Below are 57,671 nucleotides of genomic sequence, written 5' to 3' on the forward strand. Positions count from 1 at the left end.
TGCTGCGACAAGTTTCGCAGCTCTGGAAACATCTTCTACGCAATGCGATTGGATGGGCATTTTACGCGTGTTCGCACGCGGGCCGTCAATCCGCCTCCGTCCGGCGGGCGTCTTGTCGATGCCGCGAAGACGCAGAGCGAATTCAGTTTCGCGGACATCGACGGAACTTTAGTGGGGCTGTGGTCTCCTGGCTTCTCAAGTGCGTTTAGTGTTGCGGGTTATCATTATCACTTCATCTCGAAGGACCGGCAGCACGGCGGGCATCTACTTGATGTCGAGGCAAAGTCGCTTCACCTCGGCTTTGAGCCGCTAACGGAGTTTCATCTTGCGCTGCCGGAGTCAGAAGCCTTTTTGAAGGCAGATCTTAGCAAGAACACAGCCGAGGAGCTCGCTTATGCCGAACAAGCCCACTGAAAGCCGCCAAGCCCAAGCGGTGGAAACTAGGGCGCAGACCGGGGCTGAACTGGTAGTTCGAACTCTTGAAGCTCAAGGCGTTACGCACGTCCTTGGAGTCTCCGGAGCCAGGATCGACACCGTCTTCAATGCTCTTGCCGATTCCAAGATTAAGACAGTCGTTTGCCGCCACGAGCAGAATGCCGCATTTATCGCGGGTGGTATCGGGCGCATGACTGGAAAGGCTGGGGTGACACTCACGACCTCTGGCCCAGGCATCTCGAACCTTACGACTGGCCTTGCGACGGCGAATTCCGAAGGGGACCCGGTCGTCGCGCTTGGCGGATCGGTACCGACGTCTGATGCATTGAAGCAAGTGCACCAGACGTTGGATGCTGTCTCTATCATGAGGCCAGTGACCAAGTTCAGTGCGACGGTCGGCGCTCCCGACCAGTTGGGTGAGGTCCTAGCCAACGCGTTCCGCGCGGCCGAATCTGGGCGGCCTGGCGCTGCTTTCGTCAATCTGCCGGTGGATATCATGACCGCTCCGTGCGCGCACGAGCCTTTAGAAGTGCCGGCGTTTTGTGGCCTCGGCCCCGCCGATGCCAATGCAACCAGGGAGGCTGCACGTCTCATCAACGTGGCGTCCAATCCGGTGGTTCTGTTGGGCATGTTGGCCAGTAAACCATCCAACAACCGTGCTTTGCAGTCATTCTTGACCAAGGGAAACTTGCCTGTCGTCGGTACTTTCCAATCAGCAGGTGCCGTAGGAGCAATGAGTTTCGAGAATTTCGGAGGGCGCGTCGGTCAGATCGCGAACCAGCCGGCGGATCGGCTCCTCGAGGCGGCCGATCTCGTGATCACCATTGGATACAATCCGGTAGAGTACTGGCCGTCGCTTTGGAACGGAAAGCGAAAGCGTACGATTATTCATGTCGACGTGTTGCCGTCTGATCTCGACAACTGCTACTCGCCAACTGTGGAGCTGACGGGCAGTATCGATCAAACGTTGGAGACGCTAACGCCAGCAGTCAAGCGAAGCACGAGATCGCCGCTGTCGTTGGAGGTCCTCGATATGATCGTGGCCGAGCGGCAATTTCTGAGAACCGAGAGCGCGCTCCGGGGTGGCACGCCAATCCATCCCATGCGTTTGGTGCATGACTTGCAGCAATTCGTTGGAGGAGACACGACGCTCTGTCTCGACATTGGATCGTTTCACCTCTGGTTTGCACGACATCTCTACAGCTTTCGGCCTCGCCAGGTCCTCATCAGCAACGGTCAGCAGACGTTGGGGGTAGCGCTTCCGTGGGGTATCGCCGCTTCCCTCGTAAGGCCAGCCGAGAAGATTCTCTCTGTATCGGGAGACGGCGGCTTCCTTTTCTCCGCTATGGAGCTCGAGACCGCAGTGCGCTTGCGCGCGAATCTGGTCCACATGGTCTGGATCGATGGCTCCTATAATATGGTGGCTGTCCAGGAGCAGCTCAAGTACGGCCGGACCACTGGTGTTGATCTAGGCCCTGTCGATTACGTTCGGTACGCCGAGGCGTTTGGTGCGAAGGGCCTCATGATCGAGGAGCCGAATGATATCGCGCCGATTATGAGGAAGGCGTTTGAGACCGAGGGGCCAGTCATTATTGGTGTCCACGTCGACTATCGCGACAATCACAAGCTGTTTGAGATGGTGCACGCAGGGACCTTTCATTGAACTGAGCGATAGAATCGAAGCAGATGGTCGCCGGCAGTCGCCGACGGTCGGGATCGAGGCCGGTTGTGCTGATTAACGCGATCATGTGATTTCAAAGCGATGGCTCGATTGTAACGGCAATACCCAACGCCATCGATTGCGGACCCGATGAGCGCGCAACATTGCTAAACCGGGGCGATGGCGTGCGGTCGTGCGTGAGAACGAAGAGTTCGCGACGCACTGGTTTGCCGGCCTCCTCCATCCCTGTAATCTTTTGCCTGGCGCCGCCCCGCGATTGGGTCGCAAGACGGGTCTACTGGGCTATCTCACTTGGGGCGCACGATAGCGTGATAGGCGGCCTCCTTCTCAAAGGCATGCCGGTCGTCTACGCACGTCTTGCAACAGCGGAATCTCAATCGTGCTTGAGGAGGGCAACCTGTTCGAGCAGGCAATCGTGTTGCGGGATATACCGTTTTGGCCTAAATTGGCTGACTGAACCCTGATGAGGGCTGCGTAAGCCTGAAGGGGCTTCGTTGGAATAGTCAGCCGCGCGAGAACACAAGGTGACGCAGCGCAAACCGTCGATGAAGACTGTTGTTGATGAGTCGCCCGTGGTGTTCGTCGTGGATGACGACGACTCGATGCGCCAAGCTCTATCGAGGCTTTTTCTCTCTGTAAAATTGCGCGTCGAAGCCTTTGCATCGCCGCAGCAGTTTCTCGGGAGTTTACGGCCCGACGTACCGAGCTGCCTCGTTCTTGACGTTCGCCTTCCAGGGTTGAATGGTCTCGACTTTCAGGCTGACCTGGCGAAGACTGATATCCGGACTCCGATTGTGTTCATCTCAGGTCATGGAGATATTCCAATGACCGTTCGAGCGATGAAGGCAGGCGCGATCGATTTCCTTCAGAAGCCCTTCCGTGACCAGGATCTATTGGATGCAGTCGCGGCGGCGATCCGACGGGATCAGGACCGGCGTGACAAGGAGCGTTCGATTGCCCGGTTGAAGACGAATTTTGAAACCTTAACGACTCGCGAACGAGAGATCATGACGCTTGTGGCTAGCGGAATGATGAGCAAGCAGATCGCAGTCAAGTGCGGGCTCAGCGAGATCACCGTAAAAGTACATCGAAGCCATCTTATGAGAAAGATGGGAGCAAGAACGGCGGCTGAGTTGGTCAGGATGGCGGAAGCTCTCGGCGTCGAACCTACTTCGTTCAAACCATCCGGCAATCGAGCCTCAAGCTGAAGGCTATCGCACCGGTATTTCTTCAATCGAGAATCGGAAGAGTGGTCCCCGATACGCTACTATCTCGAAACCTAAGTATCGTATTTCGACCTGTAGTGCCTGTGCTAGCCTGCGATCGCGGCGGTGCCGAAGCGGGACGGCCCTTATCCGGTAGGTTCTCGGGAAGGGTACTTGCGTGAAAGGTGAAACGGTTTCGATTATCGATGACGATGAGTCGTTGCGCTCTGCGGTCGTCCGGCTGCTGAGATCCATGGGATTTTGCGCTGAGTCCTTTGCGTCTGCGCACGAATATCTCTCGTTGCGTCGGGCAGATGACACGCTTTGTCTGATAGCAGATGTTGAAATGCCCGGCATGGGCGGAATTGAGTTGCAGGAGCATTTGATCACCCTTGGATACGAAACACCCATCATCTTCATTACCGCATTTCCCGAGGATCAACTCAGGGATCGAGCAATGAGGGCGGGTGCAGTCGATCTTCTTGCTAAGCCCTTCGATGAGACGAGATTGCTAGCATGCATTCAGAGAGCCTTACTCAGAAAGCGCAGCGCATCAGATAACAGGCGCTCGTAGTTAGATTGAACCTCGACGAATGCCCGACACTGCGAAAGCAGGTCGCGGCTCGCGGTCAAAGGCTCCGCTAGGAGGAAGTCTGCAAGTGAGCGGTTCTCTCGATGCCAACTCCTCCGGTGCGTCTGACCTACAAGTCTTGTGGCGAGACGATGAGAAGATCCTCTGTCGAAGATCGGGTGGAGTTGCGGGGGCTGATACAGCAACGGTTCTGGCAATAATCCCGTTGTCAGAGCGTCCTTCATCGTCTGTTTTAGATCGCCTGGCCCACGAATACCATTTGAGAGAAGACCTGGATGCCTCTTGGGCGGTCCGTCCGCTTGAGCTCTTCATCGAGGCAGGTAGGACCGCTCTGATGATGGAGGATCCTGGCGGCGAGCCGTTACAGGGGCTGCTCCGTTCCCCCATGAATCTTTCCAGCTTTTTGCGCTTGGCCATCGACGTCACCGCGGTGTTGGGCAAGGTCCACCAGCGAGGCCTTGTCCACAAGGATATAAAACCCCTTCATATCTTCGTGGGTTGCAGGGACGACCGGGTGCGGCTCACCGGGTTCGGGATTGCTTCGCGGTTGCAGCGCGAGCGATACACTCCCGCGCCACCTGAGTTCATCGCCGGGACGCTCGCCTACATGGCGCCCGAGCAAACGGGACGTATGAACCGATCAGTCGACCATCGCAGTGACCTCTACTCACTGGGTGTCACGTTCTACCAAATGCTGACGGGGCAGCTCCCCTTCGTCGCAACCGATCCCACGGAGTGGGTACACTGCCATATAGCCAGACGGCCGATTCCACCCAGTGAGTTGCTGCCAAGTATTCCGAAGTCAGTCGCCGCCATCGTTATGAAGTTGCTCGCAAAGACGGCGGAAGACCGCTATCAGACCGCGGGCGGCGCCGAACGTGATCTGCGACGTTGTCTTGATGATTGGGACAGGCGTCAGGTGATAGACGACTTCCCGCTGGGGCAGTATGACGTGCCCGATCGGCTCATGATGCCCGAGAAATTGTACGGGAGGGAGCCTGAGATCAATGCGTTACTCGCAGCGTTCGATCGTATAGCGCGCGGGGAGGCGCCTATCTTGGCGCTGGTGTCGGGAAAGTCCGGTATCGGCAAGTCGGCCGTCGTCAATGAGTTCTACAGAACGCTCGTACCGCGTCGAGGGCTGCTTTCGGGCGGTAAGTTCGACCAGTATATGCATGACATCCCATATTCTACCTTTAAGCAAGCGTTGCAGGCCCCCATCCGCGCGCTTCTCGGGAAGAGTGAGGCAGAGCTGAACGAGTGGCGTAGCGCGCTGCAGGAGGCCCTAGAACCGAACGGGCGGCTCGTTGTTGACCTTGTGCCGGAACTAGGACTGATTCTTGGCGATCAGCCGCCAGTCGTTGAATTGCCTCCTACGGATTCCCAGCGTCGATTCCAACTCGTACTCGGGCGCTTTCTTGCGGTCTTTGCGCGCCCCGAGCATCCATTTGTTTTGTTTCTCGACGACCTGCAGTGGCTAGATATCGCGACGCTCGAGCTAATTGAATATCTGCTTGTTCAATCCGACCTGCGATTCTTGATGCTGATCGGCGCGTATCGAGATGACGAGGTTGATTCCGAACATCCGCTTACGAGCAAGATTGGGGCAATACGCCGTGCCGGAGGTCTTGTTGAAGAGATCCGCCTTGGCCCACTTGGTAACGAACAGGTGGCAGAGCTGGTGACGGATGCGCTTCGCTGCCAGCCATCGTGCGCAGCACCCCTGGCGGAGATAGTGCACAAGAAGACGTCCGGAAATCCCTTCTTTGTGACTCAGTTCTTGCAGACCCTGGCCGATGAAAGGGTGCTCTCGTTTGATCTCGGCGCGCTACGCTGGAATTGGGATCTTAGGAGTCTTCACGCTAACACATATGCCGATAGCGTTGTAAAGCTGGTAGTTGGAAAGCTACTTCATTTGCCGGCTAAGACACAAAGGGCACTTCAGCTCTTCGCATGCCTTGGAGCGAGCGCTCATACTGAGATGCTATCGATCGTTCTCGGCAGCCCGAAGGAGCAGGTGCATTTGGTCCTGGCGGCGGCGGTGCGTCAGGAGCTGGTCGAGCGCCGCGGAATGCAGTACCACTTTACTCACGATAGGGTGCGGGAAGCCGCCTACTCTCTAATTGCAGAACCATCCCGTGCTGCCAACCACCTGCAGATTGGGAGGCTGCTGAAGGCAAAAACGCCTCCTGAGCGCCTGGAGGAGGCGGTCTTCGAAATAGTTAGTCAACTCAATCTCGGGATGTCGGCTGCAGGTTCGTCCGACGAACGCGATGAAATGGCGCAGCTGAATCTGATCGCGGGAAATCGCGCCAAAGCGTCGACCGCCTATGTGTCAGCGTCGACATACTTCAAGGCCGGACAGGAGCAACTCGGAGATGACCGTTGGGTGCGGCAGCGTCAACTGAGCTTCCAGCTCGATCTACAACGGGCTGAGTGCGAGTTTCTCGTCGGAGAGTTCGATGCCGCGGAAGAGCGACTAACGGAACTCTCGCGGCAGGCGTCCGACACAGTTGAACGAGCGAACGTCGCATGTATTCGGATTGATCTCTACACCACGCTGAATCGAAGCGATCGAGCTGTTGCCGTTGGCCTGGAGTACCTTAGTCATCTCGGTGTCATGTGGTCGGCACATCCGACGGAGCAGGAGGCGCGCGACGAATATGCACGCATATGGTCGCATCTTGGAGACGACCTAGAAATCAAAGATCTTCTTGATCTACGACTGATGACTGACCCTGGCTCGCTTGCGACCCTTGACGTTATCAGCAAGATTCTCCCGCCGGCGTTGTTCACGGACGCCAATCTCTTCTCGGTTGCCAGCTGTCGTGCGGTCAATCTAAGCATCGAGAATGGGAACTGCGATGCATCATGTGTGGCATATGTCTGGCTGGGAATGATAGCAGGACCGCGGTTCGAGAATTATTCCGCGGGATTTGAGTTTGCTCGGGTTGGATATGACCTGGTCGAAAAGCGCGGTTTAAAACGCTTCACCGCTCGAACATATCTTTGGTTCGCGCAGTTCGTAATGCCGTGGAATCGGCACATCATCTTATGCCGGGATTTGATGCGGCAAGCGTTCGACGCCGCCAACAAGGTTGGCGATATGACGATCGCCGGATACGCCTGCAATAACCTCAACACAAATATGCTAGCGGCAGGTGATTCACTCGCTCTGACTCAGTCGGAAGCGGAAAAGGGGTTTGAATTTGCGCAGAAGGCGAGATTCGGCTTTGTCTCAGACATTATCGCCGCGCAGCTTGGACTCATTCGAACGTTACGCGGCCTAACGCAAAAGTTTGGTTGTTTTGACAATGATACATTCAATGAGAGTGAATTTGAACGCCATCTTGCCGCAGATGGCACATTGGCGCTGCCTGAATGCTGGTACTGGACGCGAAAACTGCAAGCTAGGTTCTTTGCTGGAGACTATGACGTAGCTGTCGATGCGACCCTTAGAGCAGATCGTCTGATTTGGACAACGCCAGCGATTTTCGAAAAGGCTGAGTGCTATTTCTACGGCGCATTGGCGATAGCTGCGCGTTGTGACATCGCTGCCGGCCCGCAGGGCTGCCAATACTTCGAAATGTTACAGAAATACAGCCGACAGCTTGAGATCTGGTCCCAAAATTGCGGCGAGAACTTCGATGGTCGGGCTGCGCTTGTTCGTGCGGAGATCGCCAGAATCGAGGGACGTGAGCTAGATGCGGAACGTTCGTACGAGCAAGCGATTAGCTCATCGCGGACGAACGGATTTGTCCATATTGAGGCGGTGGCGAATGAGCGTGCTGCGCTGTTCTACGCCGTTCGTGGTTTTCGAAGGATCTCCGACGTCCTCCTATACGATGCTCGTTACTGCTACCTGCGATGGGGAGCTGATGGAAAAGTGCAGCAGCTCGATGAGGACCATCCACGTCTCGCGACCAATATTTACGAATCGGGCTCGACGAGCACTATCGGGGAGCCGATCGAACGGCTGGACTTGGCCACGGTAATTCAGGTCTCGCAAGCGGTTGCCGGTGAGATTGTTCTGGATAGATTGATCGACACGTTGCTACGTAATGCTCTCACTCACGCAGGTGCCGAGCGTGCACTGTTAATTGTTCTTGGCGAAGTCGGACATCAAATAGCGGCTGAAGCGACCATTAGCGACAGCGGATTGATCGTTCGGGCTCGCGAAGCTGTTGACTCGGCGCATCCGGAATCCGTCGTTCAATACGTCGTCCGCACGGCCGACACAGTTGTTATAGATGACGCCATGATCCAGCCTGAATTTGCAATGGATCCCTATGTGCGGCAGCGACAGGTCCGTTCAGTTCTTTGTTTGCCGCTGACGACACAGGCGCGGCTTGTGGCGGTGCTCTATCTCGAAAACAATCTGGCGCCTCGCGTGTTCGTTCCGGCGAGGAGCGCCATCCTCAAACTGTTGGCGTCGCAGGCTGCAATCGCTTACGAAAATGCCAGACTTTACAAGGATCTGGCGGTGCGGGAAGCTAAGATCCGGCGCTTGGTCGACACGAGCATTGTAGGAATTGCTATCACGTTGCGAACTGGCGAAATTGTCGAAGCCAATGATGCGTTCCTCAAGATTGTTGGCTACGACCGGGCAGACCTTTCAGAGCACCGCATCCGCTGGACGGAGCTCATGGCGTCGGGGTGGCAGAGCAGCACTGACCAAGTCAGGCGGGAGCTATTAGCTCCCGCTGTCATCCAGCCTTACGAACAGGAATGTTTGCGCAAAGATGGCACGCGAGTGCCTGTATTGATTGGATCGGCGACATTCGATGAGCGTCAGGCAGATGGGGTAGTTTTTGTACTCGATCTGTCGAAGCTTAAGCAGGCCGAAGCAGGGGCACGCAAAATGGAGCGCGAGTTGGCGCATGCCAATCGAGTTGCGACCATGGGGCTACTCACGGCATCGATAGCACACGAGATACAGCAACCGATAGCCGCGACGGTCACGAATGCCAATGCTGGACTTAGGTTCCTCAATGCGAGTCCTGTGGACTTGGAAGAAATTCAACTTATTCTTGGCGATATCGTCAAGGATGGAAGCCGGGCGGGCGAGATCATCAGCCGGACTCGTGCTTTGATCGGAAAAGTGCCTCCTCGGAGGGATGCATTGGAAGTCAACGAGACGATCCGAGAGGTGCTCGAGCTCACTAGGGGCGAAACGACGAAGAACAATGTGCTGGTTCTGACCGAGTTTGGAGAACGTCTGCCAGCGATTCGCGGAGATCGAGTGGAACTGCAGCAAGTCGTACTCAACCTTATCGTCAATGCGATTGAAGCGATGGATGCCGTTAGCGGCGGTTCCCGGCAACTAATGATTACTACTGCTACAGTTGATGCGGGCGTACTCGTCAGCGTCCAGGACGCCGGCCCCGGACTGCCATCGTTGGCTGTCGATGACCTGTTCGCCGCATTTTATACGACCAAGCAGAGAGGTTTGGGGCTCGGGTTGTCTATTTGCCGGTCAATCGTTGAGGGGCATGGTGGACAACTGACCGCCCGGCAGGGACTCAGAGGGGGCGCAGTCTTTGAATTTACCATTCCAGCGGCGGGCACCGACTAGTCACACCCGATGGCGCTTTAGGCAACGTAGCGCGATCATGATTGCGGTGGTCAGTCCGACGTCAATTTTTGAAATTCCCGCTGGCGCATAGTCCAAGGCTAAGGCGACCTTGGAGAGATGGCGCAGCGATGAACCGAAATAGTACTCGAGCAAGGCTATTCCTTCGCCGCAATCGAGGGATTGAAAGTCAACGCCGCCGGGTGTCCGACAGCGATTTTAGCTACTCCGACGATTGCGGCCACGGCGTGCACTTAGGGAATAATGTCAGTCCCTTTGGAAGATTTGATGGATCATTGTCCGGTATCTTGTATCGAGAAATTCAACGTCTTCGCGTTTAGTGCTTCGGCGATCGGGAGGGGACTGGAATGACTTATCTGCGCCGGCAGGGATCGTACCACACGAGTTCGGTCGCCACGGAGGTCAGCTTTGATAGCTGAAGGTTTAGGTGCTCAGATGAAAACACAAAGGCCCCCAAGCGTGGTGCGATCAGGAGACTCGAAACCTAAGTATAGTTCTCGATCTGAAATTGCTATGTTATTTGGTGGACCGGTGGTTTCTGGCACAGATGCCACTGGGTCTCTATCCTCTCAATGAAGAGAGACCGTCACGTGGAAGTGCCGACGGTTTTGGTGGTTGATGATGACGTCTCGCTACGCGGGGCGACCGTGCGATTGCTCAAGGCGATGGGGTTTTTGGCGCGCGGTTTTGCGTCGGCGGAAGAGCTGTTATCGTCGCCTCATTTAAATGAGGCATGCTGCCTGATAGTAGATGTGGCCATGCCAGGGATGAGTGGTCTTGATCTGCAAGAGCGTTTGATTGCTCAAGGTCGGCTAGTCCCAATGGTCTTTATAACCGCCTTCTCTGACGAGCGGGTACGAAGTCAGGCTATGAAGCACGGAGCTATTGGCTTTCTAACCAAACCCTTTGATGAGTCTGTGCTTCTTGAATGTGTCAATGAGGCTTTGAAACGTCGGTCAGATACCGATGAGGCGTGATCGAAACTGAACACCTGTGTGGTCGCGTTTTCCTCGTGGCGATGTGCGAGCGTTCGAGGAACTGCTGTCGATCGAGGGCGACCTAGCGGATCGCTAATGAGCGTAATGAGGTTTTTCGGGACGGAGCCGGACCCACGCGTGTCAAACAACAGGCTCGTCAAGTGAGTCGATCCCTTTCCATCGATGGCCTCGGCGTAGATGGGGTCGAGGTCGTGTCTCAGGATAGCGATCGAGTCTTGTACCGAACGAAGCGGCGAGGGAAAGATGGTGGGGCGGACGCCGTGCTCGTCTTGGTACCCACCGTGGATCGACCCTCGCCATCAACCGTGGAGCGGCTAAAGCGAGAATATGAGCTGAGGCACGAACTTGCGTTGGCAGGTGCCATTCGGCCTTTGGAGCTTGCGAGCAGAGCAGGGCAGACGGCCCTGGTGCTTGAGGATCCTGGCGGCGAGCCGCTCCAGGGACTGCTTGGCGCAGCCATGGATCCGAAGGACTTTCTTCATTTGGCGCTCGGCACCGTAGCTGCGTTAGGCTCTGTCCATCGGCACGGTATCGTTCACAAAGACATAAAGCCCGCTCATATACTGGTGAACTGCCTGGACGGACGGGTGCGTCTGACCGGGTTTGGCATCGCTTCGCGCTTGCGGCGCGAGCGACATGGCTTGGGACCGCCCGAATTGATCGCCGGCACATTTGCGTACATGGCCCCCGAGCAGACAGGACGCATGAACCGCTCGGTCGACTCTCGGAGTGATCTCTATGCACTCGGTGTCACCTTTTATCAGATGCTGACGGGGCAACTGCCCTTTGTCGCCGCAGACCCAATGGGGTGGGTGAACTGCCATATCGCTCAGCGACCGGTTTCCGTCCGTGAGCGAAGACCTGATATCTCGGACGCGATCTCCGCGATCGTGATGAAGCTGCTCGCGAAAACTGCCGAAGATCGCTACCAGACTGCAATTGGTGTGGAAGAAGATCTGAGACGCTGTCTGGCAAACGTCGAGATCGGCTCGCCGTCTTCGAGCTTTCCACTCGGTCAAAACGACGTCCCTGATCGGCTCATAATTCCGGAGAAATTGTATGGAAGGCTGAGCGAGATCCGGGCCCTGCTTGCGGCCTTCGATCATGTCGTGAGGACCGGCTCGACAGAACTCGTGCTGATCTCTGGTTACGCGGGGATCGGAAAGTCATCCGTTGTTGGCGAACTGCATAAGTCCGTGGTGACGCCCCGAGGCGTTGTCGCCTCTGGCAAATGCGACCCCCACCAGCGCAATGTTCCTTACTTTCCGGTGGTGCAGGCCTTTGAAGGGCTCGTACAATCACTTCTCAGCACTAACGACGCCGAGCTCGCTAGTTGGCGTCTCTCGCTTCAGGAGGCTTTAGGGCCCAATGGGCGACTTGTAGTGGATCTAGTCCCTGAGTTGAGGCTCATTGTTGGTGAACCACCGCCGGTGCCAGAACTTCCGGCGCAGCAGGCCCAAAGCCGGTTCCAGCTGACAATCCGACGCTTCGTCGCTGCTCTAGCTCGTGCGGAACATCCGCTGATCTTGATCATCGATGACCTGCAGTGGGTGGACGCGGCGACGCTGGATCTCATCGAGGATTTGCTAACCCGGTCCAATTTGCAACACCTGCTTTTGGTGGGTGCCTATCGAGATAACGAAGTCGAAGCCAACCACCCGTTGATAAGGCGACTCGAGAGGATACGTGAGCTCGACGGGAGGATCCGTGCGATCGAACTTTCTGCTCTGACGGTGCACGACTTGCAGCAGCTTATCGCAGACACACTCCACAGTGAGCTCGCAAGCGTAGCCCAGCTCGCGCAAATTGTTTATCAGAAGACGGGCGGCAATCCGTTTTTTGTCAGCCAATTTGTCTCTCTCCTGGCTGAGGAAGGCTCGCTTACATTCGACTATACCTCAGCGAGGTGGTCTTGGGATCTCGAGCGTATCCGCGCCATGGGATGTACCGACAACGTTGTGGATCTCATGGTCGGCAAGCTGGCACGTTTGCCCATTAAAACCCAGGCGGCGCTGCGATATCTGGCCTGTCTCGGCAATGCTGCCGGAACCACGCTGCTGTCTACGATCCTCGAGTCGACGAAGGAAGGCGTGGAGGCCGCACTGTGGCCGGCGCTCCATCTCGGTCTGTTGGAGCGGCGAGCCGATTCTTATCGGTTCGCGCATGATCGAGTTCAGGAGGCGGCGTATTCGATGATCTCCGAAGAGGAGCGTGCCGACTATCATCTTTTGATCGGCCATCTCATGCTCACTCAGACGGCGCTTGAGCGGCGTGAAGAGGCAATATTCGATATTGTCAATCAACTCAATCATGGCGTGGCGCGTATCGATCGTGACAAGCGCGAACAACTCGCTGAGCTCAACCTCCTCGCAGCACGGCGAGCAAAGGACTCGAATGCCTATGCATCTGCGCTCTCCTATCTCAGTGCAGGTGCTGGTCTGTTGTCAGACCATTCACAAAAGCGCCAGTTGCAGCTGCCGTTATCATTTGAGCTCATTCGCGCTGAATGCGAATTCCTGACCGGAGCGTTGACCGAAGCCGAGCAAAGATTGGAATTGCTCTCAGCTCGTGCTATCACTACCGCTGATCGGGCCGCTATTACGTCATTGCAGATTGATCTGCACACAACGTTTGGGCGAAATGAACGTGCCGTGCTTGTCGGTTTGGCGTATCTGAACCACCTCGGTTGCAACTGGAGTTTGCAGCCGACAGACGATGAAGCGCGTCGGCAGTACAATCACATTTGCTCGCAACTCAAGGACCGTACAGTCGAGGATTTGCTAAAATTCCCTCTCTTGCTGGCTCCCGAAGCGCTCGCGACGATCGATATCTTGCTCAAGATGTCAACGCCGGCTTTCCTTTCCGATCCTAATTTGTGGATATTGGCTGTATGCAAAGTTTTGAGCATTGGCTTAGAGCAAGGGAACAGCGAAGGGACGTGTCTGGCGTATGTGGGCCTCGGCCTGATCGCTGGAAAGCATTTCGGTGATTATGAGAACGCATTTCGATTCGGACAGACTGGCTATGAACTCATCGAAAGGCTCGGCTTCACTCGTCTAAAGCCACGCATATATCTGCATTTCGGCGCCCAGTTGATGTTGTTGACGAAACACGTGCGGGCGGGACGGGAACTATTACGACGAGCGGCGGAGTTGGCGAGGGAGAACGGGGATCTTCTTTTCGCCGGATACAGTGACGCTGTTCTAGTTGAGAATATGCTCGCGTCCGGGGACGCGCTCCTTGATGCAGAAAAGGCGGCGGTAGCCGGTCTTGAATTCGCGAGGAAAGCGAGGTTTAGCCCGGTCGTCGACTGGCTTGGGGGGCTGCTTGGCCTTATACAGATGCTCCGTGGGCGCGGTCCGAAATTTGGTTCTCTAGGCGGTGATGAGCTCGAAGAGCGCAAAATCGAAAGCGATTTGTTGGACAGTGGTCGGACCGGTCGGAAGTACTGGATACACAAGCTCCGGGCTCGCTTTTTCGCTGGCGAATATGCCGAGGCCCTTGAGATTGGGCGCATAGTCGAAAAACTGCTGTGGTCGCTACCCTCACCGATCGAAGCGGCCGACTACTACCTTTACAGTTCGCTCAGTCTGTCGGCCCACCATGGCTCTGTCGTTTCCGGTGATGATCCATCGACCCTAGAAACGCTCATATCTAATCACGAAGAACTTGAGGCTCTGGCGAGTGCTTGCTCCGAGAACTTCGCAGACCAAGCCGCTCTCGTTGGAGCTGAGATCGCACGTATTCGAGGAAAAGACATTGAGGCAATGCGTCTGTTCGAGTCGGCGATTCGATCTGCCCGCTCGAGCGGCTTCGTGCAAAATGAGGCGCTTGCGCATGAACTAGCCGCTCGATTCTATCTCGCTCATGGTCTTGAAACAGTGGGTCGCGTCCATCTCCAAGAGGCGCGGTACTGCTACAAGCGCTGGGGAGCAGATGGAAAGGTGCTTCAGCTAGACGCGTTGCATCCGTGCCTCGGGGCTCTGGATCGGAATCCCTTCGGAACGCGGACCATCGAGCAGCCGATCGAACACCTGGACTTGGCGATTGTGCTGCAAATATCACAGGCAATTGCCGGTGAGATTGCGCTCGAAAGGTTGGTAGAAAAGCTAACTCGACTGGCACTTGCTCAGGCAGGCGCTGAACGAGCGGTGCTCGTTCTGTCGGAGGGAATGGAAGAGCGGATTGTTGCCGAAGCGACCGCAAACAATGATGGCGGGGGAGCGCGTTTTCAATGCCGTCTGGATACGGCGTTGCCGAGATCAGTCCTACAATATGTCATGAGAACGCGAAAGACCGTCATTCTCGACGATGCCACGGTCGAACCGTCGTTCGCCGCTGATCGCTATATACAGGATCGGCGGGCACGCTCTGTTCTTTGTTTGCCTCTCGTGACGCAAGACAAACTAGTCGGAGCAATCTATCTTGAAAATAACCTTGTGCCCCGAGCATTTGTCCCGACCGGAACAGCGGTTCTCAAGCTGCTGGCATCTCAAGCGGCCATAGCTCTTGAGAACGCCCGATTGTATCGTGAGCTCGAAGAGCGGGAAGCCAAGATCCGGAGGTTGGTCGACGCCAACATTGTCGGAATATGCATCTCCGGCCGCGACGGTGGGATCTTCGAGGCAAACGATGCGTTCCTTAAGATCGCGGGATATGAGCGCGAAGACCTCTCTGCGGGGCGCCTTCGTTGGGCCGATCTGACGGGGCCAGCACGGCTCGGGGTCGCAACCGTTCCTTTCGCGGCGCTTGAAGCGAACGGTGCGGTCCAGCAATTCGAAGATGAATACGTCCGCAGGGACGGCACGCGCGTTCCGGTGATGGTTGGGACCGCTGCGATTGATGAGCGGCAAGACCGATGGGTGACTTTTGTTGTTGACCTAACCGAGCGTAAGCGCGCGGAAGCGCAAGCGCGACGCATGGAGAAGGAACTCGCACATGCGAATCGCGTCGCGACGATGGGGCAGCTCACAGCGTCAATAGCGCATGAAGTGAAGCAGCCGATTGGGGCAATGGTCACCAACGCTCAAGCGGCCCAGCGCTTGCTGCGCGCGGAGCCGCCAGATCTAGAGGAAGCGTGGGAAGCACTTATGCAGATCGCGCAGGACGGCAAGCGTGCCGGCGACGTCATCGACAGAATACGCGGCCTCGTTAAGCGGACTTCCTTGAGCAGCAAGCCGCTTGATATCAACCAGGGCATCCTCGAGGTTGTGGAGCTCACTCGTGGAGAAGCAGTCAAGTATGGCGTTTGCGTGCGCACTGACCTCTCAGCCCACCTTCCGCCCGTGAAGGGCGATCGGGTGGAACTGCAGCAGGTGGTGTTGAACCTCGTGATCAACGCGATGGAAGCGACGCAGAGCGTCGATGATCGTTCGCGAGAGGTGCTGATCGAGACCGCGGTTGACAATTCGGATGTCCTTGTAAGGGTACGGGATACGGGGGGCGGGCTATCGTCGTTTGCTATCGAAAGGCTCTTTACAGCATTCTTCACGACGAAGCCTGGCGGACTCGGGCTTGGCTTGTCGATCTGTCAATCAATTATCGAGTCGCATGGTGGGCGGCTATTTGCGGGCGCGAATGTTCCCCGCGGAGCGGTTTTTCAGTTCACTCTGCCCGCTATTGTTGATTAATTGCAAAGGCCACATGGAGCACCTGCCTGGGAGCACTGATCGCGCATGGGACCGCGTTACGCTAAGCAGAAGCGCTGAGTGTAGCCGTGGCTGTCAAGAGAAATCGCTGGGCGGCGTATCGCAAACATCGACGTCCGGACCGGTCGGGGCGTCGGAGCGGGGCAATCGCAGTCTGATTGCGTGTCGGGGGTACGATCCGTCCGTCCGTGGCGTCTCAACAGCCACAAGGTGGTTGCCCGCCGAGCTCAGAGGGATCGTCAGAATTAGGAACGTTGCTAATCGGACTTGGTCCACCCGGTCGGTAGCCTTGGCTTGGAAAACCCGCGGTGAAACTTGGGCGAACGACAACACGATCTCGCCGATGGCGTTGCTCGGTCGCTTGGGTACTCGTCAAAGCAGTCAAGCCGAGCAACAAGCTCAAAGCCAATGAAACGCGCATCGTCTTTCTCCATTGCTCTATGCCAGAAGAGTAGTGGGCTTCAGCTGGACTTCTGCGAGGGTTCTCAACAGTGCTGCGAGGCGGCTACTTCCGTCGGTGCCTACGATTGGGCCAAATTCTAACGTGGAAGTTCTTTGGGGTTCGTCGCTCGACTAGGGGTCTGCAAGTTTCGGGATAGCCACGCCGCCAGTGTGTTGCCGAGTTTGAGATCGGGAGCGGGCAGAATGCGAATCACATTCCGCCCGCTAGTAGTTCAGTACCAACGCGCCGGTTCGCAGGGAGGCCTCCGGTAAGGATCGGACGCAAATGCGCCGACATCCGGAGCGCGAATGCAATGACGGCCATTGATGTGCACGACGTTCGAACTTTCGACAACAGCCCCGCTCTTGTCATGCCAGGACTTGACGTGGTGCTTGCGCGCCATAGCTGGGGCGGTGATCAGGACTGCAGCGATCAATCCTGCTGAGAGACGTACAAAATTACTCATTGGCTTCTCCGCGCGAAAATAACGAGACCAAAACATTTGGCTCTTCATCCACCTAGGAGACATTGAATAGTTGCTCTATTGCACGGGGGTTTAACTGATCGCTACTTTAGTGATGGACGCGATACCCAAAGTATCGGGGGGCCGCAGCGGATGGGGCTTTTCGTTCCAAGTCCCGGCACCACTGGAAAGGCTCGGCTGTCTGAAGGGCTTGAGTGATGACAGGATCTATGAGCTCGTATCGACTCCGCATGTAACGAGAAGTCCACTCCGACATGACATGTGCAAACCGCCAGACGGTTGAAGGAATAAAATGCAAAACGGATGCCTCCCTTGCTCCCATCTACGGATCATCGTGCTGACAACATTTGAGCGGGCGTGGTCTGACGGGCGCCTTGGCGTCGAGGATCCCTGAACGCTCCGACTAAAGATCGAAGGCTTAGCTTACAACGCTTGTTCTCGGAGCATGTATTGTGTCAATCGCATTGTCGTCGGACAATAGACTGCGAGCGCGATACCAAGTGCTCCAGAACAGGGTGCTCCGGCGGCAAGGGCAGTGTGGTGGCCAGCGGCATTGCGGCTCTGTTCATGTTGCAGTTGGGTCAAGTCGCGCTTGCGACAGGTGCCGGAACTGGCGGCTGCGCACGCTCGTCGCGGCTTCAAGCGCAAAAACGGCAGGTTTTGGCGTGCCCAGTTCTGTACGGAAGTGGCGCACCCGACACGATTCGAACGTGTGACCTTTGCCTTTATCGCCGCCAGGCTTTGAATAAGCGCCGAACTTTGACCCCAATCAGCTTACAACATTGACCCCATACGTAATGAACATTCCCGTGACGGTTCAATGAATTCGGCTGTGTTGGCCAGGGTCAACCTTCGGCGCCGATCGGGGGGCAAACCGCGCGCCGAACAACAGCGAGTGGACCCAGCATTCCGACAGATCAAAAGGCTCTCGTTCGTTCAATGCTGTTCCATCTGCCCATTTGTCGGAATAGCTACTGATATTTCTTGCAAATCATGCGTCTCTTAATCAGCGGCTTTGTTGGAGTATCTCCACCAATCGATGAGTGGGGGATGATTAGATTTGCCATGACCCAAGTTGGACCAGCCCATCGAGCGATTTGCGATGCGCGAACTGTCGCACGAACGAAAGCGCACGTATCTGGTGCGGTTTCTGGTGCGGCCGTCGCGCTACGGGCAACGAGGACCCAGTAAGTTATTGATCCTCTTGGTGGGCCCGGCAGGACTCGAACCTGCAACCAGACCGTTATGAGCGGCCGGCTCTAACCATTGAGCTACAGGCCCCGCCGCCTTGCGGGCCGCGGAGGGGCGGCCGGCAACGGTGCGGGCTCCGTTTACAGGGTGCGTGGGGTTTCGGCAATGCCGCGCGGGAGGCCCCGGGCGCCGCATCCGGCGGCGCGGCCGAATCCCACGGCGCGCCGTAGGGGACAGCGGTGGGGAGCCATTGGCGGCGCGCTCGGCGGCCGGCGCCTCAGTCCACCGAGACGCCGGCGAACTCCACCACCTTGCGCCATTTCTCGGTCTCGTCCGCCACCAGTCTGCCGAATTCGGCCGGGGTCATCGGCTTCGGGATGCCGCCGACCTCGGCGAGTCGCGCCACCAGCTTGGGGTCCTTCAGAGCCTCGCCGACCGCCTTGTTCAGCGCATCGACGATTTCCGGCGGCGTGCCCTTCGGCGCGGAGATGCCGTAGAAGCCGACCGATTCGAAGCCCGGCACGGTCTCGGCGATCGCGGGCACATCGGGCACGCCCGGCCAGCGCGTCGGCGAGGTGACGCCGAGCGCCCGGACGCTGCCGCCGCGCGACTGCTCCAGCGCAGATGGCAGGTTGTCGAAGATCAGCTGCACCTTGTTGGAGATGATGTCGGGGAAGGCGATCGCCGAGCCGCGGTACGGCACGTGCTGCATGTCGCATTTGGTCATCGCCTTGAATAGCTCGGCCGACATGTGCACCGAGGTGCCGTTGCCGGACGAGGCGTAGGCGATCTTGCCCGGGTTGGCCCTGCAGTAGTCGATGAATTCCTGAACCGTCTTCACCGGCATCGCATTCGAGACCACCAGCATGTTGGTGAGTTGCATGATGCTGGCGACCGGCGTGGTGTCGCGCAGGAAGTCGTAGGGCAGCTTCTTGTAGAGCGAGGCCGAGATCGCATTGTTGGGCGCGACGAATAGCAGCGTGTAACCGTCCGCCGGCGAGTTGATCGCGGCGGCGGCCGCGATGTTGCCGCCGGAGCCGGCGCGGTTCTCGACCACGAATTGCTGGCCGAGACGGTCCGACAGCCACTGGCTCATGATGCGGGCGACGATGTCGACCGGGCCGCCGGCGGCAAACCCGATCAGCCAGCGCACCGGCCGGTTCGGATAGTCGGATGCGGTTGAGGGGCTGAGCGAAGCAAGACAGCAGGCCAAACCAAGCAAGGCGGCACGTGCGAACCGGATCATCATGTCTCCCGTCATTTTCTCGTGACTGTTGCCGTCATGGTTTCACAAAACGCCGCCTTTGCCTACGACACCGCCCGTGCGACGATAGTCTTGCTCATGTGCAATGCTTGAGGCTCGGGATGAAATTCGCTGTTATGATCTGCGCCGGCGCGCTGCTGGCGGGCGGCGCGGCGGCGCAAGAGGGGGGCAAGACCATTTCCAAAACTACGATCAGTTTCGCCACGGCGACGCCGGGCGGCGGCTTTCCGCTCTATGGCAACGCCCTCGCCGAGGTGATGAACGCGGCCGATCCGACACTGTCGATCGAACCGCGCAACACCAAGGGCTCCAGCGAGAACATTCCGCTGCTCGAGGCCGACAGCGTCGACATCGCAACCGTTGCCGGCGAGCCGGCCTACGAGGCCTTCATGGGCATCGGCCGGCCGAAGGCGACGAAACTCAGGATCCTCACCGCGATGTATTCGGCCCCCGGCATGTTCGTGGTGCGCGCCGACAGCCCGTACCGGACGATCCAGGATCTGGTCGGAAAATCGGTTGCGTTCGGCGCCAAGGGGTCCGGCATTCCGATCCTGTCGCGCTACATCCTCGACGGCATCGGGCTGAAGCAGGACGAGGATTTCAAATCGGTCTATCTCGATCGCGCCGGCGATGGCCCCGCGATGCTGGAAGATGGCCGCGTCGCCGCGCTGTGGGGCGCCGGAATCGGCTGGCCGAGTTTCACCAAGCTCGCCGAAAGCGCGACGGGAGCGCGGTTCATTGCGCCGACCGCGGACGAGATCGCGCGCGTCCGCGCCAAGCACAGTTTCCTCAAGCCGCTGACGATCCCCGCCGGCAGCTATCCGAAGCAGAACGAGCCGATCGTTTCGATCGGCTCCTGGAGCTACATCCTGGTGCGCGACAGCTTGCCCGACGACGTCGCCTATCGGCTGGCGAAGACGTTGCATGGCGCCGAGGCTGATTTCTGCAAGAAGCTCGTCCAGGCCTGCGAGACCACCGCGGCGAACACCGTCGCCGCGGCGCCCGATCCCAACCTGATCCACCCCGGCGTGCTGAGATATTTCCGCGAGATCGGGGTGGCGCGCTAGCGCGGCAAACAGTGAGTGGCGAATAGCTGACGGTCGCACCTATTCGCTACCCTCTATCCGTCATTCGCTGATCTCACTTCTTTGCCATCGCACAGGCCGGATCCGGCGGCCCGAATGCGTCCTCGCCCGAGATCTTGGCCAGGATCTTGTAATAATCCCATGGATATTTCGACTCCGCCGGTGTCTTGACCTGAACCAGCCAGAGGTCGTGCACCATCAGATTGTCCTCGCGCAGCCTGCCGTTGCGGGCGAAGAAATCCTCCACCGGCTTCTCGCGCATCTTGGCCGCGACCTTGAGCGGATCGTCGGTGCCGGTCTCCTTGATCGCGTTCAGATAGGCGGTCACCGAGGAATAGACGCCGGCCTGCCACATCGTCGGCATCCGGTTCATCTTGGCGAAATAGCGCTTCGACCATTCGCGGGTCTTGTCGTCCATGTCCCAGTAGAACGACGTGGTCAGCAGCAGGCCCTGCGCGGCCGACAGGCCGATCGAATGGATGTCGGTGATCAGCGCCAGCAGCGCGGCCATCTGCTGGCCGCCGGCGAAGACACCGAACTCGGCGGCGGTCTTGATCTCGTTGGTGTTGTTCGGCGGCCCGCCGGCGATGCCGATGATCTTGGCCTTGGAGGCCTGCGCCTGCAGGATGAAGGACGACAGGTCAGGCGTCGCGAACGGCGGCCGCACTGCGCCGAGCACCTTGCCGCCGTTCCTGGTCACGACGGCGGAGGCATCCTTCTCCAGCGAATGGCCGAACGCGTAGTCGTCGGTGATGAAGAACCAGCTGTCGCCGCCCCGCTTCACGACTTCCTGCGCGGTGCCGACCGCGAGCGCACGGGTGTCGAACACCCACTGCATCGCATAGGGCGAGCAGAACTTGCCGTGGAAGTCGGTCGCGCCGGTCGAGTGCGTGATGAACAGCTTCTTCTTCTCGTTGGCGATGTTCTGCACCGCAAGCCCGACCGCCGACACCGGCACGTCGACGATGAGGTCGACCTGATCGACGTCGTACCAGCGCCGCGCGATGGTCGCGCCGATATCGGGCTTGAGCTGGTGATCGCCGACGATCACCGTAACAGGCTTGCCGAGCACGGTGCCGCCGAAATCGTCCACCGCCATCTGTGCGGCGGTGACCGAGCCCTGTCCGGTCGGCGTCGAAGCCGGGCCGTTCATGTCGGTCAGTACGCCGATCTTGACGATGTCGTCGGATACCTGCGCCGATACGGCCGAGGAAGCCAGCAGCGCGGCTGCGAGCGTCCCGAACATGGCTAGTCTGGTCGCGATCATTCTGTCTCCCTCCCGATTTGGCACATTGGCCATTATGGTTGTGCCGGGCCTCTGGAACCCGGTCATATTGGTTTCTTTTGCAACTAGTTTGGGGTCCGCGTCAACGCGCCATCGGTCTAATGACGGGGACCCGGACCGGCCCAAACCGGTTTCTTTCACCGCCGATTCAGTCCATAGCGGGCCATGGTCACCACCCAGCGCCTCCCGACCTCGCTCACCCCGCTCGATACGGCGCTGGCCGCCGTGCTGCGCGACGTCGCGCTGGTTGCGCCGATCGAGTTGTCGCCTGCGGACGCTTTGCACTGCATCGCGGCCGAGATGCCGGCCGCGCGCCAATACCCGCCGCACGATGTCGCGATCAACGACGGTTGGGCGATGCGCGCCAATGATCTGGTCGGCGCGTCCTCCTATGCGCCGTTGGCACAGGCCGAACTCCCGGTCTGGGTCGCAGCCGGCGCTGCGATGCCCGATGGCACCGATTGCGTCGTCGACGACGATGCGGTGGACAGCTCCGGTCCACTGCCGCAGGTGCTCACCGAGGCCATCCCGGGGCAGGGTGTCCGGCGTGCCGGCAGCGACATCGCTGCGGGGCGCGCGGTGATGCCGGCGGGAGAGCCGCTGCTGCCGCGTGCTTTGCTGCTCGCGCGGGCGGCCGGACTTGAGCTGTTGCGCGTAAGACGTCCTCGGCTGCGCGTCGTCAATATCGGCAACGGCGAGCTGACCGCGCAACTGATCGCCGATACCGCGCGCCTTGCAGGCGCTGAGGTCATCTGCACGACGGTGACGCCGGATGTGGCGGCGGTTGCGAGCCGGCTCGATCCCGATGGCTGCGATCTCATCGTCACGATCGGGGGCACCGGTGTTGGTCACACGGACGCGGTCGTCAATGCGCTGGTGAAAAATGGCGCCCTGATTGCGCACGGCATTGCACTGCAACCCGGGCGCACTGCTGCGGTTGGCCGGATCGACACGATTCCGATCGTCGCCTTGCCCGGCGCGCCGGATCAGGCTTTCGCGGCCTGGTGGGCGATTGCGCTTCCGGTGCTTGATCGCCTGTCGGGCCGGCGCCCGCGCAAATCGCTGACACTGCCGCTGGAACGCAAGATCGCTTCCGGCGTCGGTGTTGCAGAGGTCGTGCTGCTGGCGCGTGGTCAAGGCTGCTGGGACGTGCTGGCGACCGGTGACCTGTCGCTCGATCCCATCGCGCGCGCCGAAGCTCTGCTGATCGTGCCCGGCGCGGCGGAGGGCTTCGCTGCAGGCACGGCCGTCGATGCCTATATCTTGCGGGAGTGAGTTCCCGGGATGACCAGTATTTTCACGCCGAGCCCCAAGCCGTCCATCGAACAGGACCAGTTCCTGACCATCCGGTCGCGCGAGGAGGCCCTTGCGCGGTTCGAGGCGGCGCTGTTCCCGCGCCAATTGCCGTCCGAGACGCGACGGCTCGCCGACGCGCTCGGCCGTGCGCTGGCGGAGGACGTGGTGGCGCCAATCGACGTGCCGCCGTTCGATCGCTCCAATGTCGATGGCTTCGCCGTGCGCTCGGCCGATCTTGCGCGCGCCAGCGAGGGCACGCCGGTGCGACTGGCGCTGACCGACGAGACCATTTCGTGCGGCATCGCCCCGACCCGGCCGGTGCTCCCCGGCACTGCGACCGCGATCGCGACCGGCGGTCCGGTGCCGCGCGGCGCCGACGCCATCGTGATGATCGAGCACACCCAACCCGTCGGCGAGGCCGGCGGCGACGGCGCCATCGAGGTGCGGCGCGCGGCGTCGCCCGGGCAGTTCGTGTCCTATGCAGGTTCCGACATCGCGCGCGGCGAGGCGCTGCTGCGCTCCGGGACGATCGTCGGCTCGCGCGAGATCGGCATGCTCGCGGCCTGCGGCATCGCCGAGGTTCTGGTGACGCGCCGTCCGCGGGTCGCGATCCTCTCCACCGGCGACGAGCTGGTCCAGCCGGGCGACGGACTGCGGCCGGCCGCGATCTACGACACCAATGGCGCGATCGTCACGGCGGCGATTGCCGAGAACGGCGGTGATGCGTCGTTCCTCGGCGCGATCGCGGACAATGCGGCGATGCTGGAAGCCGCGATGCGCAAGGCGCTGGCGGACAGCGACATGCTGGTGCTGTCGGGCGGCACCTCCAAGGGCGCAGGCGACGTCTCGCACCGGATCATCGGAGGGCTCGGCAAGCCCGGGATCATCGCGCATGGCGTGGCGCTGAAGCCCGGCAAACCGCTGTGCCTTGCGGTCTGCGACGGCAAGCCGGTGGTCATCCTGCCGGGCTTTCCGACCTCGGCCATGTTCACCTTTCACGACATGATCGTGCCGGTGCTGCGGCGGATGGCCGGCCTGCCGCCGCGTTCCGACGCCAAGGTGGCGGTGAAGGTGCCGGTGCGTATCGCTTCCGAGCTCGGGCGCACCGAGTTTGTGATGGTGTCGCTGGTTGAAGGTGCCGATGGCCTGATCGCCTATCCGAGCGGCAAGGGCTCTGGCGCGATCACCTCGTTCGCGCAGGCCGATGGTTTCCTGAAGATCGAGGCGCTGGCCGACCAGTTGCCGGGCGGCAGCGAGGCCGAGGTGACGCTGTTCACGCCGCATGTGCGGGTGCCGGATCTCGTCATCGTCGGCAGCCATTGCACCGGGCTCGATCTCGTCACCGCGCCGCTGGCGCATGCCGGGCTTGTGGTGCGATCGATCGCGGTCGGCAGTCTGGGCGGTCTCGCGGCGGCCAAGCGCGGCGAATGCGATCTCGCCCCGATCCATCTGTTCGACGACAAGACCGAGACCTACAACACGCCGTATCTGGCCGACGGCCTCGAGCTGGTGCCGGGTTGGCGGCGCATGCAGGGCATCGTGTTCCGCAAGGACGACACCCGCTTTGCCGGCCTGAGCGCAGAGCAGGCGGTGCGCGCCGCGCTCGCCGATCCCGCCTGCATCATGGTCAACCGCAACCAGGGCGCCGGCACCCGCATCCTGATCGATCGCCTGCTGGCGGGCAGCCGGCCCGACGGGTACTGGAATCAGCCGCGCTCGCACAATGCGGTCGCCGCCGCGGTGGCGCAGCATCGCGCCGACTGGGGCATGACGATCGCGCCTGTCGCCCACGCGTCCGGCCTCGGTTTCATTCCGCTGGCCGAGGAGCATTATGACTTCGCACTGGTGACGGCGCGCAAGCAACGCCCCGCGGTGCAGGCCTTTCTCGACGCGCTGGCGTCGGAGGAGGGCCGCGCGGCGTTGGTGAGGGCAGGGTTCAGGCCGGCGTAGCTCCCCTACACCGCTGTCGTCCTGGCGAAAGCCAGGACCCATAACCACCGCATTGGATTGTGAAGGGGATCGCGGCCCCAGCACCGCGCAGCAATTCTCATTTGGGGTAATGGGTCCTGGCTTTCGCCAGGACGACGATGAGGATGGTTCTTGATTCAAGGGACTTAACGTAGATCAACCTGGCCGCTTGGGGTCCGGCTCAGTGCCGCATGGCGGCCTCCACGAACTCCAGCACGGAGCGCGGGACCTCTTCGTATTCGACGAAACGACGGCGAAGCTCGTCGGCAATGTCGGTCGTGACGTCGCGGGACCATCCTTCGCTGGTATTGAACGCCACGATGCGGACCGGATGGCTGTACTGGTCATCGAGCAGACGCCGGATCAGCGTTTTCCGGTCGGCGCCTTCCTCGTCGGTCTCGCACCAGGCACGGCCGAGCCGGCCGAAATCGTTCAGCACCAGATAGGTGTCGTGGTCGACTTGATGCGGCACGATCGAAGGCGAGCGAGGCATATTTTTGGTCCTCCGATGATGCAATTTATCGCGTTCCGGCCACCCCGCACATTGGAAACTTCGAGGTATATCCGTTGGACCGCCACGGCCCTGCGAGGCGGATCAATCCGGCGACGGCAAATCGCGCCGGTCGGCTGGCATGACATTGCGCCAAGGCTGATATAAGCAGCGTTGGACGCTAGTTGGCTTCGGAGGCGCGGATGAAAGTGATTGGCCTCGCGGGATGGAGCGGCGCCGGCAAGACCACCCTGCTGTCGCGGGTGGTCCCCTATTTGCTGGGCCGGACCTTGCGCGTCTCCGTGATCAAGCACGCCCATCACGAATTCGATGTCGACGTGCCCGGCAAGGACTCCTGGGTGCACCGGCAGGCCGGCGCGACCGAGGTGCTGGTGTCCTCGACGCGGCGCTGGGCGCTGATGCATGAGCTGCGCGGCGCGAGCGAGCCGCGGCTGCCGGAACTGCTCGCCAAGATGGCGCAGGTCGACCTGGTCGTGGTCGAAGGCTTCAAGCGCGAGCCGGTCAGCAAGATCGAGGTGTATCGGGCCGCCAACGGCAAGCCGTTGCTGTTTCCGGACGACCCGCACGTGGTCGGGATCGCCAGCGATGTCGCGATCGAGACCAGGCTGCCGGTCGTGCATCTCGACGACATCGAGGACGTCGCCGAATTGATGCTGCGCTCCGCGATTCCGGTCGACGATGTGCTCGCTTCGGCCTCGGCGGAAAGCTGAGCAGGGTGGGAAAGGTGCCGCCGTTGACGATGCGTGGCGGCTTCGCCATGGTCGGGCCATGACAACGACGAAACTCGATCTCACCGGCCTGAAATGCCCGCTGCCCGCGCTGAAGACGCGCAAGGCCCTCAGGGGCGTGGCGGCAGGAAATTTCCTTGAAGTGCACTGCACCGATCCGCTTTCGGTGATCGACATCCCGGCGCTGATCCAGGCGACCGGCGACAAGGTCGAGATCACCGAACGCAGCGAAGTCCGGATCGTTTTCCTGATCGAGAAGCTGAATGGTACGATAGATATTTCAAATGCTGCAGCGCCGCGTACGCGCTAGATGCAGCTTGATATCTACCATTTGCCTATCGACTCCTATTTTCCATTCTGCGCGAATTGATAATCTCCGGATGGTTGCGGAGATGGCGGTGTGCCCGGATGCGGGACGCCGGCGGACAACGGCCGGCCTGCGTCCAGATCAGGCTGCACGGCTTGGCATATCCGATCGGGTTGGGGGTTAGCATTTTCGGAATGCGCGTGGTTGGTCCCGGCGCATCGAGGAAATGTGCGGCGCGGCTGCCTGACGGTGGCCGCAAGTGCTGAGACGGGATCGAAGACGCAGATGCGCCTGACGTAACGGCGGCTGCAGGGGAGGTATCAATGACCGCAGTGAGCAGCGCCGGACGCGTGTCCGCGGCAGGCGCAGGTTTCCTCGACAAGGAACACACGATCGCGACCGCAGGCTTCAATCGCTGGCTGGTGCCGCCGGCCGCGCTGTGCATCCATCTCTGCATCGGTATGGCGTACGGCTTCTCGGTGTTCTGGCTGCCGCTGTCGCGCGCGATCGGCCTGACCGCGCCGAAAGCGTGCCCTGACATGTCGCTGATGCAGGAATTGTTCACGACGACCTGCGACTGGAAGGTCGCGAGCCTCGGCTGGATGTACACCCTGTTCTTCGTGCTGCTCGGCGTCTCCGCCGCGATCTGGGGCGGCTGGCTCGAGAAGGCCGGTCCGCGCAAGGCGGGCTTCGTCGCGGCGTTGTGCTGGGCTGGCGGTCTCGTGATCGGCGCGCTCGGCGTCTACACGCACCAGCTTTGGCTGATGTGGCTCGGCTCCGGCGTGATCGGCGGGGTCGGTCTCGGCCTCGGCTACATCTCGCCGGTGTCGACGCTGGTGAAATGGTTCCCCGACCGCCGCGGCATGGCGACCGGCATGGCTATCATGGGCTTTGGCGGTGGCGCGATGATCGGCGCGCCGCTCGCGGACAAGTTGATGAATTATTTCAAGACCCCGACCTCGGTCGGTGTCTGGGAAACCTTCCTCAGCATGGGCGCGATCTATTTCGTGTTCATGATGATCGGCGCATTCCGCTATCGCCTGCCGCCGAGCGGATGGCAGCCCGAGGGCTGGACGCCGCCGACCAAGGCCAACGCGATGATCTCGACCAAGAACGTGCATCTCGACAACGCGCACAAGACGCCGCAGTTCTGGCTGATCTGGGGGGTGCTGTGCCTGAACGTGTCGGCGGGCATCGGCGTGATCGGGATGGCCTCACCGATGCTGCAGGAGATCTTCGCCGGCAAGCTGATCGGGCTGCCCGACGTCGGCTTCAATGCGCTCGATGCGTCGCAGAAGGCGCAGATCGCGGCGATTGCCGCGGGTTTCGCCGGCCTGCTGTCGCTGTTCAACATCGGTGGCCGTTTCTTCTGGGCTTCGCTGTCGGACAAGATCGGCCGCAAGAACACTTACTACACGTTCTTCGTGCTCGGCATCGTGCTCTACGCGCTGGCGCCGACCTTTGCCGCGATGGGCTCGAAGCTTCTGTTCGTGCTCGGCTTCGGCATCATCCTGTCGATGTATGGCGGCGGCTTTGCCACCGTGCCGGCCTATCTTGCCGACATGTTCGGCACCCAGTTCGTCGGCGCGATTCATGGCCGCCTGCTGACGGCATGGTCGACCGCGGGCATCATCGGTCCGGTGGTGGTGAACTATCTGCGTGAGTTCCAGCTGGCCGCGGGCGTGCCGCGCGACCAGCTCTACAACACCACGATGTACATCCTGTGCGCCATGCTGATCGCCGGCTTCATCTGCAACTACATGATCAAGCCGGTCGATCCGAAGTGGCACATGAGCGACGCCGAGGTGGCCAAGCTGCAGGCGGCGACTGCGACCGGCGGCAATGGTGCGACCGGCTCGTTCGGCATCGGCAAGGGCGGTCTCGACGGCCGGGCGGCGCTGTTCTGGCTGTTCGTCGGCATTCCCTTGGCCTGGGGCATCTACATGACGTTGCTCAGCGCGGTCAAAATCCTCTGACTGCGACCATCAGCGCCGCGGGTTGCCGGTTCTCCGGCACCCGCGGCGTTCGCTCTATTCAACGAACAAACATTCAACGAACAGACTTGGGATGGGGGATTTCGATGTTTTGCACCAGGATTTGCCTTGCCGCCGCGCTGCTCGCCGTGGGACTCCATGTCGCGTCGGCCCAGACCACGGCGCCCGCCGCGCCGGCACCGGCCGCCACGACGGCCAAGCCGTCGAAGATGAAGCTGACGATGGACAAACTGAAGGCGATGAAGGCGCAGTGGCGCGCCAACAAGCCCAAGCTGAAGGCCTGCCGCGCCGAGGTGAAGGCGAAGGGCCTGACCGGCGACGATCGCTGGTTTTACATCGAAGACTGCATGGGCAAGAGCTGACCCCCACCGCTCTGAATGCGTCGAGGATCGAGCTGAGAGAGCACGCCGTGCGGCACCCCTCTCCCTAACCCTCCCCCGCAAGGGTAGGGGAATCGCATATGGCGATGGAGGGGTGTTGCCAAGCGGTTGGAACTGGATTCTTTGGGTGTCTCTCGCTTCCCGAGGGAGACCAGAATGCGCCAACTCAAGCGCCTGCTTCGACCACTCAAGGACCCCCGCGCCAGCAACGTGCGGCACGATCTGGTGGAGATCATCGTCATCGCCTTGGCGGCGACACTGGCCGGCGCCAAGACCTGCACCGAGTTCGAGTTCTTCGGCAAAGGCCGAGAGGAGCTGTTGCAGCGGTTCCTGGAGCTCAGATCCGGCATCCCCAGCCACGATACGTTCAGCAACGTCTTCCGTGCTCTGGACCCGAAGGGGTTGGAAGCGATTTTGCGCAAGCTCAGCAAGGGCTTCGGCATCAAGGGCGTGGTCAGCATCGACGGCAAGGCGTTGCGCGGCGCCTTCATGCGTGGGCGGCAATCCACACCGCTGCATATGGTCAATGTCTGGGCGGCAGGCACACGCATGGCGCTGGCTCAAAGGAAGGCCCCCAATCGCAACGAGGTTGCCGGCGTTCTCGAAGTCCTCGCCTCGCTCGATCTGGACGGCGCTCTTGTCACTGCCGACGCCTTGCATTGCCGGCCCGATGTCGCGCAGGCCATCCGCGACCGGAAGGGCCACTACGTTCTAGCCATCAAGAGCAATCGCGGCCGGCTCTTCAAGGCCGCCAAGGCGTTGCTCGACACCGCCCGACGGCCTGCGCGAGCAAGCCAGCGAAGAACCGCCGCCCACGATCGCATCGAGCGCCGGCAAGCCATCATCGTGCCGGCACCGCAATTGGCGAAGCAACATGGCTTCCCCGCTATCGTCGCGGTCGGCCGCATCGACAGCTGGCGCGCAACGGCCGGCAAGCCTGCCAAGCGGACGGCCCGATACTTTCTGGCTTCGCGGCGGCTGTCGGCCAAGAAGCTGCTCGACGTCGTCCGCGCCCACTGGAGCATCGAGAACAACCTGCACTGGGTTCTCGACGTTCTGTTCGACGAGGACGCTTGCCGCAGCCGCAAGGACCACGCCCCGGAGAACCTTGCCGTCATCCGCAAGCTCGCCATCAACGCCCTGCAAGCCACGCCAGGTCCAGCGCGGACCAGCCACAAAATGCTCCAGGCAAGATGGAGCAACGACTTCCTTCTCACCGTCCTGGCCCATATGCGATAGCCCTACCCGCAAGGGGGAGGGAACCCTTCCGCCTCTGGCTCCCTTACAAGCGCGCCACGGCAACTTCCAAAACGAAGTCGGTACTCATAGCGCCACGTGTGCGTGACGGATCATGCGGCGGTCGAGACATGGTCTGCGCTGCTTGCGCCATAACGTGAGGTGAGCACGCTTGCCAGGCTCCCTCCCCCCTTGCGGGGGAGGGTTGGGGAGAGGGGTGGCCCCGGGCGAGATGTCGGTTGGAGCCTCGTGCAGCAACCATCACTCCGCAGCGGCAGGCGTCGCCTTGGCCGGCTCGAGCGCTGCGGCGATCGCGTCGTCGACGCGTTCGAGCCAGATGAATTCCAGCTTGGCCCGGGCGCCGGCGGGGATATCGTCGTAATCGCGCTTGTTGCGGGCAGGGAGCATGACGCGGGTGAGGCCCGCGGCCGCCGCGGCAACCACCTTCTCCTTGATGCCGCCGACCGGCAGCACCAGGCCTCGGAGCGAAATCTCGCCGGTCATCGCGGTGTCGCCGCGCACGGTGCGGTCGGTCAGCAGCGAGGTGAGGGCGGTGAACATCGCGACACCTGCGCTCGGGCCGTCCTTCGGCGTCGCGCCGGCGGGAACGTGGACGTGGATGTCGTTCTTCTCGAACACCGCAGGGTCGATACCGAGTTGGGCGGCGCGACTTTTCACCAGCGTCATCGCGGCCTGCACGCTCTCGCGCATCACGTCGCCGAGCTGGCCGGTGATCATCAGCGCGCCGCGGCCCGGCATGCGCGAGGCCTCGATGAACAGGATGTCGCCGCCGACCGGGGTCCAGGCGAGACCGGTGGCGACGCCCGGGATGCTGGTGCGCTGCGCGATCTCGTTCTCGAACCTGGGCTGTCCGAGCAGCGACACGATGTCCTTCGGCGCGATCGTGACGTGGCTGGTGCTGCCTTCGGCGATCTGCACCGCGACGTTGCGCAGCACCTTGCCGATCTCGCGCTCGAGATTACGGACGCCGGCCTCGCGGGTGTAGCTCTTGATGATCAGCCGCAGCGCGTCCGGATCGATCTCGACCTGTTCGGCCTTGATGCCGTTGGCCTCGAGCTGACGGCGCACCAGATAGCGCTTGGCGATTTCGAGCTTCTCGTCCTCGGTGTAGCCGGCGAGGCTGATCAGCTCCATGCGGTCGAGCAGCGGCCCGGGGACGCCGTCGAGCATGTTGGCGGTGGCGATGAAGACGACGCGCGACAGGTCGAACGGCACGCCGAGATAGTTGTCGCGGAAGGTGCCGTTCTGCTCGGGGTCGAGCACCTCCAGCATCGCGGCCGACGGATCGCCCTGGATGCCGCGGCCCATCTTGTCGATCTCGTCCAGCATCATCACGCAATTGCGCGCGCCGGCCTTCTTGATCGCCTGGATGATGTTGCCGGGCAGCGCGCCGATATAGGTGCGGCGATGGCCGCGGATCTCGGCCTCGTCATGCACGCCACCAAGGCTGACACGAACGAACGGCCGCGACATCGCTCGCGCGATCGATTGGCCGAGTGAGGTCTTGCCGACGCCGGGCGGTCCGAGAAAGCAGAGGATCGGCGCCTTGCCGCCGGGGGCGAGCTTGCGCACCGCGAGATATTCGATGATGCGGCTCTTGATCTTCTCGAGGCCATAATGGTCCTGGTCGAGGATCTTGCGCGCCTCGGCGATGTCGATCGGCTTCTCCTCCGGAATGCTCCAGGGCAGGTCGATCAGCCAGTCGAGATAGCTGCGCACCATGCCGGATTCGGCTGCCGCCTCCGGCATCCGCTCGTAGCGGCGCAATTCCTTCTGCGCCTGGCTCTCGGCTTCCGGCGGCATCTTGGCGTCCGCGATCGCCTTGGTCAGCTCGGCGACCTCGGCGGCCTTGCCGTCGCCCTCGCCGAGCTGGCGCTGGATCGTCGCCATCTGCTCGCGCAGGATCGCCTCGCGCTGCCGCTCGTCGAACACCGCCTTGGTCTTCTGCCCGATCTCCTGACTCAGCCTCAGCACCTCGATCCGCTCGGCGAGGTGGCGCGAGACCTTGTCCATCCGCGCCACGAGGTCGATGGTCTCGAGGATGTCCTGCTTCTCCGCCGGCTTGATGTCCATGTAGGAGGTCGCAAGGTCGGCGAGGGTTGCCGGCGAGGTCGTGCCCTGCAGCGCGGCGATCAATTCGGGCGGCGTTTGCGGCAGCAATTGCGCGGCCTCCAGCGCCTGGCGCTGCAGATTGAGGAAGCGCGCCTCGATCTCGGGCGAGGTCGTGGTGGGCTCGGGGATCTGCAGCACGCGCGCCGCGAGGAACGGCGTGCCGGGCAGATAGTCGAGCACGCGCATGCGCTGCACGCCCTGGCAGACCAGATGATGGCTGTCGTCGGCGCCGGTGATGTAGCGCACGATGTTGGCGACGGTGCCGACGCGGTAGAGCCCGTCCGGGCCGGGATCGTTGGTCTCGGGATCGCGCTGCAGCAGGATGCCGATCGGCCGCTGCTCGCGCACCGCCTGCTGGGCGGCGGCAATCGAGGTCGCACGCGCGATCGTGATCGGGAAGATGACGTCGGGAAACAGCACGGTGTTGCGGACGGGCACGATGATCAGCGCGTCGCTCGGGATCGGCGCGGAGCTCGCCGGGCTTGAAACGTCGGATGCAGCCATGGCGAAATCCTCTAGCTCGATTTTCCGAGCCGCAGGCCGACGCAGCCATGCGCGGCAAAGCGGCTGATGGTGTAGCGGCCGGTCGGCAGCGTGATGCGGCGCTCGAAGCGGCCTTGCGGCAGCTCGAGGCGCAGGATGCGGGCGTTACGGAGTTCAGGGGGCAAGGTGCGGCGGCCGGAGATCACCAGCGTGCCGCCGTCGAGCGCGGCCTCGACCTGGTCGGGATCGACCCCCGGCAGCGCGACCAGGATCAGGATCTCCTGCTCGGTCTCGATCACGTCCATCGGCGGTTCCCAGCTCGGCTCGCTGCCGCCCGCGCGGGGGTGCAAATTGAGGAAGCTCTGGTGCAACCGTTCGGCGCGGGCGAGCGCCTCGATCGCATCCGACAGCATCCAGTTGGTCTGGTCCTTGGGCCGCATCGGCACTCTCCACGTCGCATTGGCGGGCAACGTTACCGGTCTTGCCGCCGACCGTAAACCGGCCCTGCGCACGGCCGTTCGAGGGTAAAATTGTCCGAAATCTCGTGATTTGCGGCACGGCTGCACTGCGTCGGCGACATCTGGCCGTTTATGCCGTGCCTATGCGGCGCAACGACGGGTCCTCTCGAATTCCTACGGCCTTCCCAGCATCTTTGAGCTTGACGCGGTGCGCTCGCACGCGCCGCCAACAGGAAGGTGGGACATGACCTTGCTCCATTTACACGACGTCCGGCCGCAGAATTCGGCCGGCGCCATGCCGGTGACCCTGCGACGGGTCATGCGCCGGATCGGCGCGGCCTTCAGGACGGTTCATCGCGCGATCGCCGCCGCCAAGATCCATCGGTTGCGCAACGAGCTGTTGCTGCATCGTGGCCACGAGGGGTGGGCGCGAGCCCATCTCGATGTCGGTATGCCCGGCGGCGATGCCGAGCGCTATCCGCGGACGCCGGCCGTGCTCGGCGAGAAGTGGGACTACTGAAATGCGCACCGCATCATTCATCGCTGCCCCGCTGCGCAGCGCCGCGCAAGCGCTGTTCAAGTTTCTGGCCTGGATCGGCGAGGAGCCGATCAGCATCTATCGGCCCGAGGCGCATTACATGCGTGGCCCGGGGCCGGCCTGGCGGGCCAAGCATCTGCCGGGTCAGGTGGCCTCGCTGCGCCGCGTCAGGTGATCGAGCAGGTTCATCGGCAGCGGGAACACCACGGTTGAGGAGCGCTCGCCGGCAATGTCGTGGAGCGCGGCGAAATAGCGGAGCTGCATCGCCTGCGGCTCCTGGGCAAGGATCCGGCCGGCCTCGACCAGCTTCTCGGCCGCCTGCTGCTCGCCCATCGCATTGATCACCTTGGCGCGCCGCAGCCGTTCCGCCTCGGCCTGCTTGGCGATCGCCCGCACCATGGTCTCGTTGATGTCGATGTCCTTGATCTCGACTGCGGTGACCTTGATGCCCCAGACGTCGGTCTGCTTGTCGAGGGTCTCCTGGATGTCGGCGTTCAACTTGTCGCGTTCGGCGAGCATCTCGTCGAGCTCGTGCTTGCCGAGCACTGAGCGCAGCGTGGTCTGCGCCAGCTGGCTGGTTGCGGACATGTAATCGCTGACCTTGATGATGGCACGCTCGGGATCGACGATGCGGAAGTAGAGCACGGCATTGACCTTGACCGAGACGTTGTCGCGGGAAATCACGTCCTGCGGCGGCACCACCTGCACCATCACCCTGAGATCGACCTTCACGAGCTGCTGCACCACCGGAATCAGGATGATCAGCCCCGGGCCCTTCACCCCGGTGAAGCGGCCGAGCGTGACGATGACGCCGCGTTCGTATTCGCGCAGCACGCGCACCGCCTGGGTCAGGAAGATGATCACAAGCAGCGCGACCGCCCCATAGGTGAAATAATCAAGCATCATGCTGAACCTCCTTCGCCGGCGGCGGCCGGCGCACGCCGTACCACCAGCGTCAAATCGATGATGCTGGCGACCTCGACCGTCTCTCCCGCCTTGAATGTCTCGGTGCCGCGCGCTTGCCAGCGCTCACCATTGGTGAAGACGTGACCTGATGTCTCGGACCAGTCGAGAACCTCGGCCGATAGCCCGCGCATGGCCTGCGCGCCGGTCCGGACCGGGCCGTGGCGCGCGCGGCGCAGCGCCCCGAGCACGACGAGGATGAGCCCGGTGAACATCGCGGCGACGATACCGATCAGCGGCCATGACAGGGCATATCCGGGCGCCTCGATCCTGAACAGCATGGCGGCTCCCAGCACGAAGGCGACGATGCCGCCGAGGCCGATCACGACGGTCGGGTTGAAGGCCTCGATCGCGAGCAGCGCGATCCCGACCAACATCAGGCCGAAGCCGGCGTAGTTGATCGGCAGCATGTTGAGCGCGTAGAGGCCGACCAGCAGGCAGATCGTCCCGACCACCCCGGGCGCCACGGCACCGGGCGACATGAACTCGAAGATCAGCCCGTAGATGCCGACCATCAGCAGGACGAAGGCGATGTTGGGGTCGGTGATGACCGCGAGCGCGCGCGAAATCCAGCCGGGATCGATGGCCTCGATCACGGCTTCCTTGGTCGCCAGGGTATGCGTCTTGCCGTCGGCGAGCTCCACCGTCCGGCCATCGACCTGCCTGAGCAGGTCGGCCGGATCATGCGCGGTGAATTCGGTGACATGGGCCTGCAACGCAGCGTTGGTGGAGAGGGTGGCGGCATCGCGGACCGCCTTCTCGGCCCAGTCGGCGTTGCGGCCGCGCAGTTCGGCGAGGCTGCGGATGAACGCGACGGCGTCATTCGTCACCTTCGCCGTCATGGCATCTTTCGGCTCGGCCGAATTGTCCTTGTCCTTGCCACCCTTATCCGGGTTGCTGCCCGGCAGACCCGGCAACGGGCCGCCGATCTGCACCGGCGTCGCGGCGCCGATATTGGTGCCGGGCGCCATGGCCGCGAGATGGGTTGCATAGAGGATATAGGTCCCGGCGCTCGCGGCATGGGCGCCGGAGGGCGCAACATAGCCGATGACGGGAATAGGCGAGGCCAGTACGTCGGTGATGATCTCGCGCATGCTGGTGCTGAGACCGCCCGGCGTGTTCAGGCGCAGGATCACGACCTCGGCGTGACGCTCCGCTGCCTTCGCCAAGCCGTCCTTGACGTAGTTGGCCGATGCCGGCCCGATCGCGCCATCGATGGAAATGGTCAGGGCAACACGGTTGCCGTCCGCGGCCGCGCCGGGACCGATCCAGACAACCAGTGCGATCGCCATAACGAGAGCCGCCTTGAAGGTCTGCACGGCAAGCACTCCCTTGCCGTGGATATGGGGCGCGGTTCCGGAACCTCAATATGTCGCGGTGTCACGGGCGACGTTGCACGTGCCATTGTGCATTGCGATGACTTGCGTTGCGTCAGCGGGTCACTGCGCAGCTGCAAGATACTCGTCGGCAAGCGCAGCCATCGCCTGGGCGACCTCGGCCTTGTCGGCTGCCCCCAGTTGCACGATCGGCAGCCGCGTCGCCGGTTGCATGAACCCGAGCAGCGCCAGCGCGAATTTCAGGGCGGCAGGATGCTCGCGCTCCAGCAGGGTTGCGAGCGGCACCAGCCGCTGATGCAGCTCGCGCGCCTGATACAGCCGGCCGGCGCGGAAATGCCGGTAGGCGGCGCCATACAGATCGGGCGCGACGTTGGCCACGGTCGAGATGCAGCCGTCGCCACCGGCCGCGAGCCAGGCGAGCGATGAAATGTCGTCGCCGGTCAGCATCCGGAATCGCGCGGGCAGGCGTGAGCGCAGCCGTGCCAGGCGGGCAATGTCGGCGCTGCCGTCGCGCAATCCCGCAAACCGCGGCGATGCGGCGAGTTCGAGCAGCGTCTCGTCGGTGAGACCTTTGACCGTCCGTGACGGAACGTCGTGCAGGATGATGGGCAGTGTCGTGGCCGCGGCCACGGCGCGGAAGTGCGCCGCCATGCCGTGCGGCATCGGCTTGTTGTAATAGGGCACGACCGACATGATGGCGTCGGCGCCAGCCGCCTGCGCGGCTCGCGTGAACGTGACGGCGCGGTCCGTCGCGTTCGACCCGGCGCCGGCGATGATCCGGACCCGCTTGCGCGCGACACGGGCGGCGATGCTAACCAGCTGCGCGCGCTCCGCGGGCTCCAGCGTCGAGCTTTCGCCCGCGGTCTCGCCGACCACAAGCGCGGTCGCGCCGGCCGCGATCTGGCGCTCGCACAGCCGACCGAATGTATCGGCGTCGATCTCGTCGTGGAGGTCGAAGGGGGTCGGAAGATCGGGGATGAAGCCCGACAGCCATTCGGCCGAATCGGCGTTCGGTGCCCATCTCGATGCTGGTGTGAAGATCATGGGGCGGCTCACGCCACGCGGCTCGCGGGGATATCAGCGGTCTTGCCGCGCATATCGAGCTCGAACTCACGCGACAGCTCGATGATCATTTCGGGATGCTGGCCGTTCTCGAACAGCGCATATTTGACGGCCTGGGCGCGGTTGATGAACAGGCCGCCATAGAGGCCGTTCTGTTGCTGGGCGACCCACTGGCCGCGGTGGTTGCGGCCGATGAAGACGATGGTGGACGCTGCACTACACGAGGGAGGTTCGACGACTTTCACGTTGGTCAGTCCTTCAGTTCGAAGTCACGCGATCAATGTCTGTTGTGTCGGATATGAAATCGAGCGCGGCGGATGGCCGACTTCATAGGAGCGGCATAGGATTTGAAGGATGGGTTCAGAGGTGCTGGACGATACCGGTGCCGAGTGCGCATAGCGCGACATAGGCGGTCATCTCGTCCCAGTGGTTGAGGTTCGCGGCGAACGGCATCTCGCGCTTGAACAGCCCGGCGAGCGCGCAGATCAGCGCCGACATCCACAGCAGCGCGACGAGGCCCCGGCCGATGCCCGCGCCGGCGAACACGGCAAAGCCGATCATGATGGCAAGCCGGAAGCCGAACCGGACCATGACCTGGACCGACTGCAGCTGTTGAGGCAGTTGTTTGGTGTTCACGGTTGCGCCGTCATCAGCAGAAATTGTCGACGAGCAGCGGCGCGTAGCAGGAACGCGTGCCGCCGCGGGCTGTGGGCACGCTGGGCCGGCTATCGGGCCAGGAAATCCGCTGCGCCTCGACGAAGGCGCTGAGGATTGCGAGCGCGAGATCGGCATGATGGGTCTCGATTGACTGGTCGAGCCAGTCGGGCAGCTCGCGTTCGCGCGACAAGGCGCAGTGCCACTCGCCCTCGTCATAGACCAGGCGGCGAATCTGCCATTGCGGCAGTTCGAGGTCGAGCAGCGCGATCGCGGCGTCGGTCCAGGCGCCGGACTGGATCAGGCGCTCGACGCGCGAGGTCTTGCCGCTCTGTCCAACCGAGGGAAAGCGCCGGCAGGTCTGGCCGATGATGTCGGCCATGAATTCGGCGGACACCGCATAGGCGTCGCGCAGCCGGTCGCCGAGGTCGGTGGGGGCGTTTTGGGGTAGCACGGACATGGCGTCATCTCGTCTTGCGCGCGGTCCAAGGCATTGGGTTCAAAGCACTGGTTCAAGGCATTGGCCGCACGCCCAAAATGGCCGGATGGCTGTTTGAAAACGAGATGAGGCGAGGGGCGGAGATATAGGGATTCCATAAGGGGCAGTTGGACAGTCAGCACTCATCCTCGCTCGCGGCGCGGAGGCCGCGTCCGGATTGCTGATTCTCTGACCGTTCCGGGCTGGACCGCGCAAACGTCGCGCGACGTGAGCCCTCGCCACAGCCAGTCCGGCTGCCTGGACTTGCTGCCGCCCGGATCGGACCGAATTCCTACTGCGGCCGCGAACGCGCGCCGCAGCCGAGCGTCCTCAATTCGTGCAGCAAAATGCCGCAAGATGGCGTCTGCAGAATCGTTCTGCCGCAGAATGGCTGCGCAGAGTTCGGTGCTGCAACTGCGAAAGAAGCTAAAGCTGCTCTGTCGATCGAATTGGCCGCCGCGATCGATCTCATCGGCGATAGCCAGGAGGTGCAATCGATCTGCATCGTCCAGCGTGATCGCAAAGCGCAGTACCGCCAGCTGCCAGGTATGCAGCAACTGCGCGCGCCACTCGGCGGAGGCTTGTCGGTCCACTTGCGTCACCCACTCTGAAACGGTTGGTCGTGTCGGTGGTCGGGCTGACAATGGCAACAGAGCTGCCCAATTGCATTGAACGGAGACGAGACAACGAGCCGCAAGGTCAAGATAATGTCCATCGACCGGGCCGTCGACCTTGAACCCCGCGTGCGGCTGAACCTGAGGCGCCGAGCCGGTGCGCGGGCCCCTTATGTCGAATTGGCTCGCTGGTCAGCCGCCCGCGAGACAGGTCGGCCAACGACGATATAAGAACTCCATAAGAATGCGAGGCATCCCCGCGCCGGGCCTCGACTCAGGGCGCCACAGCGGCTCAAGCGGATCATGCACGGTTGGAGTGTGCCTTGCACTCCCTAACCTGCGCTGCGCGTTGGGTCCAAATCCTCGCCCTTTATAAGATTCATATAACGTCCCTATTCGCCTCATCTCGAAAACCTATGCGCTGGATGGCACGTGACATTCGCGTAGCAGGTAAGCGCAGAAGCAAGATCTGCGGTTGATCTGTCTCAACCTCGCTTTTCGGAATTCGGCGACGATTATCCGTGGATAATCCGGCGCAATAGGAGCATTCGATGATGGACATCCTCATGGCGGCGCTCGCGATCGGCTTCTTCGCGGCCGGCATCGGCTACGCCTACGCCTGCGAACGGCTGTAAGGGGAGGCTGCGATGATCTTCGATTACTCGCTCGCCGGCCTCGTCTCGCTCGGCCTGTTGTTCTACCTCACCTACGCATTGCTGCGGCCCGAACGCTTCTAGACGGCCGGCAATGTTCGCACTTTGCAAGATTCTGTTAGCCGACGCGGCGCTGACCGGGCTGTTGCTCGGCGTGTTCGCGTCGCTGCTGAGCTTCGCACCCATTCGAAAGGTTTGACGCAATGACCGTCATCGGCTGGATTCAAATTATTCTGTTCTGCGCGATCGTTGCCGCGCTGGTCAAGCCGCTCGGCTGGTACATGACCCGCGTGTTCAATGGCGAGGCCACCTTCCTCTCGCCCGTGCTGCGCCCGGTCGAGCGGGGAATCTACTGGGTCGGCGGCGTCGACGAGCGGCGCGAGCAGCATTGGCTGACCTACACGGTCGCCATGCTGCTGTTCCATGTCGGCGGCTTCGCGCTCATCTACGGGCTGATGCGGTTGCAGGCATTTCTGCCGTTCAACCCGGCCGGACAGACCGCGGTTGCCGAGGATCTCTCCTTCAACACGGCGATCTCCTTCATCACCAACACCAACTGGCAGAACTACGGCGGCGAGAGCACGCTGTCCTATCTGGTCCAGATGCTGGGCCTCACTCACCAGAACTTCCTGTCGGCGGCGACCGGCATCGCGCTCGCGATGGCGCTGATCCGCGGCTTCACCCGTTCGTCGATGCGCACGGTCGGCAATTTCTGGGTCGACGTCACGCGCTGTACGCTTTACGTGCTGCTGCCGATCTGCATCGTTTACACGCTGTTCCTGGTCTGGCAGGGCATGCCGCAGACGCTCGGGGCCTATGTCGATGCCACCACGCTTGAGGGCGGCAAGCAGACCATCGCGCTCGGACCGGTCGCCTCGCAGGTCGCGATCAAGATGCTCGGCACCAATGGCGGCGGCTTCTTCAATGCCAACGCCGCGCATCCGTTCGAGAATCCGACCGCGCTGTCGAACCTCGTGCAGATGATTTCGATCTTCGCGCTCGGCGCGGCGCTGACCAACGTGTTCGGCCGCATGGTCGGCAACGAACGCCAGGGCTGGGCGATCTTCGCCGTGATGGGCGTGCTGTTCGTCGCCGGCGTCGCCGTCACCTATTGGGCGGAAGCCAACGGCACCTCGCTCCTGCAGGCATACGGCCTGACCGGCGGCAACATGGAGGGCAAGGAGGTCCGCTTCGGCATCGTCGCGTCGTCGCTGTTCGCGGTCGTCACCACCGCCGCGTCCTGCGGCGCGGTCAACGCCATGCATGACAGCTTCACCGCGCTCGGCGGCATGATCCCGCTGATCAATATGCAGCTCGGCGAGATCATCATCGGCGGTGTCGGTGCCGGGCTCTATGGCATGCTCATCTTCGTGATCATCTCGATCTTCGTCGCCGGCCTGATGGTCGGTCGCACGCCGGAGTATGTCGGCAAGAAGATCGAGGCGCGCGAAGTCAAGATGGCGATGCTCGCGATCCTGGTGTTGCCGCTGATGTATCTCGGCTGGACCGCGGTCGGTGTGGTGCTGCCGTCGGCGGTGGCCTCGATGGCGAATGCCGGTCCGCACGGCTTCACTGAGGTGCTCTATGCCTATACTTCGGCGACTGGCAACAATGGCTCGGCCTTCGCGGGCCTCACCGGCAACACCTTCTTCTACAACCTGACGCTCGCCTGCGCGATGTTCGTCGGCCGTTTCTTCATGATCGTGCCGGCGATGGCGATCGCAGGATCGCTCGCTGAAAAGAAGTCGCATCCGCCGTCTGCCGGGACGTTCCCGACCACGGGCGGGCTGTTCGTCGGGCTCGTCGTCGGCGTCATCCTGATCATCGGCGGCCTGACCTTCTTCCCGGCGCTGGCACTCGGACCGATCGTCGAGCACCTCGCCATGAACGCCAACACCTTGTTCTGATCGAATTTGACCGGAGTCACATCCATGGAAACCGCAAAATTGCAGAAGCAGGCGTCGACCATGCTCGACCCTAAGATCCTGATGCCTGCGATCACCTCGGCCTTCGTCAAGCTCGATCCCCGGCTGATGGCCAAGAACCCGGTCATGTTCGTGGTCGAGATCGTCGCCGCGCTGACCACTGTGATCTTCGTCCGCGATCTGCTCACCGGTGGGGCCAGCCTTGGCTTCACCTTCCAGATCATCCTCTGGCTCTGGTTCACGGTGCTGTTCGCCAACTTCGCCGAGGCCGTCGCCGAGGGCCGCGGCAAGGCGCAGGCGGAATCGCTGCGCAAGACCCGCACCGAGAGCCAGGCCAAGCTGCTGACCGGAACGGACCGGACCTTCCGGCTGGTGCCGGGCACCTCGCTGAAGGTCGGCGACATCGTGCTGGTCGAGGCCGGCGACAACATCCCGTCCGACGGCGAGGTGATCGAAGGCGTCGCCTCGGTCAACGAGGCTGCGATCACAGGCGAATCCGCGCCCGTGATCCGGGAATCCGGCGGCGACCGTTCGGCGGTCACGGGCGGCACCCAGGTGCTGTCGGACTGGATCCGCGTCCGCATCACCGCGGCGCAGGGCTCGACCTTCATCGATCGCATGATCAAGCTGGTGGAAGGCGCCGAGCGGCAGAAGACGCCGAACGAGATCGCGCTCAACATCCTTCTGGCCGGCCTCACCATCATCTTCGTGTTCGCGACGGTGACGATTCCGAGCTATGCGGCCTATGCCGGCGGCTCGATCTCGGTCGTGGTGCTGGTGGCGCTGTTCGTCACCCTGATCCCGACCACGATCGGCGCGCTGCTGTCGGCGATCGGCATCGCCGGCATGGACCGCCTGGTGCGCTTCAACGTGCTGGCGATGTCCGGTCGCGCGGTGGAAGCCGCCGGTGACGTCGATACGCTGCTGCTGGACAAGACCGGCACCATCACGCTCGGCAATCGCCAGGCCACCGCATTCCGTCCGATCCGCGGCGTCTCCGAGCAGGATCTTGCCGACGCGGCGCAGCTCGCCTCGCTCGCCGACGAGACACCGGAAGGTCGTTCGATCGTGGTGCTGGCCAAGGAGAAGTACGGCATCCGCGGCCGCGACATGCATGAGCTGGCCGCGACCTTCGTGCCGTTCACCGCGCAGACCCGCATGAGCGGTATCGACGCCGGTACGTCGTCGGTCCGCAAGGGCGCGGTGGACGCCATCCTCGCCTATGTCGACGGCGGCGAGCCCCGCACCGTCGCCTCGGGCAATACCATCCGCTCGGTGGCGGCAACGACAAGTGCCGAAGCCCGCGAGATCCAGGCGATCGCCGACGAGATCGCCAAGGCCGGCGGGACGCCGCTGGCGGTGGCCAAGGACGGCAAGCTGCTCGGCGTCGTGCACCTGAAGGACATCGTGAAGGGCGGTATCCGCGAGCGCTTCGCCGAACTGCGCCGCATGGGTATCCGCACCGTGATGATCACCGGCGACAACCCGATGACCGCGGCCGCGATCGCGGCCGAGGCGGGCGTCGACGATTTCCTGGCGCAGGCAACCCCTGAGGACAAGCTCAAGCTGATCCGCGACGAGCAGTCCAAGGGCAAGCTGGTCGCGATGTGCGGCGACGGCACCAACGATGCGCCGGCACTGGCGCAGGCCGACGTCGGCGTCGCCATGAACACCGGCACCCAGGCGGCCCGCGAGGCCGGCAACATGGTCGATCTCGACTCCAACCCGACCAAGCTGATCGAGGTGGTCGAGATCGGCAAGCAGCTCCTGATGACCCGCGGTGCGCTGACCACGTTCTCGATCGCCAACGACGTCGCGAAGTATTTTGCCATCATTCCGGCGATGTTCCTCGCGTTCTACCCGCAGCTCCAGGTGCTCAACGTCATGCACCTGGCCAGCCCGCAGAGCGCGATCCTGTCGGCGATCATCTTCAACGCGCTGATCATCATCGCGCTGATCCCGCTGGCGCTGAAGGGCGTCAAGTATCGCGCGGTCGGCGCCGGCGCGTTGCTCCGCCGCAACCTGATGATCTATGGCCTGGGTGGCATCATCATTCCGTTCATCGGCATCAAGGCGATCGACCTCGTCGTCGCCGCCCTGGGCCTGGCTTAACAGTGTAGCCGTCATGGCGAGGAGCGAGGCGACGAAGCAATCCATCTATCCGTTATGCCGAACAATGGATTGCTTCGCTTCGCTCGCAATGACGAGAGAGATTTAGGAGACTTATCATGCTCAGAGAAATTCGCCCCGCCATCCTGGTGCTGGTCCTTCTGACCGCGATCACGGGCCTTGCCTATCCGCTCGCCATGACGGCGATCGCCGGCGTCATCTTTCCGAAGCAGGCGCAAGGCAGCCTGATCGAGAAGGACGGCAAGGTGATCGGCTCCGCCCTGATCGGACAGGAGTTCAAGGAGGACAAATACTTCCATGGCCGGCCGTCGGCGACGGTCGCGCCCGATCCGAACGATTCCTCCAAAACGGTGCCGGCGCCCTACAATGCGGCCAATTCCGGCGGCTCCAATCTTGGCCCGACCAGCAAGGCGCTGAACGACCGGGTGAAGGAGGACGTCGAGAAGCTGAAGGCGGAGAACCCGCCGGCCTCCGTGCCGGTCGATCTCGTGACCACGTCGGGCAGCGGGCTCGATCCCGACATCTCGCCCGACGCCGCACTGTTCCAGGTGCCGCGGGTCGCCAAGGCGCGCAGCATTTCCGAGGACGCGGTGCGCCAGCTGGTGACGCAGTATACGCAGGGCCGCCTCGCCGGCGTGATCGGAGAGCCCCGCGTTAACGTTCTCGCGCTCAACCTGGCGCTCGACGCGGTAAAGGCGAAATAGGGGAGTAGGCTGACTCTCTCGGGATGACTATATTGCGGTATGGCCAATCAGCGCCGCGACCCTGAAAAACGACCCTCGCCGGATGCGCTGCTGGAAGCGGCGCGCCGGGAGACCGATCGTTCGGGACGGTTGAAGATCTTTGTCGGGGCCGCTCCCGGCGTGGGCAAGACCTACGAGATGCTGCAAAACGCCCACGCCCGCCTCAAGGCGGGCGTCGACGTCGTGGTCGGCGTCGTCGAAACCCACGGGCGGGCGGAAACCGAGGCGCTGCTGAAGGGCCTCGAGGTGATCCCGCGGAAGCGGCTAAGCTACCGCGACCAGACCCTCGAGGAGATGGACCTCGACGCCCTGATCGCGCGGCGGCCGAAGCTCGCGCTGGTCGACGAGCTCGCCCACACCAATGCGCCCGGCAGCCGACATCCGAAGCGCTATCTCGACGTCGAGGAGTTGCTGTCGCACGGTATCGACGTCTTCACCGCCGTCAACATCCAGCATATCGAAAGCCTCAACGACGTGGTCGCGCAGATCACCCACGTCCGGGTGCGCGAGACCGTGCCGGATTCGGTGTTTGATCGCGCCGATGCCATCGAGCTGATCGACCTCACGCCTGATGACCTGATCCAGCGGCTGAAGGAGGGCAAGGTCTATGTGCCCAAGCAGGCCGAGCGCGCGCTGGAGCACTATTTCTCGCCCGGCAACCTGACCGCGCTGCGCGAGCTGGCGTTGCGCCGCACCGCCGAGCGGGTCGACGAGCAGCTGCTGACCCACATGCAGGCCAACGCCATCGCCGGTCCCTGGGCCGCCGGCGAGCGCATCCTGGTTTGCGTGAGCGAGGACCCGCGCGCCGCCGGCCTCGTGCGCTATACCAAGCGCCTGGCCGACCGGCTGCATGCGCAATGGACCGCCGTCAGCATCGAGACGCGGCGCAGCCTGCAACTGAGCGACGAGCAGCGCGACCGGCTGGCCGATACGATGCGGCTTGCGGAATCGCTCGGCGGCGAGGCATTGACGCTTCCCGGCGTCGGCCGCCGCATCGCCGACGACGTCATCAGTTTCGCCCAGGCCAACAACGTCACCCAGATCATCATCGGCAAGTCGACCCGCTCGCTCTGGTTCGAGATGACGCGCGGTTCCGTCGTGCACGATCTGGTGCGGCGCGCCGGAAATATCAGCGTCAACGTCATCGCCGGCGACGAGCTGCCCGTTGCCAAGGCAGAGGTGCATACTGCGGCGCGCGCCGAGCCGCTCAATCCGCGCCCCTATCTGTGGTCGCTCGGCGTCGTCGCCGCCGGCCTTGCGGTTGCTGAGCTGATCCAGCGCTGGCTGGGCATCGAGAACGTCGATCTGGTGTTCATCACCGCGGTGGTGGCGGTCGCGGTCCGCTACGGTCTGTGGCCGTCGCTGCTTGCGAGCGTGGCGGCCTCGCTGAGCTACAATTTCTTCTTCCTGCCGCCGATCTACACTTTCACCATCACCGACCCGACCAATATCGCGGCGTTCTTCTTCTTCATGCTGGTGGCATTGCTCGTCTCCAATGTCGCCGCGCGCGTACGTACCCAGGCCGACACCGCAATCGGGCGGGTTCGGACCACCGAATCGCTCTATGCGTTCAGCCGCAAGCTGGCGGGCACCGCGACGCTGGACGACGTGCTGTGGGCGACTGCCTACCAGATCGCACTGATGCTGCGGGTGCGCGTGGTGCTGCTGTTGCCCGATGACGGCGTGCTGACGGTGAAAGCGGGCTATCCGCCGGAGGACCAGCTCGACCAGGCCGACCTGGCTGCGGCGAACTGGGCCTGGGCCAATGATCGCCCGGCCGGCCGCGGCTCGGATACATTGCCCGGCGCCAAGCGGCTGTTCCTGCCGATGCGCACCGGACGCGGCCCGATCGGCGTGATCGGCATCGACGACGACCGCAGCGGGCCGCTGCTGACGCCCGACCAGCGCCGCCTGCTCGACGCACTTGTCGACCAGGGCGCGCTCGCGATCGAGCGTGTGCTGCTGGTCGAGGACATGGACCGGGTCAAGCGCACGATCGAGTCCGATCGCCTGCGCGGGGCGCTGCTGACCTCGATCTCGCACGACCTCAAGACACCGCTTGCCTCGGTGCTCGGCTCAGCCTCGACGTTGCGCGACCTCGGATCGAACCTGACGGAGGCGCAAAAGCATGACCTGCTGGCGACCGTGATCGACGAGTCCGAACGGCTCAACCGCTTCATCGCCAATCTGCTCGACATGACCAAGCTCGAATCCGGCGCGGTCGTGCCGAACACCGCGCGGCACAATGTCGACGAGATCGTCGGCAGCGCGCTGCGCAGGGCGGCCAAGATCCTGGTGCATCACAAGGTGTCGCTGGAGCTCGCGGCCGATCTGCCGATGGTGGAGCTCGACGCGGTGCTGTTCGAGCAGGTGCTGTTCAACCTGTTCGACAACGCAGCCAAGTACGCCCCCGTCGGCACCACGATCTCGGTCCGCGGCGCGCGCGACCGCGAGACGATCGCGCTGCAGATCATGGACGAAGGCAACGGCATTCCCGCTGACGAGCTCGACAGCGTGTTCGACAAGTTCTATCGCGCCGAGAAGGGCGACCATGTCCGCCCCGGCACCGGCCTTGGGCTGGCGATCTCGCGCGGCTTCGTCGAGGCGATGCGCGGCACGATCTCGGCAGCCAACCGCTCCGACCGGACCGGCGCCGTCATCACCATCCGCCTGCCGATCCCCGCCGACACCAACGCGCTGGACACTGCTGCATGAACGCAACGCCGATCAAGGTCCTGGTCATCGACGACGAGCCGCCGATCCGCAAGCTGCTGCGAATGGGGCTGAGCACGCAGGGCTATGACATCCTCGAAGCGTCCAACGGCAAGAATGCACTGGAGATGCTGGCTGAAGGACCGGCGCTGATCATCCTCGATCTCGGCTTGCCCGACATCCAGGGTCACGACCTGCTGCGCATGATCCGCGGCCGCAACGAGAACGTGCCGATCGTGGTGCTGTCGAGCCGCGGCGACGAGGCCGGAAAAGTGCAGGCGCTCGATCTCGGCGCCGACGATTATCTGACCAAGCCGTTCGGCATGGATGAATTGCTGGCGCGGCTGCGCGCGGCGCTGCGCCACCAGCTGCAGGTGCAGGGCGAGCGGCCGGTGTTCCGCTCCGGCGATCTCTCAGTCGACCTGGTGCGGCGGATCGTCAAGGTCGGCGACCGCGAGATCAAGCTGTCGCCGAAGGAATATGACCTGCTGCGCGTGCTGGTGCAGCACGCCGGCAAGGTGCTGACCCACCGCTTCCTCTTGAAGGAATTGTGGGACGAATTGACCGACGCGCAATATCTGCGGGTCTATGTCCGGCAGCTGCGCCAGAAGATCGAGGCCGATCCCGAGCGTCCGCAATTCGTGCTGACCGAGACCGGCATCGGCTATCGGCTGCGCGCGGGCGACTAGCTTCGGAACCTTCGCTCCGATCGAGGCTTGTTCTCCCTTATCGGGAGAGAAGCCATGGCAAGAAAATACTCGCGGAAGGCGTCTGATGATGTCGAGCGTGTGATGAAGAAGCGCAAGGCCGGGACGCTGCGCAGCGGCCGCTCCAAGAAGAAGGTGACGAGCCGCAAGCAGGCGATCGCGATCGGCCTCTCGGAAGCGCGTGCCGAGGGCAAGAGGGTGCCGAAGAAGGCGTCCAAGAAGACCGCCAAGACGCGGAAGACGGCCAAGAAGCGCAAGGTCGCGAAGAAACGGTAGAGATAGCCGACCCGTCCAGCCGTCATTGCGAGGAGCAAAGCGACGAAGCAATCCATCTTTCCGCACGCGCGGAGAAATAGATTGCTTCGCTTCGTTCGCAGTGACGGGGAGGGAGTTCAGCCCGCCTTCCGCCGCCGCGCGCTCGAGCGATGCGCCTTCTTCGCCGCACGGCGGTGCGACGTCGGACGTCTTGGGCTCGAGGCCTGTCGCAGCGTGCCACCCTTGCGGTCCTTCAGGCTCTGCTTCAAGGCGTCCATCAGGCTCACCACATTGCTCTGCTTTTCCTCGCGCTCGGCGGCCTTGATCGGCTTGCCGGCTGCCTTGCGGCGGACCAGGGCTTTGAGCGCGGCCTCGTATTCGTCCTTGAATTTCGACGGGTCGAAATGTGCGGCCTTGCTGTCGAGGATGTGGCCGGCGAGCTCGATCATGTCCTTGGTCACCTTCGGGCTCTTGATATCGTCGAAATAGTCGTCGGCGTCGCGCACCTCATAGGGGTAACGCAGGGTGGTGCCGAGCATGCCCTTGTCGAGCGGCTCGATCGCGATCACGTGCTCGCGGTTGGTCAGCACGATCCGCGCCAGCGCGACGCGGTCCTGGTCCTTCATGGCGTCGCGGATCACCGCGAATGCGTCGATGCCGGCCTTGCCGTCGGGCCTGATGTAATAGGGGTGGTCGAGATAGCGCTTGTCGATCTCGCTCTCGGGCACGAAAGCGTCGATATCGATGGTGTGATTGCTCTCGATCTGGACCGCCTCGAGCTCGTCCTTCTCGATCTCGACATATTTGCCCTTGCTCACCTCGTAGCCGCGGCCCTTCTGGTCGCCCTCGACGATGTCGCCGGTTTCGGTATCGACCATCTGTTGCTTCAGCCGGTTGCCGGTCTCCCGGTTGATCATGTGGAAGCGGGTTTTCTCGACCGTGGTCGAGGCCGGATAGAGCGCCACAGGGCATGACACCAGCGAGAGCTTGAGCGTGCCTTTCCAGTAGGCGCGGGGAGCGGCCATGATCGTCTCCAAACAGCTTGAGTTTGGAACTTGAACGGATACCGTAGGTTTTGGTTCCTGACGGCCGCACTGGGGCGGCGGCCGCCGTTTGCGCCGAGGCCTGCACGTGTCGCTGAGAAACCTCACCACCTATCGCAAGAAGCGCGACTTCGAGAAGACCAGCGAGCCGTCGGGCGACGTCAAGGTCGCGCCCAGCAGGCAACGGCGCTTCGTGATCCAGAAGCACGATGCGACGCGGCTGCATTATGATTTCAGGCTGGAGTTCGACGGCGTCTTCAAGTCCTGGGCGGTGACGCGCGGGCCCTCGCTCGATCCGCATGACAAGCGGCTCGCGGTCGAGGTCGAGGATCATCCGCTCGACTATGGCGATTTCGAAGGCACGATTCCCGAAGGCCAGTATGGTGGCGGCACCGTGCAGCTGTGGGATCGCGGCACCTGGGAATCCGACGATCCCGAGCGCGGCTTCAAGAAGGGTGATCTGAAGTTCACGCTGCATGGCGACAAGTTGCATGGCAGCTGGGTGCTGGTGCGGATGAAGAACGACCGTTTCGGCGGCAAGCGCACCAACTGGCTCTTGATCAAGCACCGCGACGAGTATGCCGTGGACGGCAATGGCGAAGCGATCCTCGATGAGGACCGCTCGGTCGCCTCCGGCCGCTCGATGGCCGAGATCGCAGCCGGCAAGGGCCGCGCGCCGAAGCCGTTCATGCTGGCCAAGGGAAATGGGAAGGGAAACGGCAAGGCCAAGCCGACCATCAAGGCGGACGCGGTCTGGCATTCCAATCACGGCATGACCGCGGATTCGCGCGCCAAGACCAAGGCGCCGGCGCCCAAGGGAAAATTGAAGGCGCCGTTGAAGCAGCCGCCGCAGGCGAAATCGAAGCAGGTGGCAGATATGCCGGACTTCGTCGCGCCGCAACTCTGCGCCGCAGTCGAGAGTCCGCCGAATGCTGCGGGCTGGTGCCACGAGATCAAGTTCGACGGCTACCGCGTGCAGCTGCGGATCGCGGATGGCGAGGCCGTCCTGAAGACCCGCAAGGGACTCGACTGGTCCGACAAGTTCGGCGCGATCGTGAAGGAGGCCGGCAAACTGCCGGATGCCCTGATCGACGGCGAGATCGTCGCGCTCGATGCGAAGGGCATACCGCATTTTTCGGCGTTGCAGGCGGCGCTCTCCGACGGCAAGACCGATCAACTGATCTTCTACGCGTTCGACCTGCTGTTTGCCGGCCACGAGGATCTGCGCCCGCTGCCGCTCACGGAGCGTAAGGCGCGGCTCAAGGCGATGCTCGCGGCGCGCAAGGGCAAATACCCTCTGGTCCGCTATGTCGAGCATTTCGAGGAGCGCGGCGACGCCGTGCTGGAGTCAGCGCGCAAGCTCGGGCTGGAAGGCATCGTCTCCAAGCGGCTCGACGGCGCCTATCGCTCCGGCCGCTCCGACGACTGGACCAAGGCAAAGATCCGCGCCGGCCACGAGGTGGTGATCGGCGGCTGGAAGACCACCAACGGCAAATTCCGCTCGCTGATGGCGGGCGTTTATCGCGACGATCATCTCGCCTTCGTCGGCATCGTCGGCACCGGCTTCGGGCAGGACACGGTTCGCCGCATCATGCCGGCGCTGAACGCCGCAGCATCGGACACCAGCCCGTTCGGCGGTAAGGACGCGCCGAAGAAGACCCGCGACGTGCACTGGCTGAAGCCGGAGCTGGTCGCCGAGATCGAGTTCGCCGGCTGGACCGACGCCGGCAATATCCGCCAGGCCGCGTTCAAGGGCCTGCGCCAGGACAAGCCGGCGCATGAGGTCGAGGCCGAACGGCCGGTCGTAACCAGAGCGGTGAAGCCGATGGCGAAAGGGAAATCATCCGGTACGGTGATGGGCGTCGCGATCTCCCACCCGGACAAGGCGCTCTGGCCCGACGCCGGCGACGGCGCGCCGGTGACGAAGCTCGACCTCGCCAATTATTTCGAGGCGGTCGGCGAATGGATGATCGGCTATCTCAAGGGCCGGCCGTGCTCGATCGTGCGCGCGCCCGACGGCATCAAGGGCGAGACCTTCTTCCAGCGCCACGCGATGGCCGGCACGTCGAAGCTCTTGAAGCTCGCCAAGGTCTCCGGCGATCGCAAGCCCTATCTGCAGATCGACCAGATCGAGGGGCTGGCTGCGGTCGCGCAGCTCGGCGGCCTCGAACTGCATCCCTGGAACTGCGCGCCCGATGCTTACGACACACCGGGCCGGCTGGTGTTCGATCTCGATCCCGCGCCCGACGTCGCATTCTCCGACGTGATCGACGCGGCCAAGGACATGCGCCAGCGGCTGACCGCGGTCGGCCTCGAGAGTTTCTGCAAGACCACCGGCGGCAAGGGCCTTCACGTCGTGGCGCCGCTGCTGTCAGGGGCGCGCGACAGGGTGACGTGGAAGGAGGCCAAGGGCTTCGCGCAAGGGATCTGCCAGTGGATGGCGCAGGATGCTCCCGAGCGCTATCTGATCAACATGTCGAAGGCCAAGCGCACCGGAAAGATCTTCCTCGATTATCTGCGCAACGACCGGCTTTCGACTGCGGTCGCGGTGCTGTCGCCGCGGGCTCGGGCGGGTGCAACGGTATCGATGCCGCTGACCTGGGCCCAGGTGCGCGGCGATCTCGATCCGAAGAAGTACACGGTGCGGTCGGTGCCCGCGCTGCTCGCCAAGACCAAGGCGTGGGACGGCTATGAGGATGCAGCATCGTCGATCAAGGCGGCGATGAAGAAACTCGCGACGCGCTGAGAATCGTCACGACAAGCGACTTCGCCTCTCCTCGTCATACCCCGCGACCCGTCTTCGCCAAGGCTTCGCCGGGGCAGAAGGGCTGGGCCCGCCGAAGCTTTGGCGAAGGCGGCAAGCGGGGTATCCAGTACGCCGCGGCCTATCGATTCAAGCGCTGGCGTCTCTGGAATACTGGATCACCCGCTTTCGCGAAAGCGGGTGATGACAGGTGTCGATGCGGATAGTACGCAACATGCGCGCAGGCTACAGCCGTCCGAGCAGCAGCAGGATCAGCAGGATCACGATCACCAGGCCGAGACCGCCACCGCCGTAATAGCCGGTGCCGTAGAACGGTCCGCCGCCGATGCCGCTGAAGCCGCCAAGCAGCGCGATGACCAGAATGATAAGAATGATTGTTCCAATTGACATTGAGTCTCTCCTCAGCCCCGTGGGCTCACCGATCTCTGCCCTTCGGGTAGGGAAACAATCCGCAACTACGAAGGTTCCGGTTTCGGCGGTACGATAAAGCTGTGCGATCTTCCGTTTGGGTTGGAACAGAACTACATGAACGGAATCCGTGGAGGAGTGCACTGCGATGTCGGCTCCGCTTATCGTCTCGATTCCCCACAGCCTTGGTCGCGACGAGGCCGTGCGCCGTCTGAAGACCGGTTTGTCGCGCGCGGCGGCGAACGTGCCGGTCATGAGCGTCGAGGAGGAGCGCTGGGACGGCAACCGCATGAGCTTTCGCGTCCGCGCGCTGGGGCAGGTCGCCGCCGGGCATGTCGATGTCGAGGATAGCCATGTGCGGCTGGAGGTGACGCTGCCGTGGCTGCTGCAGCGGTTCGCCGAGGTCGCGCAGGCCGCCATCCAGAAGAGCGGACAGTTGCTGCTGACCAAGCGCTGAGAGGCGGCGCTAGCTGTGCGCGCGGGCGCGTTTTCGGACCTGCTTCGTGCCGGCCGCGGCTTTGACCTTCAGCACCGCGACCGGCAGCTTGGCGAACAATGTCGCGAGCTGAACTTTGCTGTCGCCGCCCGGGAGTGCGTATCCGGTCACGTCGATCTCGCCTTCAAAGGCTTCGGGGCGCGGCCAGCTGCGTCCGCCCTGCGTGAACGGCGCAAATGATCTGCCCACCGCGACGATGACCGCCGCGCGGCCATGGCGCCGTGCGAAGGCGATGACATGATCGCGGTGCGGACCGCCGACCGTGAGCGGCTGATAGTCGCCGCCGGTGAAGACTTCGGGCAGTTCGTTGCGCAATCGCAGCAGGTGCCGCGTCCACGCGAATTTCAGGCGGCCATCGCGCCAGCCCTCGGTCAGCGCGTCCCAGTCCGGAGTTTCCAGTGCGGCGAGCGTGTCCGCACGTTCGGCAAAGTCGACCGGACGGCGGTTGTCGGGGTCAACGAGCGATAGATCCCATCCTTCGGTGCCCTGGTAGAAATCCGGCACGCCCGGCATGGTCGCCTTCAGCGTGACCTGGCTGAGCGAGTTCAGCGCGCCGATCAGCGTGGTGCGCCGCGCCAGCGCGTCGAGTGCGTCGAGGAATTCGGGCGAGATATTGCGATCGAGGATCCGGTCGATGAAGGTCTTCACGCCGGTCTCATAAGGCTCGTGCGGATTGAGCCAGCTGGTCTCCTGCTTGCCTTCGCGGGCCGCCTTCAGCGCATAGGCCTGGATACGCGCGAGCAGCGAAGGATCGTCCGGGTCCCAGGCGCCGAGCAGGGCCTGATAGAGCATGTATTCGAACGTCGCCGATGGCGCGCGCATCTCGCCCTCCAGCACCAGGTGCGGTGCGTTTAGCACCTTCCAGCGGGCCACCGCGCTGGTCCATTCGCCGGGGATTTCCGCAAGTGCCATGATGCGGGCGCGCGCGTCCTCGCCGCGTTTGGTGTCGTGGGTCGCGGTCGCCGTCATGCCGTGCGGCCATTCGCGGGCGCGGGCCGCCATCATGGCGTGGAAGCGCTCGGGCGCGATCGCATTTGCGGCCGGATCGCCACCGACCTCGTTGAGCGCGAGCAGGCGGTGGTAGCGGTAGAAGGTGGTGTCCTCGAGCGATTTCGCCATCATCGGCCCGGTGAATTGCTGCACCTTCAGCGCGAAGCGCCGCACCCGCGGCGCGCTGTGCGGTGGCCGGCCGGGCTTCAGCAGGTCCATGGTCAGGGCGTCGCGCAGGAAGTCGAAGATGCCTTCGTCGGCGGCGAACCAGTCGGCGCGGGCGCGGGCGATGGTCTCGCTGATCAGCGCGCGGTCGTGCGCGGTCGGGCCGGACGCGGTGAGATAGGTGCGATAGACCGGAAAATGCAGCACGTAGAGCTCGAGCGCCTGCCGCAGGCTGTCGGCGGAGAAGTCGCGGGTCGAATAGTGCCCGCTGGCGATGCGCGCGACGAGCCGCGCCAGCACGGTGAACTCGCTGGTCAGCAAGGTCTCCAGCACGCGGCGCTTGGCCTCGCGCAGCACCGGTGTCAGGTTCGGCGACTGGTTGCTGATCTGGCGCCAGATCTCGTTGAGCGGATCGAGGCCGCTGCCATCGACCAGCACCTGGCTGATCGTGTTCATCCATTCATAGCCGGTGGTGCCGTGCACGCCGGCAAACCTGGTCAGCTTCTCGTCCTCGCCGAGGATCTTCTCGATCACCATGTAGAACGGCCTGGCCTTGTCACCTTGCGCCGAGCGGATCAGGCGCCGCAGCCGCTGGAAGTACTGCGCGGGATCGCGCAGGCCGTCGATATGGTCGAGCCGCAGCCCCTGCAGCCGGTCTTCCGCAATCAGCCGCTTCACCAGGCTATGACTTGCCTCGAAGGTCGCGGCGTCCTCGACCCTGAGGCCGGCCAGCGTATTGACGTCGAAGAAGCGGCGATAGTTGATGTCGCTGGAGGCGAGCCGCCAGTGGCCGAGCTTGTAGTGCTGGCGTTCCAAGAGATGATGCAGCGCCAGCGTCTGGGTGGAGCGGTCTTCGCCGGCACGATAGGCGTCGAGCCCGCGCGCGATGATCTCGGCGCCGCCCTCGATCGCCTTGATCGCCGCCTTCAGCGTCGGCGCCTCCTTGCGGTTCGGATGGCGCAGGCCGCGGTAGCGCGCCGCCAGTTCGACCAGCGCGCGCCCGGCCTGGCTGTCTTCGGCAGCGGCCTCGCGAACGATGGTCCGCAGCACCTCGCCATAGCGTTCAGGTGCAATCGGCAGGCGGTGCTCGAAATACCAGGCGGAGAAACCGCCTTCGCTTGCGTCGTAGCGCAGCGCGATCTCGCCGCGCTCCAGCGCCAGGCCATAGGACGAGCCGAGGATCGGCAGCAGCACGCCGCCGCGCGCGCGATAAGGCAGCTGGTCCCAGTCGATGTCGAAGGAGACCGCGTGCGGCGACTGCGGTCCCCATTCCAGCACGTCGAGCCACCACGGATTGTCGGCAAAATGCACGCCGACATGGTTCGGCACGAAATCCAGGATCAGGCCGAGGTCGTTCCGCTTCAGCGCATCGCTGAACCGCGCAAAACCTTCCTCGCCGCCGAGTTCCGGATTGAACTTGGTGTGGTCGACGACGTCATAGCCATGGCTCGAGCCCTTGCGCGCCTTCATGAACGGCGAGGCGTAGACATGGCTGATGCCGAGCGCCTTCAGATACGGCGCCACCTGGGCTGCGGCATCGAAGTCGAAATCACCGGTGAGTTGCAGACGGTAAGTCGCGATCGGGATCGCCGGAGGCATTGTGCTATCCGATGTGCCAGCGCGCCGCCCAGCCGGGGAGGTTGCCGGACAACGCGCGGCCCCAGATCGCAGTTCCCTTCGGCTCCGGCGCGCCGGGTATGTCCCGATCGGACAGATTGGCGGTCAGCCACAGCGTGCGGCCATCGCCCAGCCGCCAATGCGCGGTCAGGAGATCACTCGTGACGCGGTCGCCGCCGAAGCTTGCCCCTGGGAGCCGCGGCGTGATCTCGCGCCGGCGTACGGCGAGCAGGTCGCGCACCAGCGCAAGCCGCGCACGCGCCGGATCATGGTCGAGCGCCGCCCAATCGAGCACGGCCGACTGCATTGTCTCATCAATAAGCGGATCGGGAATCTCGTCGCCATATTTGGCATAGGCCCAGGCGAACTCGCGGCGCCGCCCGGCGCGGACCGCATTGGCGAGGTCGCCGTTGAAATCGCAGAAGAACGGGAAGGGGGTCGTCGCGCCCCATTCCTCGCCCATGAACAGCATCGGCGTGTTGGGTGCGATCAGCGTGACCGCGAGCGCGGCTTCGATCGCCTCGGGTTTTGCAATGCTCTCGAGCCGGTCGCCCAGCGGGCGGTTGCCGATCTGGTCGTGATTCTGCAGGAAGTTAATGAAGCAGGTCGGTGACAGCGCGCCGCTCGGCTCGCCGCGGGCCTTGCCGCCCCAGAACTCCGATACTTCGCCCTGGTAGATGTAGCCCGATGACAGCGCGCGCGCGAGGTCCAGCTTCGGCGCCCGGTAGTCGCCATAATAGCCCTGCTTTTCGCCGGTCAGCAGCACATGCCAGGCGTGGTGGTAGTCGTCATTCCACTGTCCACGGAACTTGCCATCCGGCGGGTCCTCCGCATCATCGAGCAGGCTCGCGATGTTGTCGCCGTTTTCGAGCACGAGGTTGATCTGGCGGCCGGTCTCAGCCGCGAGTTGGCCGGCGGCTTTGCTGAAGTCGTGCAGGATGGAGATTTCGCCGGCTTCGACGATGGTGTTTACGGCGTCGAACCGCAGGCCGTCGAAGCGATAGTCGCGCAGCCAGCTCACGACGCTGCCGATCGCAAAGGCGCGCACTTCGGGCACGCGATAATCGATCGCGCTGCCCCATGGCGTATGCGCGTCGCTGAAGAAGCTCGGCGCATAGCGGCCGAGGTAATTCCCCTCGGGGCCGAAATGGTTGTAGACCACGTCGAGCATCACCATCAGCCCGCGCAGATGCGCCTCGTCGATCAGGGTCTTGAGGTCCTCCGGCCTGCCGTAGGCGCTGTCGGGCGCATACCACAGCACGCCGTCATAGCCCCAGTTGCGCTTGCCGGCGAAATCCGCCAGCGGCATCAGTTCGAGCGCGGTGATGCCGGTTGCCACCAGATGATCGAGCCTGTCGATCATGGCGCGATAGGTGCCGTCCGGCGTGAAGGTGCCGACATGGGCCTCGAGGATGACGGCCTCGTGCCACGGACGTCCACGCCACCCCGTCGCGCGCCATTTGAAGGCTGCGTGATCGATCACCTCGCTCGGGCCGAACACATCGTCCGGCTGGAACGCGGAGGCGGGGTCGGGCACGTCGACCTCGTCATCGATGCGGAATTTGTAGCGGGTTCCGTCGCGCGTGCCCGGAATCTCGGCGACGTACCAGCCGGCCGCATCGCGCGTGAGCGCGTGCGGCTTGTCCAGCAGCAGGTCGACGCGCTTCGCCGCCGGCGCCCAGAGCCGAAAGCGCGCGCCATCAGCGGTCAGTTCGGGTCCGAAATGCTGCGCGCTCATGCGGAGCCTGCAAATGCCAGCACCGAACGCGGCGGTGCGGTGGTATCGGCGCCGGCCGCAATCTGGTCACCGGTCTGCTCCGACTTCGTCGTGTTCAGAACCTGCTGCCAGCTCTTGTATTCGGCCATCCTCGGCATCCTGAACACGATCTCCTGCGGCGCGGCATTGAGCACGATAAAGATCGGCGCCTGTCCTTGTTCCATCGGCCCCAGCACGTAGGCGAGGAACCGGCTTTCCGGGAATTGCCAGTCGGATTCCTTCATCTCCTCCGCCGCCGGCGTC

General features: G+C 62.7%; 44 protein-coding genes and 1 tRNA gene (2 of these 45 only partly in view). 26 read left to right on the forward strand and 19 right to left on the reverse strand.

All coding sequences use genetic code 11. From position 1 onward, the window contains the following. The 7 genes from budA to ACTUWL_RS24185 form a co-directional block, all read left to right on the forward strand. Window positions 1-414 carry the final stretch of an acetolactate decarboxylase gene (gene budA, locus ACTUWL_RS24155; RefSeq protein WP_021079052.1) on the forward strand. It extends 417 nt beyond the left edge of the window, so only the last 414 of its 831 coding nucleotides appear in the window; the start codon falls outside the window, past its left edge; the stop codon is at window positions 412-414. Then, window positions 395-2,098, forward strand: a complete 1,704-nt coding sequence (alsS, locus tag ACTUWL_RS24160; RefSeq protein WP_021079053.1) for an acetolactate synthase AlsS — start codon at window positions 395-397, stop codon at window positions 2,096-2,098. Before budA ends, alsS begins: the two co-directional genes overlap by 20 nt. 563 nt (window positions 2,099-2,661) lie before the next feature. Continuing rightward, entirely contained in the window at window positions 2,662-3,324 is a 663-nt protein-coding gene (locus tag ACTUWL_RS24165; RefSeq protein WP_035651461.1) for a response regulator transcription factor, read from the forward strand. A gap of 175 nt (window positions 3,325-3,499) precedes the next feature. Continuing rightward, window positions 3,500-3,895: a response regulator transcription factor gene (locus ACTUWL_RS24170; RefSeq protein WP_035651463.1), complete on the forward strand. Its 396-nt coding sequence runs from the start codon at window positions 3,500-3,502 to the stop codon at window positions 3,893-3,895. 85 nt (window positions 3,896-3,980) lie between these two features. Continuing rightward, the gene (locus tag ACTUWL_RS24175) at window positions 3,981-9,488 is read left to right on the forward strand and encodes a trifunctional serine/threonine-protein kinase/ATP-binding protein/sensor histidine kinase (RefSeq protein ID WP_021079055.1); all 5,508 of its coding nucleotides are present in this window, start codon (window positions 3,981-3,983) and stop codon (window positions 9,486-9,488) included. 608 nt (window positions 9,489-10,096) lie between these two features. Then, complete coding sequence (locus tag ACTUWL_RS24180; protein WP_299103800.1) at window positions 10,097-10,483, forward strand: response regulator transcription factor; 387 nt, start codon at window positions 10,097-10,099, stop codon at window positions 10,481-10,483. A gap of 212 nt (window positions 10,484-10,695) precedes the next feature. Further along, a complete protein-coding gene (locus tag ACTUWL_RS24185) occupies window positions 10,696-16,134 on the forward strand; it encodes a trifunctional serine/threonine-protein kinase/ATP-binding protein/sensor histidine kinase (protein WP_106940493.1) in 5,439 nt (1,812 codons plus the stop codon). Window positions 16,135-17,166: 1,032 nt separating this feature from the next. Here the strand turns inward: ACTUWL_RS24185 and ACTUWL_RS24190 are convergent. From ACTUWL_RS24190 to ACTUWL_RS24200, 3 genes are all read right to left on the reverse strand, one after another. Further along, on the reverse strand, window positions 17,167-17,400 hold the full coding sequence (locus ACTUWL_RS24190) for an autoinducer binding domain-containing protein (protein WP_106940492.1): 234 nt from the start codon (window positions 17,398-17,400) through the stop codon (window positions 17,167-17,169). Window positions 17,401-18,283: 883 nt separating this feature from the next. Next, window positions 18,284-18,359, reverse strand: a tRNA-Ile gene (locus ACTUWL_RS24195). Window positions 18,360-18,546: 187 nt separating this feature from the next. Further along, window positions 18,547-19,515 carry a Bug family tripartite tricarboxylate transporter substrate binding protein gene (locus ACTUWL_RS24200; protein WP_021079057.1) on the reverse strand — a complete coding sequence of 323 codons (969 nt, stop codon included), beginning with the start codon at window positions 19,513-19,515 and terminating at the stop codon, window positions 18,547-18,549. Between the two features lie 119 nt (window positions 19,516-19,634). Here ACTUWL_RS24200 and ACTUWL_RS24205 point away from each other — a divergent pair, with 119 nt between their 5' ends. After that, window positions 19,635-20,600, forward strand: a complete 966-nt coding sequence (locus tag ACTUWL_RS24205) for a TAXI family TRAP transporter solute-binding subunit (RefSeq protein ID WP_021079058.1) — start codon at window positions 19,635-19,637, stop codon at window positions 20,598-20,600. Window positions 20,601-20,673: 73 nt separating this feature from the next. On the opposite strand, the gene ACTUWL_RS24210 is transcribed toward ACTUWL_RS24205, so the two are convergent. Beyond that, window positions 20,674-21,885, reverse strand: a complete 1,212-nt coding sequence (locus ACTUWL_RS24210) for an ABC transporter substrate-binding protein (protein WP_021079059.1) — start codon at window positions 21,883-21,885, stop codon at window positions 20,674-20,676. Window positions 21,886-22,068: 183 nt separating this feature from the next. Here ACTUWL_RS24210 and ACTUWL_RS24215 point away from each other — a divergent pair, with 183 nt between their 5' ends. Both ACTUWL_RS24215 and ACTUWL_RS24220 read left to right on the forward strand, forming a co-directional pair. Next, window positions 22,069-23,178 carry a molybdopterin-binding protein gene (locus ACTUWL_RS24215; RefSeq protein ID WP_021079060.1) on the forward strand — a complete coding sequence of 370 codons (1,110 nt, stop codon included), beginning with the start codon at window positions 22,069-22,071 and terminating at the stop codon, window positions 23,176-23,178. A 9-nt stretch (window positions 23,179-23,187) separates the two neighbouring features. Then, complete coding sequence (locus tag ACTUWL_RS24220; protein WP_021079061.1) at window positions 23,188-25,149, forward strand: molybdopterin biosynthesis protein; 1,962 nt, start codon at window positions 23,188-23,190, stop codon at window positions 25,147-25,149. A gap of 199 nt (window positions 25,150-25,348) precedes the next feature. Here ACTUWL_RS24220 and ACTUWL_RS24225 read toward each other — a convergent pair whose 3' ends face one another. After that, window positions 25,349-25,660, reverse strand: a complete 312-nt coding sequence (locus ACTUWL_RS24225) for a hypothetical protein (RefSeq protein WP_021079062.1) — start codon at window positions 25,658-25,660, stop codon at window positions 25,349-25,351. A gap of 200 nt (window positions 25,661-25,860) precedes the next feature. On the opposite strand from ACTUWL_RS24225, the gene mobB reads away from it, so the two are divergent. The 5 genes from mobB to ACTUWL_RS24250 all read left to right on the forward strand — a co-directional run bounded on the left by mobB (window position 25,861) and on the right by ACTUWL_RS24250 (window position 30,326). Beyond that, window positions 25,861-26,388 carry a molybdopterin-guanine dinucleotide biosynthesis protein B gene (gene mobB / locus ACTUWL_RS24230; RefSeq protein ID WP_021079063.1) on the forward strand — a complete coding sequence of 176 codons (528 nt, stop codon included), beginning with the start codon at window positions 25,861-25,863 and terminating at the stop codon, window positions 26,386-26,388. Between the two features lie 58 nt (window positions 26,389-26,446). Then, window positions 26,447-26,716, forward strand: a complete 270-nt coding sequence (locus ACTUWL_RS24235) for a sulfurtransferase TusA family protein (RefSeq protein ID WP_021079064.1) — start codon at window positions 26,447-26,449, stop codon at window positions 26,714-26,716. Window positions 26,717-27,036: 320 nt separating this feature from the next. Then, window positions 27,037-28,689: an OFA family MFS transporter gene (locus ACTUWL_RS24240; protein WP_021079065.1), complete on the forward strand. Its 1,653-nt coding sequence runs from the start codon at window positions 27,037-27,039 to the stop codon at window positions 28,687-28,689. 104 nt (window positions 28,690-28,793) lie between these two features. Continuing rightward, window positions 28,794-29,069, forward strand: a complete 276-nt coding sequence (locus ACTUWL_RS24245; protein ID WP_021079066.1) for a hypothetical protein — start codon at window positions 28,794-28,796, stop codon at window positions 29,067-29,069. Between the two features lie 174 nt (window positions 29,070-29,243). Then, complete coding sequence (locus ACTUWL_RS24250; RefSeq protein ID WP_203368937.1) at window positions 29,244-30,326, forward strand: ISAs1 family transposase; 1,083 nt, start codon at window positions 29,244-29,246, stop codon at window positions 30,324-30,326. 258 nt (window positions 30,327-30,584) lie between these two features. Here the strand turns inward: ACTUWL_RS24250 and lon are convergent, their stop codons facing one another. Both lon and ACTUWL_RS24260 read right to left on the reverse strand, forming a co-directional pair. After that, window positions 30,585-32,960, reverse strand: a complete 2,376-nt coding sequence (gene lon, locus ACTUWL_RS24255; RefSeq protein ID WP_021080919.1) for an endopeptidase La — start codon at window positions 32,958-32,960, stop codon at window positions 30,585-30,587. Between the two features lie 11 nt (window positions 32,961-32,971). Then, complete coding sequence (locus ACTUWL_RS24260; RefSeq protein ID WP_021080918.1) at window positions 32,972-33,379, reverse strand: Hsp20/alpha crystallin family protein; 408 nt, start codon at window positions 33,377-33,379, stop codon at window positions 32,972-32,974. A gap of 262 nt (window positions 33,380-33,641) precedes the next feature. On the opposite strand from ACTUWL_RS24260, the gene ACTUWL_RS24265 reads away from it, so the two are divergent. Beyond that, complete coding sequence (locus tag ACTUWL_RS24265; RefSeq protein ID WP_021080917.1) at window positions 33,642-33,917, forward strand: hypothetical protein; 276 nt, start codon at window positions 33,642-33,644, stop codon at window positions 33,915-33,917. Window position 33,918: 1 nt separating this feature from the next. Further along, complete coding sequence (locus ACTUWL_RS24270; protein WP_021080916.1) at window positions 33,919-34,110, forward strand: hypothetical protein; 192 nt, start codon at window positions 33,919-33,921, stop codon at window positions 34,108-34,110. Here ACTUWL_RS24270 and ACTUWL_RS24275 read toward each other — a convergent pair. From ACTUWL_RS24275 to ACTUWL_RS24305, 7 genes are all read right to left on the reverse strand, one after another. Continuing rightward, window positions 34,080-34,841 carry a slipin family protein gene (locus tag ACTUWL_RS24275; RefSeq protein WP_021080915.1) on the reverse strand — a complete coding sequence of 254 codons (762 nt, stop codon included), beginning with the start codon at window positions 34,839-34,841 and terminating at the stop codon, window positions 34,080-34,082. The two genes, ACTUWL_RS24270 and ACTUWL_RS24275, sit on opposite strands and share 31 nt — an antisense overlap. After that, window positions 34,838-36,217, reverse strand: coding sequence for an NfeD family protein (locus ACTUWL_RS24280; RefSeq protein WP_021080914.1), 1,380 nt, complete (start codon window positions 36,215-36,217; stop codon window positions 34,838-34,840). Before ACTUWL_RS24280 ends, ACTUWL_RS24275 begins: the two co-directional genes overlap by 4 nt. Before the next feature lie 120 nt (window positions 36,218-36,337). After that, complete coding sequence (gene dapA / locus ACTUWL_RS24285) at window positions 36,338-37,279, reverse strand: 4-hydroxy-tetrahydrodipicolinate synthase (RefSeq protein ID WP_021080913.1); 942 nt, start codon at window positions 37,277-37,279, stop codon at window positions 36,338-36,340. Between the two features lie 8 nt (window positions 37,280-37,287). After that, window positions 37,288-37,542 carry a hypothetical protein gene (locus ACTUWL_RS24290; protein WP_021080912.1) on the reverse strand — a complete coding sequence of 85 codons (255 nt, stop codon included), beginning with the start codon at window positions 37,540-37,542 and terminating at the stop codon, window positions 37,288-37,290. Between the two features lie 115 nt (window positions 37,543-37,657). After that, window positions 37,658-37,933, reverse strand: coding sequence for a hypothetical protein (locus ACTUWL_RS24295; RefSeq protein WP_106940517.1), 276 nt, complete (start codon window positions 37,931-37,933; stop codon window positions 37,658-37,660). 13 nt (window positions 37,934-37,946) lie between these two features. Beyond that, window positions 37,947-38,411: a hypothetical protein gene (locus tag ACTUWL_RS24300; RefSeq protein ID WP_021080910.1), complete on the reverse strand. Its 465-nt coding sequence runs from the start codon at window positions 38,409-38,411 to the stop codon at window positions 37,947-37,949. A gap of 161 nt (window positions 38,412-38,572) precedes the next feature. Continuing rightward, on the reverse strand, window positions 38,573-39,022 hold the full coding sequence (locus ACTUWL_RS24305) for a hypothetical protein (RefSeq protein WP_199196623.1): 450 nt from the start codon (window positions 39,020-39,022) through the stop codon (window positions 38,573-38,575). A gap of 668 nt (window positions 39,023-39,690) precedes the next feature. Here ACTUWL_RS24305 and ACTUWL_RS24310 point away from each other — a divergent pair. The 7 genes from ACTUWL_RS24310 (at window position 39,691) to ACTUWL_RS24340 (ending at window position 48,189) form a co-directional block, all read left to right on the forward strand. Next, window positions 39,691-39,780, forward strand: a complete 90-nt coding sequence (locus ACTUWL_RS24310) for a K(+)-transporting ATPase subunit F (protein ID WP_016846764.1) — start codon at window positions 39,691-39,693, stop codon at window positions 39,778-39,780. 119 nt (window positions 39,781-39,899) lie between these two features. Continuing rightward, on the forward strand, window positions 39,900-41,603 hold the full coding sequence (gene kdpA / locus ACTUWL_RS24315) for a potassium-transporting ATPase subunit KdpA (RefSeq protein WP_021080909.1): 1,704 nt from the start codon (window positions 39,900-39,902) through the stop codon (window positions 41,601-41,603). A gap of 24 nt (window positions 41,604-41,627) precedes the next feature. Then, on the forward strand, window positions 41,628-43,733 hold the full coding sequence (gene kdpB / locus ACTUWL_RS24320) for a potassium-transporting ATPase subunit KdpB (protein ID WP_021080908.1): 2,106 nt from the start codon (window positions 41,628-41,630) through the stop codon (window positions 43,731-43,733). 116 nt (window positions 43,734-43,849) lie between these two features. Then, window positions 43,850-44,455 carry a K(+)-transporting ATPase subunit C gene (locus tag ACTUWL_RS24325; RefSeq protein WP_021080907.1) on the forward strand — a complete coding sequence of 202 codons (606 nt, stop codon included), beginning with the start codon at window positions 43,850-43,852 and terminating at the stop codon, window positions 44,453-44,455. A 39-nt stretch (window positions 44,456-44,494) separates the two neighbouring features. After that, window positions 44,495-47,209, forward strand: a complete 2,715-nt coding sequence (locus ACTUWL_RS24330) for a sensor histidine kinase (protein ID WP_021080906.1) — start codon at window positions 44,495-44,497, stop codon at window positions 47,207-47,209. Further along, entirely contained in the window at window positions 47,206-47,895 is a 690-nt protein-coding gene (locus ACTUWL_RS24335; RefSeq protein ID WP_021080905.1) for a response regulator, read from the forward strand. Before ACTUWL_RS24330 ends, ACTUWL_RS24335 begins: the two co-directional genes overlap by 4 nt. Before the next feature lie 54 nt (window positions 47,896-47,949). Next, window positions 47,950-48,189 (forward strand): DUF6496 domain-containing protein, encoded by a 240-nt coding sequence (locus ACTUWL_RS24340; RefSeq protein ID WP_021080904.1) that lies wholly within the window; start codon window positions 47,950-47,952, stop codon window positions 48,187-48,189. Window positions 48,190-48,305: 116 nt separating this feature from the next. Here the strand turns inward: ACTUWL_RS24340 and ku are convergent, their stop codons facing one another. After that, entirely contained in the window at window positions 48,306-49,193 is an 888-nt protein-coding gene (gene ku / locus ACTUWL_RS24345; protein WP_021080903.1) for a non-homologous end joining protein Ku, read from the reverse strand. A gap of 106 nt (window positions 49,194-49,299) precedes the next feature. Here ku and ligD point away from each other — a divergent pair, with 106 nt between their 5' ends. After that, window positions 49,300-51,957: a DNA ligase D gene (gene ligD, locus ACTUWL_RS24350; protein ID WP_021080902.1), complete on the forward strand. Its 2,658-nt coding sequence runs from the start codon at window positions 49,300-49,302 to the stop codon at window positions 51,955-51,957. 243 nt (window positions 51,958-52,200) lie between these two features. Here the strand turns inward: ligD and ACTUWL_RS24355 are convergent, their stop codons facing one another. Continuing rightward, the gene (locus tag ACTUWL_RS24355; protein WP_021080901.1) at window positions 52,201-52,365 is read right to left on the reverse strand and encodes a DUF3309 family protein; all 165 of its coding nucleotides are present in this window, start codon (window positions 52,363-52,365) and stop codon (window positions 52,201-52,203) included. Window positions 52,366-52,531: 166 nt separating this feature from the next. Here ACTUWL_RS24355 and ACTUWL_RS24360 point away from each other — a divergent pair, with 166 nt between their 5' ends. Continuing rightward, window positions 52,532-52,840 carry a polyhydroxyalkanoic acid system family protein gene (locus tag ACTUWL_RS24360; protein WP_021080900.1) on the forward strand — a complete coding sequence of 103 codons (309 nt, stop codon included), beginning with the start codon at window positions 52,532-52,534 and terminating at the stop codon, window positions 52,838-52,840. Window positions 52,841-52,849: 9 nt separating this feature from the next. Here ACTUWL_RS24360 and treY read toward each other — a convergent pair whose 3' ends face one another. The 3 genes in view from treY to glgX are tightly spaced (at most 4 nt apart) and all read right to left on the reverse strand, a layout consistent with a single transcriptional unit that may run on beyond the window. After that, window positions 52,850-55,633: a malto-oligosyltrehalose synthase gene (gene treY / locus ACTUWL_RS24365; RefSeq protein WP_021080899.1), complete on the reverse strand. Its 2,784-nt coding sequence runs from the start codon at window positions 55,631-55,633 to the stop codon at window positions 52,850-52,852. Window positions 55,634-55,637: 4 nt separating this feature from the next. Next, a complete protein-coding gene (treZ, locus tag ACTUWL_RS24370; RefSeq protein ID WP_021080898.1) occupies window positions 55,638-57,389 on the reverse strand; it encodes a malto-oligosyltrehalose trehalohydrolase in 1,752 nt (583 codons plus the stop codon). Then, a protein-coding gene (glgX, locus tag ACTUWL_RS24375) for a glycogen debranching protein GlgX (RefSeq protein ID WP_021080897.1) crosses the window boundary here: on the reverse strand, window positions 57,386-57,671 show its 3' portion. Its footprint extends 1,787 nt past the window's final position; only the last 286 of its 2,073 coding nucleotides appear in the window; the start codon falls outside the window, past its right edge; its stop codon occupies window positions 57,386-57,388. Before glgX ends, treZ begins: the two co-directional genes overlap by 4 nt.

It is taken from the genome of Bradyrhizobium sp. WCU1, assembly GCF_053474805.1.

Coding starts and splice junctions, on each gene's coding strand:
- ACTUWL_RS24355 (WP_021080901.1), bottom strand. CDS start 52,365: ATGTCAATTGGAACAATCATTCTTATCATTCTGGTCATCGCGCTGCTT.
- ACTUWL_RS24190 (WP_106940492.1), bottom strand. CDS start 17,400: ATGGGAGCAAGGGAGGCATCCGTTTTGCATTTTATTCCTTCAACCGTC.
- dapA (WP_021080913.1), bottom strand. CDS start 37,279: ATGATCTTCACACCAGCATCGAGATGGGCACCGAACGCCGATTCGGCC.
- kdpB (WP_021080908.1), top strand. CDS start 41,628: ATGGAAACCGCAAAATTGCAGAAGCAGGCGTCGACCATGCTCGACCCT.
- ACTUWL_RS24215 (WP_021079060.1), top strand. CDS start 22,069: ATGGTCACCACCCAGCGCCTCCCGACCTCGCTCACCCCGCTCGATACG.
- ACTUWL_RS24270 (WP_021080916.1), top strand. CDS start 33,919: ATGCGCACCGCATCATTCATCGCTGCCCCGCTGCGCAGCGCCGCGCAA.
- ku (WP_021080903.1), bottom strand. CDS start 49,193: ATGGCCGCTCCCCGCGCCTACTGGAAAGGCACGCTCAAGCTCTCGCTG.
- ACTUWL_RS24245 (WP_021079066.1), top strand. CDS start 28,794: ATGTTTTGCACCAGGATTTGCCTTGCCGCCGCGCTGCTCGCCGTGGGA.
- treY (WP_021080899.1), bottom strand. CDS start 55,633: ATGCCTCCGGCGATCCCGATCGCGACTTACCGTCTGCAACTCACCGGT.
- ACTUWL_RS24275 (WP_021080915.1), bottom strand. CDS start 34,841: ATGATGCTTGATTATTTCACCTATGGGGCGGTCGCGCTGCTTGTGATC.
- mobB (WP_021079063.1), top strand. CDS start 25,861: ATGAAAGTGATTGGCCTCGCGGGATGGAGCGGCGCCGGCAAGACCACC.
- ACTUWL_RS24200 (WP_021079057.1), bottom strand. CDS start 19,515: ATGATCCGGTTCGCACGTGCCGCCTTGCTTGGTTTGGCCTGCTGTCTT.
- ACTUWL_RS24250 (WP_203368937.1), top strand. CDS start 29,244: ATGCGCCAACTCAAGCGCCTGCTTCGACCACTCAAGGACCCCCGCGCC.
- ACTUWL_RS24220 (WP_021079061.1), top strand. CDS start 23,188: ATGACCAGTATTTTCACGCCGAGCCCCAAGCCGTCCATCGAACAGGAC.
- ACTUWL_RS24235 (WP_021079064.1), top strand. CDS start 26,447: ATGACAACGACGAAACTCGATCTCACCGGCCTGAAATGCCCGCTGCCC.
- ACTUWL_RS24240 (WP_021079065.1), top strand. CDS start 27,037: ATGACCGCAGTGAGCAGCGCCGGACGCGTGTCCGCGGCAGGCGCAGGT.
- ACTUWL_RS24360 (WP_021080900.1), top strand. CDS start 52,532: ATGTCGGCTCCGCTTATCGTCTCGATTCCCCACAGCCTTGGTCGCGAC.
- treZ (WP_021080898.1), bottom strand. CDS start 57,389: ATGAGCGCGCAGCATTTCGGACCCGAACTGACCGCTGATGGCGCGCGC.
- ACTUWL_RS24300 (WP_021080910.1), bottom strand. CDS start 38,411: ATGTCCGTGCTACCCCAAAACGCCCCCACCGACCTCGGCGACCGGCTG.
- ACTUWL_RS24340 (WP_021080904.1), top strand. CDS start 47,950: ATGGCAAGAAAATACTCGCGGAAGGCGTCTGATGATGTCGAGCGTGTG.
- ACTUWL_RS24335 (WP_021080905.1), top strand. CDS start 47,206: ATGAACGCAACGCCGATCAAGGTCCTGGTCATCGACGACGAGCCGCCG.
- ACTUWL_RS24265 (WP_021080917.1), top strand. CDS start 33,642: ATGACCTTGCTCCATTTACACGACGTCCGGCCGCAGAATTCGGCCGGC.
- ACTUWL_RS24260 (WP_021080918.1), bottom strand. CDS start 33,379: ATGCGGCCCAAGGACCAGACCAACTGGATGCTGTCGGATGCGATCGAG.
- ACTUWL_RS24205 (WP_021079058.1), top strand. CDS start 19,635: ATGAAATTCGCTGTTATGATCTGCGCCGGCGCGCTGCTGGCGGGCGGC.
- lon (WP_021080919.1), bottom strand. CDS start 32,960: ATGGCTGCATCCGACGTTTCAAGCCCGGCGAGCTCCGCGCCGATCCCG.
- ACTUWL_RS24165 (WP_035651461.1), top strand. CDS start 2,662: ATGAAGACTGTTGTTGATGAGTCGCCCGTGGTGTTCGTCGTGGATGAC.
- ACTUWL_RS24310 (WP_016846764.1), top strand. CDS start 39,691: ATGATCTTCGATTACTCGCTCGCCGGCCTCGTCTCGCTCGGCCTGTTG.
- ACTUWL_RS24325 (WP_021080907.1), top strand. CDS start 43,850: ATGCTCAGAGAAATTCGCCCCGCCATCCTGGTGCTGGTCCTTCTGACC.
- kdpA (WP_021080909.1), top strand. CDS start 39,900: ATGACCGTCATCGGCTGGATTCAAATTATTCTGTTCTGCGCGATCGTT.
- ACTUWL_RS24225 (WP_021079062.1), bottom strand. CDS start 25,660: ATGCCTCGCTCGCCTTCGATCGTGCCGCATCAAGTCGACCACGACACC.
- alsS (WP_021079053.1), top strand. CDS start 395: ATGCCGAACAAGCCCACTGAAAGCCGCCAAGCCCAAGCGGTGGAAACT.
- ACTUWL_RS24330 (WP_021080906.1), top strand. CDS start 44,495: ATGGCCAATCAGCGCCGCGACCCTGAAAAACGACCCTCGCCGGATGCG.
- ACTUWL_RS24210 (WP_021079059.1), bottom strand. CDS start 21,885: ATGATCGCGACCAGACTAGCCATGTTCGGGACGCTCGCAGCCGCGCTG.